A 42,406-nucleotide genomic window follows, 5' to 3' on the forward strand; every position below is an offset into this window, starting at 1 on the left:
CGATGGCCGCGCCAACTGGCGGCTCGAAGGCCCGGCGGGCAAGGTGATCGTGCACACGCACACGCCGCGCTATATCGCCGACGACTTGCTGACGCTCAAGTTCGCGGTCGTGCAGGGGGCCGGCGCTTCGGTGCTGCCCGACTACATGTGCCGCAGCGAGCTCAAATCCGGCGCGCTGGTGGAGGTGCTGCCGGGCTGGGGGCCCGCGCCGGGCATCACCCACGTCATGTTTCCGGCGCGCCGCGCGCTGGTGCCGGCGGTGCGGCGACTGATCGACTTTCTGGTCGAAAACCTCGACAGCGACGAGCCGCACGACCTCGCTGGCTGAGTCCTTATGCGCAAAACACCATATTCAAACAAGTAGATATTCGTTTGTCATTGAAGCAATGCTTCGGAGAATCGCCGGTTCCCATCCATTTCAAGAGCGACCATGGCGACCCTGCGACCCGGCAACATCGCCCTCAACTTCATCCAGCGCGCGTGACACGACCGACCATCGTCATCGTGCCGGGCTGGCGCGACTCCGGCCCCGGCCATTGGCAAAGCCTGTGGGCCGAGCGGATGCAGGGCGCAGTGCGCGTGGAGCAGGACGACTGGATCACGCCCGCCCGTGCAGCATGGGTCGCTTCGCTCGAAAAACTCATCCTCGAGAGCCCGGGCCCGGTGGTCATCGCCGCCCACAGCCTGGGTTGCATCGCGACCACGCACCTGTCCGAAACTGCCGCGGCGCGCATCAGCGGCGCGCTGCTGGTCGCACCGGCGGACCCAGAACGCCGCGCGGTGCTGACCGATTTCGCGCCCGTGCCGCACGCGAAACTGCCGTACCGCAGCATCGTCGTGGCGAGCAGCAACGACCCGTATTGCCCTGTCCGACTGGCCGGCGCCTATGCCCGCGCCTGGGGAAGCGAATTCGTTCGGATGCAGAATGCCGGCCACATCAACATCGAATCCGGGCACGGCGACTGGCCTTTGGGCCTGGCACTGCTCCAATCCTTGACGGACGAGCCGACCACGCTCATGGACGGCCGTCGCAATTTCGAACCTTTGGCAACTCTATGACTTCCAGAATCAAGACGATCCTCGGCGCTTTGGTGCTCGCCGCCACCGGTGCCGCTTCGGCCCAGACCAGCCTGCTCAACGTTTCCTACGACGTCGCGCGCGAGTTCTACAAGGACTACAACGCCGCCTTCGTCGCCAACTACAAGAAGACCACGGGCAAGGAAGTCAAGATCGACCAGTCGCATGCCGGCTCCAGCGCCCAGGCGCGCGCCGTCGCCGACGGCCTGGAAGCCGACGTGGTGACGATGAACACCACCACCGATATCGAATTCCTCGCGAATGCCGGCGTCGTCGCCAAGGACTGGGCCAAGCGCTTTCCGTACAACGCCGCGCCCACCACCTCGACCATGCTGTTCCTGACGCGCAACGGCAACCCGAAGGCCATCAAGGATTGGGATGACCTGATCAAGCCCGGGGTGCAGGTCGTGATCGTCAACCCGAAGACGGGCGGCAACGGCCGCTACGCCTACCTCGCAGCATGGGGCTACGTGAAGAAGAAGGGCGGCACCGACGCGCAGGCGGCGGAGTTTGTCGGCAAGCTGTTCAGGAACGTGCCGATCCTCGCCCGCGGCGGCCGCGACGCGACGACGGCCTTCCTGCAACGCAACATCGGCGACGTGCTCATCACCTTCGAATCCGAAGTGGTTTCCATCGATCGCGAATTCGGCGCCGGCAAGGTCGATGCCGTGTATCCGTCCATCAGCATCCTGGCCGAGAACCCGGTCGCGGTGGTCGAGCGCACTGTCGCCAAGAAGGGCACCGGCGAACTCGCCAAGGCCTACCTCGACTATCTGTATTCCGACGAGGCGCAGGAGATCGCTGCCAAGCATGCGCTGCGTCCGCGCTCGGAAGCCGTTCTGAAGAAGTTCGCTTCAACTTTCAAGCCGGTGCAACTCTTCACTGTGCAGGAACTGTTCGGAAGCCTCGGCGAAGCGCAAAAGGTGCACTTCAATGACGGTGGCCAGTTCGACAAGCTCTATACGCCTGGCGGCAAGTAAATGAGCGGTGCTGTTTCCTCGGCGCTGCCGTCCACGGCGGCGCCGCTTGCGCGTGCGGGCAACACAGGGGTGTCCCGGCGTGTGCTGCCGGGCTTCCACCTGACGCTCGGTTATTCGCTGCTCTACCTGAGCCTGATCGTCCTGATTCCGCTGTCGGCGCTGGTCTTCAAGACCTTCACGATGAGCTGGGAGCAGTTCTGGGTGGCGGTGACGGCTCCCCGCGTCATGGCTTCGTACCGACTGACCTTCGGCGCTTCGCTGATCGCCGCGCTGGTCAATCTCGTCTTCGGCCTGCTCGTCGCCTGGGTGCTGGTGCGCTACAAGTTTCCGGGCAAGCGGATCGTCGATGCGCTGGTGGATCTGCCGTTCGCATTGCCCACGGCCGTGGCCGGTATTTCGCTGACCGCGCTGCTCGCGGGCAATGGCTGGGTCGGCCAGTTCCTCGAGCCGATGGGCATCAAGCTGGCCTTCACGCCCGCGGGCGTGGTGATTGCATTGATCTTCATCGGCTTGCCCTTCGTGGTGCGCACGGTACAGCCTGTGCTGGAAGACACCGAGAAGGAACTCGAAGAAGCCGCGACAAGTCTCGGCGCGACGCGCCTGCAGACCTTCACCAAGGTGATCCTGCCCTCGATCATGCCGGCGCTGCTGACCGGCTTCGCGATGGCCTTCGCACGTGCGATCGGAGAGTACGGCTCCGTGATCTTCATCGCCGGGAACATGCCGATGATCTCGGAGATCACGCCGCTGATCATCATCGGCAAGCTCGAACAGTACGACTACGCGGGTGCGACTGCAGTGGCGCTGGTGATGCTGGTGATCTCCTTCATCCTGCTGCTGGTCATCAACGGCCTGCAGGCATGGCAGCGTCGTCGCTCGGGAGCCTCCTCATGAGTGCGAACGCCAGGACCATTCGCCGCGAGAAGGCGGGAACGACCGAATCGGCATGGGTGCGCTGGACGCTGATCGGCATCGCACTGGCCTTCATGTTTCTCTTCCTCGTGCTTCCGCTCGCTGCGGTCGCGGCCGAGGCATTGCGCAAGGGCTTCGGCGCCTACGTCGATGCATTGAAGGAGCCTGATGCGTGGAGCGCCATCCGCCTGACCCTGCTGACGGCCGCGATCGCGGTGCCCATGAACCTCGTCTTCGGCATCGCGGCCGCCTGGGCCATCGCCAAGTTCGAGTTCCGCGGAAAGGCCTTCCTCACGACGCTGGTGGATCTGCCTTTTGCCGTGTCGCCCGTGGTGGCGGGCCTGATCTACGTGCTGGTGTTCGGCGCGCAGGGCTGGTTCGGGCCGTGGCTCGCGGCGCATGACATCAAGATCATCTTCGCCGTGCCCGGCATCGTGCTGGCAACCGTGTTCGTGACCTTTCCCTTCATCGCACGCGAACTGATCCCGCTGATGCAAGCGCAGGGCACCGAGGAGGAGCAGGCCGCGATCGTGCTGGGTGCGACCGGCTGGCAGACCTTCTGGCGCGTGACGCTGCCCAACATCAAGTGGGGGCTGATCTACGGGGTGATTCTCTGCAACGCGCGCGCCATGGGCGAGTTCGGCGCGGTGTCGGTCGTGTCGGGCCACATCCGAGGCCAGACCAACACCATGCCGCTGCATGTGGAGGTGCTCTACAACGAATACCAGTCCGTCGCTGCCTTCGCGGTCGCTTCGCTGCTAGCGATCCTGGCGCTGGTCACGCTCGTCATCAAGTCCTTCGTCGAATGGCGTCATGAGCGCGAGATGAAGGCCATCGCCGACCTGCCGCCGGAACGACCGACGGCCGTCGCGACCTGAAAGAGAGAAATCATGAGTATCGAAATCCGCAACGTCAGCAAGCAGTTCGGTGATTTCCACGCGCTGCGCGATGTGAGCCTGGACGTCTCGTCGGGCGAACTGGTCGCACTGCTCGGCCCCTCGGGCTGCGGCAAGACCACGCTGTTGCGCATCATCGCGGGTCTGGAAACCGCGGACACCGGCAGCATCCTGTTCTCGGGCGAGGACACCACTGACGTGCACGTGCGCGAACGCCAGGTGGGCTTCGTGTTCCAGCACTACGCGCTGTTCCGCCACATGACGGTCTTCGAGAACGTGGCCTTCGGCCTGCGCGTCAAGCCACGCAGCGTGCGGCCGGGCGAGGCGCAGATCAAGTCCAAGGTGCACGACCTGCTGAAACTGGTGCAGCTCGACTGGCTGGCCGACCGCTATCCGTCGCAGTTGTCCGGCGGCCAGCGCCAGCGCATCGCATTGGCGCGCGCGCTGGCGGTGGAACCCAAGGTGCTCCTGCTCGACGAGCCCTTCGGCGCGCTCGACGCCAAGGTTCGCAAGGAACTGCGCCGCTGGCTGCGCCGCCTGCACGACGAGTTGCACGTCACCAGCATCTTCGTCACGCACGACCAGGAAGAAGCGCTCGAAGTGGCCGATCGCGTGGTGCTGATGAACAGCGGCCGCGTCGAGCAGGTCGGCTCTCCGCAGGACGTGTGGGACCATCCCGCAAGCCCATTCGTCTACGGTTTCCTCGGCGATGTGAACCTGTTCCACGGCCGCGCGCACGAGGGGGAAGTGCACGTCGAAGGCATTCGCATCGACACGCAGGAGAGCGCATTCCGCGACGGCAAGGCGCTGGCCTATGTGCGTCCGCACGACCTGAATGTCGAGCGCTACACGGCCGGCGCGACGGGCATCGTCGCGACCTTGAGTCGCGCCATCGTCGTAGGCCCCATCGCGCGCCTGGAACTCGAGCCGGTCGAATCGAATCCAGATAATCCGGGCTCCGGAACCATCATCGAAGCGCAACTCCCTGCGCAACAGTTCCGGGACCTGGGCCTGAAGGAAGGCGACACCGTCGTCGCCACGCCGCGCAAGGCCCGGGTGTTCGTTGAAGAATGGGTTTCGCCGTGATCGATTGGTATTTTGGTGCGCCTCGGCGCGCGTTCGCGCTGATATGTGCTGCATGCGTGGCGATGCTCGCCTTCGGCATGTATTTGCAGCACGTGGTTGGCCTGGAGCCGTGCCCGATGTGCATCGTGCAGCGCTACGCGCTCGTGCTGGTCGCCGTCTTCGCGGGCCTCGCGGCGGCGAGCAGCCGCAGGGGACTGCAGGTGACAGGCTCCTTGCTGGGGCTCGTCATGGCCGTCGGCGGCGCCTACACCGCCGCGCGCCAGAGCTGGCTGCAATGGCATCCGCCGGAAGTGGTGTCCTGCGGTCGCGACATCTACGGGATGATCGAGACGTTTCCGCTGCAACGCGCCTTGCCGATGATCTTTCGCGGCGCCGGTGATTGCTCGCAGATCGACTGGACCTTTCTCGGCCTGTCGATCGCAAACTGGTCCTTCATTGCCTTCACCGTGTTCGCGGTGTTGCTGCTGGTCCTGCTGTTCCGCCCCTCGCGTCAGAGCGGCAGGGTGTCGAAGGCCGCGTAGGCGGTCGCCAGCCAGGTCTTCACGCGCTGGCGTTCCAGCAAACCCAGCGCGTGCGGTCCTTCGCGGTCGTTGACCGCCTTCCAGAAGCTCGTGTTGCGCGCATCGATCTTGCGCATGCTGGCGTCGTGCAGCCGGGGCAGGGCGATGACGCGAGCACCGTTCGCCGTCGCCTTGCTGAGCGACTGCGAACCGAGCAGCAGGCCGAAGTCGTTCCCGCGCCCATAGTTCTGCACCACGATGTAGTTCGGCCGATTGCCGAAGGTGTCGATCAGCACGCCCAGCAGATCGCTCGAATCCTTGCCGTCGTCGAGCACATGCCAGAAGTTGACGGCCACGCCGAGTTCATCGAACACGTCGAACAGGTCGGATTCCTTGATCCACCGTGAAAGCGGCGCCAGCGTCTGCGCCGCCAGGTCGACGATCACGCTTTGCTGGGGATTGGTTTCGAAGCCGTTCACAACCGTGTCGAGGCCCTCGAAGCTGTCCACCACCACCGGCGAGGCGAAGCCCTCGTAGAAACGGGTGAAGGAACTGTGCGAGCGATCGGTGTCGAAGCCGACGAAGGGCCTGCTGTGATCGATGAAGTACTGCGCCAGAACCCGTGCCGTGACCGACTTGCCGACACCGCCCTTTTCGCCGCCGATGAAATTGATGGAGCTCATGAGGTTCCTGGGTGAATGGGTTGGAATGTGCGATTCATTCTAGGGGCCGAGTCGTGGCCGACAGTCGCTATCCGCATTTGCACCTTTGATTGGGCAGGGCTGGCTTGTGCCTAAGTTAATATGCAAACTGACTTGAGAGCCGGCGCATTTGTGCACAATATGTTTTGCATCACTAACGTTTGCATAATTTGATGATCATGGGCACCTTGGCTGAGATCGGCCGCTTTCTGCGTCAGGCGCGCAAGGATCGGGCCATGACGGCCTCCGAACTGGCGCTGAAGGCCGGCATCTCCCGGAACACCCTCGGCGCGCTGGAGGCCGGGCGCGGCAACGTCGAACTCAACACCCTGCTGGCGCTGCTCCGAACGCTCGAGCTGGAGATGCAATTCGTCCCCCAGGAAGTGGCTGCCTTGACCCGTGGCGACGCCGACGCCAAATCCACGGGCCTGCAGGACGAGGTCGAAAGTCTCATGCCAAGGTCCCGCAGGAGCCCGCCGGCAAGGCCTACCCGATGAGCGTCGTCCGGTCACTGCGAATCCGGCGGGGCAGGACCGACGTCGGCTCGCTGTTCGGGCTCGACGACGGGCGGGTGTACTTCCGGTTCGACGACGAGTACGCCAAGAACCCCGCGCGGCCTGTCCTGTCGCAGCTCTACGTGGTTGCGCCGGTCATCTCGGGCAGCAGCGAGAGAGTCGCGCAGGCGATCGCCGAGGCCGAGGCCGCCACCGTGGCGCAACTGCTGGATCCGACGCTCGACGTCAATCGCGGCGACGGCAAGTTCGGCCTGCCGCCTTTCTTTCAGAACCTGCTTCCCGAGGGGCCGCTGCGCAGGCAGCTGGTCGGGGACCTCGGCCTGGAAGTGAATGACGAACTTGGGCTGCTGGCAGCCTGTGGAGGCGATCTTCCCGGCGACGTCTGGGCGGACGCGGAGACGCTGGAGGAGCGCGCGCTCGGACGCCTGATCGGCCAAAGCCGCGACAGCTACGAGATGAGTTCAGGGCAGGTGCCGACCCCGCAGCAGACCTCGATCTCGGGCGTGCAGCCCAAGATGGCGCTGGTGCGGGGCGGGCCGGGGCGCTACGTGATGCGCTCCAGGCGATCGGATGAAAGGCACTTCATCGGCAAGCTGCCGACGGCCGAATACGACCGGCTCCCCGAGGTCGAATACAGCTCGCTGAAGCTGGCCGCTGCCGCCGGCGTGAACACCTGCGAGGCATCGCTGCAACCGCTTTCGGCCATCGCGGACCAGTTGCCTTACGCACTCCAGAAGGACGAGCGCAACTTCTTGCTGGTGTCGCGTTTCGACCGCGACGTCGATACCGAGACTCGACGGCTGCACATGGAGGATTTCGCGCAAGTCACGGGCACGCCGTCCGAGTACAAGTATTCAGGCACCTACGCGGCCATCGGGCTGCTGCTCAAGCGTCGCTCGGCGAAGGGCGAGGCCGACGTGGCCGAGCTGTTGCGACGCATCAAGGTCTCGGAGTTGCTGGGCAACTATGACGCGCACCTGAAGAACTTCAGCCTGGTCTACCCACCCGGCCGGACCAGGCCCGAACTATCGAAGGCCTATGACATCGTCGCCTACGGCGTGTATTTCAAGGGGTCGGGGCACGGTTTGCAGTTCTTTCCCGGGCAGAAGGACAGAAGCCTGCTGACGCCCAGCACGCTGCGCCAGCTTGCCAACGCGTGGGACATCCCCGAAAAGCACCTGTCCGAAGTCGTCTCGGACTGCGTCGACCAGGCGATGAAGAACTGGCCCGGCCTGTTGAAGGCGCTGCCGCTCGCGCCTGTCCACCGGGCGCGACTGGCCGAGCACATCGAATCCAATGCCAGCGTCGTGTCATGGCGCAAGCGCCATCGCGACGCGGCATGGTTCTAGTCCCTCAGCGGAGTGCCGGCAGCCGGCTCGCTTCGTCGCGTAAGCGCTGCATGAGCATGTCGACCATCTCGCTCGACCGGAGAATCGAAATGTGGTCTTCGTCGAAGCCGAAGATGAAATCTGCGCGCGATTGAATGTCGGGCGCCAGCACGCTGTCCAGTGACACGGCGCCGTCGTTGTTGCCGGAGACGAAGCGCGAATGGCCGCCGAAGCCGAAGAACAGCGTGTACCGGATGTCGGCCGGCCGCGGGACGACCATCAGCTCGCTCAGGTACGGTGAGTTGGGCGCCATGTCGAGCCACGATCCGGGGACGCGCGTCGGCCCGATGTCCGCCCAGCGCGCAGCCGAGTGCCCCAGCCACGGCGTGGAGATCGTCACCACGTGATGCACCGGCGGCGCGCGACCTTCGCGAACGATGATGTTCAATGCGCCGCGGGTCACCAGTCCTCCCATGCTGTGCGCAACGACGACACTGGTGGGAAAGGCATACCGGTAGTGAAGCTCGTCGACGGCGTTGTTCAGGAACAAGGCCGAGAGGCCGATGGAAAAGCCCGAGGGGTAGAAGAAGACCCACGGCTGGAAGCGCGTTCGATCCAGCTTGTCGATGACGTGTTCCCAATCGCGGGGCGATCCGCCGGCCCCGTGCACGAAGATCACCGGGATCCGCTTCGGATCGTAGGGTTCGAGCATGAAGAGCCCGGCGCGGCCTTCCTCGACGAATCGAAGGGGCTGGAACAGTCCTTCGCGCACCCGGCTAGGCGCGAATCGGCCTTCATCGATGGCGGCCTGTGCGCCGAATCCCTCGTTGCGTCGACGCACGAGTGCAGCATAGGCCTCGTCGAAGACAGGCGGCAGGGCCTTGGTGGTCGCAATGGATGGAATCCTGATGTGACCAAGTCCCTTCGCCGCCGTGGGCGGATCGTCGACGGCATCGATGCTCAGCGCGGTGCCTTCGTAGAGCACGGCGGGCTCGCCGCTGCCGTACGCCATGTCGCGATCGACGTCCTCGAAGGCCAGGATCCCGTACTGCCCCGGTGGGCCTGCCAGGTGGTAGACACCTCGGCTTCTCGGAATCACGTCGAGGAAAACGGGCTCCGGCGTGGCGCCGAGCCGGTACAGCACCACCACGATGGGGCCGCGAGCCTCTTTCTCGGTCTCGGCGATGCCGGTGAAGTACACCGCCGCGTCCAGCCGCCTCATTTGCCGGTCGGCCTGAAGGAGGCCGCAGCCGCTGGCCATCACGCAAAGCGCAATCAGCGCAATGCGCAGTGCATGCGAAAGACCGTGGGCAGCGATCGTCGGCATCAGTTCCTGGGCACCATCGAGAAGAACGGACCAAGACTACCCAGAAACCAGTTCTGGCTGAAGTCGAGCGCGGCCCGGCGGTACTTTTCATCGGCCTGAGCGGCCAGCAGATCGAGTCGGGCAACCACCTTGGACAGTTCGCGATCCACGACCAGGTTGCGCCCGCGCTCGCTGATTTCGGTTGCCAGCAGCAGGGGTTGACCATCGGGGCCCGTCCTGGAGCCGATGAGCCAGAGCGAGATCTCCATATTTCGCGCCGCGCGAAAGCTGTTCTCGGCGTTCACCCCGTCGAGCATGGTCTGCTCCCAGGTGTTGCCGTTGGCCTGCTTGAGCAGCGAGGCCCAGCCGACCACCAGCGCCGCGACGCGATCGCCCTCGTAGGGCTTCGGGCCGGTCGTCTCGAAGGCCAGCCGGATGGCGTCGATGCCCGTCGCGCCTCGGAGTTGAGGCAGGGCGGTTTCCTGCGAGACGGAATCCCAGGTGCGCTTGATCGCATCGTCCGCAATGTCGGCCCACTTTCGCCATTCACGCGGATTGCGCCGGTACAGCGACACCTGCACCCGCCGAACGGACTGGAGGTTGTCGCGCAACGCGAGATTGGCGATGCGATTGCTGCCCGTCTGCAGCCATTCGTTGTTGGCGTAGGGCTCGGCGCGCTCGGTGGAGGCGCATCCCGCCCCGCCGATAGTCGCAACGGCCGTCGCGAGCAGCAAGACACGACGTCGGGAGGCAGGGAAAACGGGGGTCTCGCTCATGGCTCGCACGTTATCATCCTCGCCTCAGGTGGCGGCCGATCTTCCGGGTCCAGGCCAGCGAAATCTCCTTACAAATCAACACCTTGCCTTAGGGCTGACCCGCCGTGCGTCTCAATTCCATCAAGCTTTCCGGCTTCAAATCGTTCGCCGAACCCACCAATTTCCTGCTGCCGGGCCAACTCGTGGGCGTGGTCGGGCCCAACGGTTGCGGCAAGTCGAACATCATGGATGCCGTGCGCTGGGTGCTCGGCGAATCGCGTGCTTCCGAATTGCGCGGCGAGTCGATGCAGGACGTCATCTTCAACGGCACGACCACGCGCAAGCAGGCGAGCCGATCGAGCGTGGAACTCGTTTTCGACAACGCCGACCACCGGGCAGGCGGCCAGTGGTCGCAATTCGCGGAAATCGCTGTCAAGCGGGTACTGACGCGCGACGGCAATTCCAGCTACTACATCAACAACCAGCCGGTGCGCAGGCGCGACGTGCAGGACGTGTTCCTCGGCACCGGCCTCGGCCCCCGCGCCTACGCGATCATCGGCCAGGGCACGATCAGCCGGATCATTGAATCCAAGCCCGAGGAATTGCGGCTCTTCCTCGAAGAGGCGGCCGGCGTCTCCAAGTACAAGGAACGCCGCCGTGAGACCGAGAACCGCCTGGGCGACACGCGCGAGAACCTCACGCGCGTCGAAGACATCCTGCGCGAACTCAACAGCAACCTCGAAAGGCTGGAGAAGCAGGCGGAGGTCGCCGCGCGCTACAACGCGCTGACCGGTGATGCCACGCGCAAGCAGCACCAGCTCTGGTTCCTGAAGCGCACCGAAAGCGAATCCGACCAGAGCCGCATCAAGGCCGACGCGGAGAAAGCCATCAACGACCTCGAATCGCGCACCGCCGATCTGCGCCATATCGAGGCCGAACTCGAAACAGTGCGGCAGGCGCACTACGCCGCTGGCGACCAGGTCAACCAGGCGCAGGGCAAGCTGTACGAGGCCAGCGCGGAGGTCGGCCGGCTCGAAGGCGAGATCCGCTTCGTGGTCGAAGGCCGCCAACGGGTGGAACAGCGACTCGTCCAGCTGCGCGAGCAGATCGCGCAATGGAGTGCCCGCCGCGAGGACGCCGAAGCCGAGATCGAGACGCTTGCCGGCCAGGGCGTGAACGCCGAGGAACAAGCCGAATTGCTGGCCGCGCAGCTCGAAGAGCACGATGCCCGCATGCCGGAGCTGGAGGACGCACAACAGCGCGCACAGGACGAGGCCAATGCCCAGCGTGCGACCGTCGGGCAGGTTCAGCAGCAGATCCAGGTCCTGGCGGCAGACCAACGCAATATCGAAGAACAAAGTCGCCAACTCAACCAGCGCGCCGAACGCCTGCGCAGCGACCAGAACGCGCTGGCGGCGCCTGACGAAGCGCGTCTGAGCGATCTCCGGGAGCAACTCGCTGCAGCACAGGAAGCTTCCGCCGAAGCCGACGCTCGGTTGCAGGATCTGCAGGAAGCCGTGCCGCAGCTCGACGACGACCGCCGCACGCGCCAGCAGGCTGTCAACACGGAAGGCGCACGCCATGCCGAATTCTCGGCGCGGCTCGAAGCGCTCAAGGCACTGCAGGAAAAGGTCAAGACCGACGGCAAGCTTGCGCCCTGGCTCGCGAAGCATGGCCTCGAAAGCCTGCAAGGCTTGTGGAGCCGCATCCACATCGAGCAGGGCTGGGAAAACGCCCTCGAATCCGCCTTGCGCGAGCGACTCGGCGCACTCGAAGTCAGCCGACTCGACATGGTCCGCGCCTTCGGTGGCGATGCACCGCCGGCCAAGCTGGCCTTCTATTCGCCGCCGGTGGCCGGCGTGCCGCAGGGCCCCGCCACGATGCCGCGCCTGTCCGATCTGCTGCGCCTGAGCGATGCCGGCCAGCAGGCCTTGCTGGCCGAATGGCTGCATGGGTGCTTCACGGCAGAGACGCTGGAGGACGCGCTCGCGCAGCGGGAGAAGCTCCAGCCCGGCGAAGTGATCTACGTCAAGAGCGGGCATGCCGTCACCGCGCACAGCGTGAGCTTCTATGCCCAGGACTCGGAGCAGGCCGGTTTGCTGGCCCGTCAGCAGGAAATGGAAAACCTGGAGCGCCAGTTGCGCGCCCAGACGCTCATCGCCGACGAGTCGCGCACCGCGCTCGCGCGCGCCGAGGCTGCCTACGGCGACGCCGCCCAGCGCCTCGTCACGGCGCGCCGCGAGGCCGCCGACACACAATCGCGTGCCCACGAGCTTCAAGTCGAGACACTGCGCCTCTCGCAACTGGCGGAGCAGACGCGGGCCCGCAGCGAGCAGTTGTCCAACGATCTCGGCGAAGTGGTCGCGCAGCTCGAGGAATTGCAGGAACGGCGGGTCGCGGCCGAGTCGCGTTTTGAAGAGCTGGACATGCAGCTGGCCGATAGCCAGGAGCGCCACGCCCAGCTCGACGAACGCGTGATCGAGGCCGGTCGCGCGCTGGCAGCGAGCCGCGAACAGCATCGCGGCCTGGAGCGCCAGGCGCAGGAGGCGACCTTTGCGCAGCGCACCCTCGAAGCGCGCCGCGGCGAACTCAGCCGTGCCATCGAGACGGCCTCGCAGCAGAGCGTGTCGCTGAACGAGGAAGACGAACGCGCCCGTGCCGAGTTGGGTCGACTGTCCGACGCGGCGGCGCAGGCCGGCCTGCAGGATGCGCTGTCGCTCAAGCTCGAACGCGAATCCGCGCTCGGCGCTTCGCGCAGCCAGTACGACGACCTCACGATCAAGCTGCGCGCCAGCGACGAACGCCGCCTGCAACTGGAGCGCGAGCTCGACCCGCTGCGCCAGCGCATCACCGAGTTCCAATTGAAGGAACAGGCGGCGCGCCTCGGCTTCGAGCAGTACCAGCAATTGCTGACCGACGCCGAAGCCGATCTCGAAGCGGTTGCGCTGTCGATCGAAACCGACAAGGTGCGGCTTACCGGCCTGCAAGGCGAGATCGATCGGCTGAACCGCGAAGTGGCATCGCTCGGCGCCGTCAACCTCGCGGCGCTCGACGAACTGAGCGTGGCGCGCGAGCGCAAGACCTTCCTCGATTCCCAGTCGGCCGACCTGAACGAGGCCATCGGAACGCTCGAAGACGCGATCCGCAAGATCGATGCCGAGACCCGCGACCTGCTCGGCGGCACCTTCAAGATCGTCAACGAGCACTTCAGCCGCATGTTCCCCGAACTGTTCGGCGGCGGCAACGCCAAGCTCATGATGACCGGCGACGAGATCCTCGACTCCGGCGTGCAGGTGATGGCGCAGCCTCCGGGCAAGAAGAACCAGACCATCCACCTGCTTTCGGGCGGCGAGAAGGCGCTGACGGCCATCGCGCTGGTGTTCGCGATCTTCCAGCTCAACCCCGCGCCGTTCTGCCTGCTGGACGAAGTGGATGCGCCGCTGGACGACGCCAACACGGAACGCTACGCCAAGCTCGTGACTGCCATGAGCCGCGAAACCCAGTTTCTCTTCATCAGCCACAACAAGATCGCGATGGAAATGGCCGAACAACTCATTGGCGTGACCATGCAGGAGCAGGGCGTTTCGCGCATCGTGGCCGTGGACATGGAATCGGCCGTCTCGATGGTCGAGGCAGCCTGAGTCGACGCGGTCCATGAGCAGCCTTACCGTCGCCCTCGCCATTCTTGGCGGACTCGTCCTTGCCACCGTGGTCGGCTACAACGCCTGGACCTCGCATCGGAACGCACCCCGTCAGCCCGATGCCGTGGACAGCGAGCCGCCCGACTCCGACCTCCCGCAACAGAAGGGCGACCAGGAGCCCGTGCTTCACGTCGATCCGCATCAGGTGCCCGGCAACGAGCGGCATGAGCCGTTGTTCGACCCGGACCTCCCTGCGCCATCTGCGTTGTCCGTGCCCTCGGCAGACCGCCGCGGTGGCCTCGACCCGCTGATTGACGTGATCGCACCGGTATCACTCGACGGACTTGCCTCGGGCGACGCCGCCATCGCGGCCATGCCTGCCACGCGTCGTGCGGGCAGCAAGCCGGTCGCGGTGGAAGGCCTCAATGAACACACGGGCGAGTGGGAGCCGGCGGTGCCTGGGCAGCGCTATGGTGCATTTCAGGTTGGCGTGCAGTTGGCCAACCGCACTGGCGCGCTCAACGAGATCGAGTACTCCGAATTCGTCGTCAAGGCCCAGGCCTTTGCCGATGCCGTGAACGGAGCGCCGGAATTCCCGGAAATGCTCGACGAAGTCGGGCGGGCTCGCGAACTCGATCAGTTCGCGAGTTCGCATGACGCTCAACTCGGTTTCGTGCTGCGCGCACGGCATGCCGCGTGGAGCCCGGGCTACGTGCAGCAGAACGCCGCGCGGCTGGGCTTCGTGGCCGGCATCATCCCGGGGCGCATGGTGCTGCCCGCAGGCGAGGTCGGATTGCCACCGATCCTGGGCTTGTCCTTCGACACGCAGGCCGCATTGGCAGATGACCCGGCGCAATCCGCCATCCGTGAACTGACGCTGAGCCTCGACGTGCCCCAGGTCGACCGCAGCGAGCGGCCTTTCGAGCGCATGCGCGAAGCCGCCGCCACGCTCGCGCGCGAGATGGACGGCGTCGTCACCGACAGCGATGGCCAGCCCTTGCGCGACGAGACCATGGATGTGATCGGCGGCGACCTCGAGCAGCTTTACGACACGCTGGATTCGCGCGATCTTTCCGCAGGTTCTCCGCTCGCTCGTCGACTCTTCAGCTAGGGGCCCCTCATGACGACGAAGCACGAAGACGCGGCTCGCGAAGCTGCCGCATTGAGCGACCAGTTGCATCGCCACGCCCATCTTTACTACGTGCTCGACGCGCCGGAGCTGCCGGATGCCGAGTACGACAAGCTCTTCCAGCGCCTGCAGGCGATCGAGGCCGAGTACCCCGACCTCCGCACGCCCGATTCGCCGACCCAGCGCGTGGGTGGCAAGCCGCTCGATGGATTCATCAAGGTGCGCCACAAGGTGCCGATGCTGTCGATCCGCACCGAGACCGACATCACGCCCGCCGGTGCGAGTGCCTTCGACGCGCGCGTGCGCAAGGAGCTTGGCCTGGCCGAAGATGCGCCGCAAGTCGAGTACGTCTGCGAACTCAAGTTCGACGGGCTGGCTCTGAACCTGCGCTACGAGAACGGCGTTCTGGTGCAGGCCGCGACGCGCGGCGACGGCGAGATCGGCGAGGAGGTCACGCAGAACATCCGCACGGTCCAGCAGATTCCGCTGCGCTTGCAGGGCCCGGCGTCAGAGATCCCGCCGGTGGTGGAAGTGCGCGGCGAGGTCTACATGCGCCGCGACGATTTCGATGCGCTCAACGAGCGCCAGCGCGAGAAGATCGCGGCGGGCCAGAAGAACGAAAAGGTGTTCGTGAACCCGCGCAATGCGGCGGCCGGTGCCGTGCGCCAGTTGGACCCTGCGATCGCGGCCGCCCGTCCGCTGAGCTTCTTCGCATACGGCCTCGGCGAGGTCACGCCGCCCGGACAGGGGGGGCCCGGTTGCACGACGCAGTTCGACTGGCTCCAGCAGTTCCACGCCTGGGGCTTTCCGGTTGCGACACAGACCACGCGAGCGCGAGGCGCGATCGAACTGATCGCATTCCACGAGACGACAGGACGCCAGCGCGATGCGCTGCCCTATGACATCGATGGCGTCGTCTACAAGGTGGACAGCCTCGAATTGCAGCGGCAACTCGGCTTCGTCTCGCGCGAGCCGCGCTGGGCCGTGGCGCACAAGTACCCGGCTCAGGAGCAACTGACCGAGGTGCTGGCGATCGAGGTGCAGGTGGGCCGCACCGGCAAGCTCACGCCGGTCGCCAAGCTGGCGCCGGTGTTCGTGGGCGGTGTCACGGTGACCAATGCCACGCTGCACAACGAGGACGAAGCGCGACGCAAGGACGTGCGAGTGGGCGACACGGTCATCGTGAGGCGGGCAGGCGACGTCATTCCGGAAGTGGTCGGCGTTTTGCCCGAAAGCGCGGCCAGGCCCGATGATCAGCGTGGCCAGGTCTTCACCATGCCGCACCGGTGCCCGGTCTGTGGCTCCGACGCCTTGCGCGAAGAGGGCGAGGTCGACTACCGCTGCACCGGTGGCCTGTTCTGCGGTGCACAACGCAAGGAAGCCATCCTGCATTTCGCGGCGCGGCGCGCACTCGACATCGAAGGCCTGGGCGACAAACTGGTCGAACAACTGGTCGACGCCAACCTGATCCGCACGCTGCCTGATCTGTACAAACTCGGCTTCAGCACCCTGGCGGGACTGGACCGCATGGCCGACAAGTCGGCGAAGAACATCATCGATGCGCTGGAGGCGTCGAAGAAAACCACGCTGCCGCGCTTCCTGTTCGGCCTGGGCATCCGGCACATCGGCGAAAGCACCGCCAAGGATCTGGCCAAGCATTTCGGCAAGCTCGACGCGATCATGGACGCGACCGAGGAGCAACTTCTCGAAGTCAACGACGTGGGGCCGGTGGTCGCCACCAGCCTGCGCACCTTCTTCGACCAGCCGCACAACCGCGAGGTCGTCGAGCAGCTTCGCGCCTGCGGCGTGCATTGGGAAGAGGGCGAGCCCGCCGCGCGCGTGCCCAAGCCGCTCGCGGGCAAGACCTTCGTGATCACCGGAACGCTTCCTACACTGAGCCGCGACGAGGCCAAGGACAAGCTGGAGTCAGCCGGCGCCAAGGTGGCCGGTTCCGTGAGCAAGAAGACCGACTACGTGGTGGCCGGCGCCGAAGCCGGCAGCAAGCTCGACAAGGCGCGCGACCTGGGCGTGGCGGTGATCGATGAAGCCCGGTTGTTCGAGATCCTCGAAAAAGGTCTACCGTAGGGTTTTCCGGACTTGCCCTGTCAACAGCGACGCTCGCGGCTCGTTGAACGGCAGGATGACCCCAGGAGGCTCGAATGATCCGAATTCGCTCTCTGTCAGCCGGCATCGCCCTCGGTGCTGCCGCTTTCCTGGGTGGCTGCGTCGCCCCGGGTCCCTACTACACCAGCGCGTATCCGTACTACGTCGAGCCGGGACCGGTGGTCGTGTCACCCTCGGTCTATATCGGCGGTGGCTGCTGCTGGGGTGGTTACTGGGGCAACTATTGGGGCCGGCCGGGCTACTGGGGCGGCTACTACGGGCGTCCCGGCTACTGGGGGCCGGGTTACTACGGTCGCGGCTACTATGGCCGCCCCGGGTACTACGGCGGTGCCTATGCGCGAGGCCCTGGCTACTACGGGGGGCGCGGAGGACGGCGATAGGGCCGAGAGCCGGGTCCTGCGACCGTGCCACCGCGATAATCCCGCGATGGCCATTCGTGAAATCCTCAAGATGGGCGACCCTCGCTTGCTGCGCGTCGCGCAGCCGGTTGCCGCCTTCGACACCGACGAACTGCACCTGCTCGTGCGCGACATGTTCGAGACCATGCATGTCGTCAATGGCGCCGGCTTGGCTGCGCCGCAGATCGGGGTCGACCAGCAGGTCGTGATCTTCGGTACCGACACCGTCAATCCGCGCTATCCGGACGCGCCGATCGTGCCGCGGACGGTCCTCGTCAACCCCGTCATCACGCCGATCGGCATCGAGGAAGAAGAGGGCTGGGAGGGTTGTCTGTCGGTACCGGGCCTGCGCGGCGTGGTCCCGCGCTTTGCCAACATCAGGTACACGGGCTTCGACCCGTACGGCGACCCGATTGACCGCACCGTCAGTGGATTCCACGCCCGCGTCGTGCAGCACGAGGTGGATCATCTGCTGGGCAAGCTGTACCCGATGCGGATGCGCGATTTCTCGCGTTTCGGCTACACCGAGGTCCTGTTTCCAGGCCTCGATGCGAGCGAGGACGACTGAGGCCGCCCCTCTGTAGTTCCTTCAGTTGTACTTGCCGCTGGTGCCGCCGACGCTGAAGCGTCCTGCGCCGAGGAAGGCGACCGCCAATGCGGCGAACAGGAACATGCCCTGGAGCTCCAGGGCCCAGCCGCCGGTCTTGCCGAGCGATCCGATGTCCTTGAGGTGCACGAGCCAGATGGCGACCAGCATGTTGATGACCGTGATCCACGCTGCCGGCCGCGTGTAGATGCCGACGATCAGCAGGACGGGCGCAACGATCTCGCCGATATAGACCAGGTACGCCAGCGCCGCGGGCAGGCCGTGCGAGGTGAGCATGCCTGCGATACCGCCGACCCCGCCAGTGATCTTGGCGATGCCGTGCAACAGGATCAGGATGCCGAGGGCGAGGCGCAGAACGAGTTTGCCGGTGTCGTCGGAACGGATCATGAGAAAGCCTTTCAGTTGAAAAAACAGGCGCGATTGTGGTCGATAAGGGAGCGTTTCGCGGAATTTGCTTCCGACAGGAGGTTCTTTGGCAGACTCCGGCACCCGCCCGTAAACTGCCCGCTGCTTCCATTTCGAAGAGAGAGAAGAGGTTTCCAGAATGAATCAACGCATCCGTCCGGCGCTTGCCGCCATCGCAGCCGCCTTGGCCTTGGGGGCCGCACCGGCCTTTGCAGGCAAGACGCTCGACGCCGTGAAGCAACGCGGCACCGTCAAGTGCGGCGTGACCAACGGCGTGGCCGGGTTCTCGGCGCCCGACACCCAGGGCAACTGGTCGGGGCTGGATGTCGACACCTGCCGCGCCATCGCAGCGGCAGTGCTTGGCGACGGCAAGAAGGTGGAGTTCGTTCCGCTCAATTCGCAGCAACGCTTCTCGGCGTTGCAGGCGGGCGAGATCGACATCCTGGCGCGCAACACCACTTGGACGCTGACGCGCGACGCATCGCTCGGCTTCCACTTCACGACCATCACCTACTACGACGGCCAGGGCTTCCTGGTGCCGAAGAAGATCAAGGTGACGAGCGCCAAGCAACTCAAGAACGCCACCATCTGCACGCAGTCGGGCACCACCAACGAGAAGAATGTCGCCGACTACTTCAAGGCGCAGAACATCCCGGTCAAGACGGTCGTGTTCGAGAGCTTCGAAGCCTCGTTCAAGGCCTTCTTCGCAGGCCGTTGCCAGGCCTTTACCACCGACACTTCGGCACTCGCGGGTCTGCGCAACAAGGAAGCGCCCAACCCCGACGACTACGTCATCCTTCCCGAACTGATCTCGAAGGAGCCCCTCGCGCCGCTGGTGCGCCGCGGCGACGACGAGTGGTTCGCCATTGCCAAGTGGGTGCCCAATGCGCTGATCGAGGCCGAGGAGTACGGCGTCACGCAGGCCAACATCGACGAACTCAAGGCCAGCAGCAAGGACCCTGCCCAACAACGCCTGGTCGGGACGGGCGATGACCTGGGCAAGCTGCTGGGCCTGGACAAGGATTGGTCCTATCGTGCGATCAAGGCGGTGGGCAACTACGGCGAGGTCTTCGAACGCAACGTCGGACCGAAGTCGGTGCTCAAGCTGCCGCGCGGAACGAACAATCTGTGGAACAAGGGCGGCCTGATGTACGGATTGCCGGTTCGATGAGCGCGGCGCCCGACGGGCGCCGCGCCGTCTGGCTGGCCTGGGCGGCACAAGCGTTGCTGATTGCGGTGGTGGCGGGCGGCGCTTTCTGGCTCGTTCACCACGCGCTCGAAGTGTTGCGCGCGCGCGGTGTGCGTTCCGGTTTCGACTTTCTCCTGCAGCCTGCGGGATTCGAGATCTCCGAGGGCTGGCTCGACTTCCACTCGGGCCAGCCTTTCTGGCGCGCCTTCCTTGCCGGACTGATCAATACGATTCGCGCAGCCGTTCCGGCGGCGGTGATGGCGGTGCTGCTGGGGACGCTGATCGGCATCGGCCGCCTCGCGCCGCATGTGCTCGTGCGGGGCCTGTGCGGTGCCTACGTCGAGACGGTGCGGAATGTTCCGCTGCTGGTGCAGTTGCTGATGCTGTACTTTGCGCTGACGCAGTTGCTGCCTGATTCGACCGAGCCGCTTGAACTGTTGCCGGGCTTCTGGCTGAGCAAGGGAGGGCTGTCGATGCCGTGGCCGGTCGCAGCGGAGGGCGCCTTGTGGCCAAGCCACTTCGAATGGCCCGAGCGCGGGAGCTTCAACGTGAGCGGCGGCGCGGCACTGAGCCCTGAATACCTTGCGGTCGTGATCGCACTGGCGCTCTACACCGCTGCCTTTGTCGCCGAGATCGTCCGTGCCGGGATCACCTCCGTGTCCCAGGGCCAGAAGCTCGCGGCCCAGGCGCTTGGCCTGTCACCCTGGCAGCAACTGCGGCTGGTGGTGATGCCGCAGGCCTTGCGCGTGATCGTGCCGGCGCTGACCAACCAGTTGCTGAGCCTGACGAAGAACTCGTCGCTGGCCGTGGCGGTGGGCTATCCGGAACTGGTGTCGATCGCCAATACCTCGCTCAATTCGACGGGTCGCGCCTTTGAATGCATTGCCGTGATCATGGTGGTGTACCTCGCGCTTTCGCTTGTCATCTCGGGCGGCATGAATCGCTACAACGCGCGCGTCGCGCTGAGGGGCTGGCGTTGATCGGCGCGACACGACCGGCCATCATGTGGCGCAAGGAACTGTGGGGCTCGCCGCTTCGCGCGGTATCGACGGTCCTGCTGATGCTCCTGTTCGCCTGGGCAGGCTATCACGCACTGGACTGGGCGGTACTGCACGCGGTGTTCCGTCCGGATGCGGAGGCCTGCCGCGCCGTGCAGCGCGGCGCCTGCTGGGGCGTGGTCGCCGAGAAGTGGCGCCCGATCCTGTTCGGCCGCTATCCGTACGAGGACCAGTGGCGGCCGGCCATCGCTGTCACTGGGCTGTCGCTGACCACCATGCTCAGCGCCTGGCCGCGTACATGGCGCTGGTGGCTGCTGCCGTTGTGGGTCGTGGTGCTCGCGTTCTTCGTGGTGATGATGCGCGGCGGCGTCCTTGGGCTGGAACTTGTGCCGACCAATCGCTGGGGCGGATTGCCGCTGACCATCGGACTGGCGGTGGTCGGGCTGGCCCTGGCCTTTCCGCTGGCGCTGCTGCTCGCGCTGGGCCGGCGTTCGCAATGGCCGGTGGTGCGCACGCTTTGCGCGACCTACATCGAGCTGGTGCGCGGCGTGCCGCTGATCTCGGTGCTCTTCATGGCCTCGTTCCTCCTGCCGTTGCTCTGGCCTGCCGGATGGCAGCCCGACGTGTTGTTGCGCGTTCTCGCCGGCCTGTCGCTGTTCGTCGCGGCCTACCTGGCCGAGATCATCCGCGGTGGCTTGCAGGCGGTGCCGCGCGGACAGACCGAGGTCGCCATGGCGCTGGGCTTCGGCCGCTGGCCGGTACAGCGCGACATCGTGCTGCCGCAGGCGCTGCGCCTCGTCGTGCCGGCGCTGACCAACAACGTGGTCGGCACCCTGAAGGACACCTCCCTCGTCACCGTGGTGGGCCTGTTCGAGCTGACCGGCGCGCTGGGCCTCGCGCTCGGCGGCGATCCGACCTGGCGGCCCTTCTACCTCGAGGGCTACCTGTTCATCGCGCTGGTCTACTGGGTGCTGTGCTTCGGCCTCTCGCGCTACAGCGTCTGGCTGGAGCGACGGTTGGCGGCAGGGCGCGACTAGCGGCCCTCGACTTTGCGGATCGCCAGTTCAGCGTAGCCGGTGGCGGGGTCGAACGCCCGAGCCAGCCGCCATTCCGGCAGCCATGCCACCAGAACTTCGGCGGTCGTCCGAACCACGCAGCCGGGCGCGGCGTGGCCACCGAACACGCGACCCTGCGCGTCGGCCACGCTCATGTGCAGGTGCGAACCGTCGGGAGTCAGGGTGCCGGACAGTGTGAGGATTTCCAGGTCACCCGTCAGCGTTTCCGGCCTCTCGGCGCCGGCAAGGCGCAGGCGTGCGGCGCTCAGACTGCCGATGCCCGCAACGACGAATGCGGCTGCACAGCCCTTCGAGGCCAGCGCGGCATCCAGCGCGCCGCGCAGGTCGTCGCCGGGAATCAATCGCAGCGGCGTCGCATCCAAGGCGTGCTCCTCAGGCGGCCAGCGCGTCGAGCAGTTCCGTCTCGATCGCCAGCTGGGCCCGCTGCCCCTGCAACTCCGGCCCGCTGATCAGGAAGGTGTCTTCGACGCGCTCCCCGAGCGTCGTGATCTTGGCGAGCTGCAGGTTCAGGTGGTGCCTTGCCAGAACGCGCGCCACCGAATACAGCAGGCCCGCCCGGTCGCTCGCCGAGATGCTGAGCAGCCAGCGCTGCGCCTTCTCGTCGGGCAGCAGGCTGATGCGTGGCTTGATCGGAAAGCTGCGGACCCGCCGGGACACGCGGCCCTTGCTCGGTGCGGGCAGGGGGCCCGCTTCGGTCAGCGTCTTGGTCAGCCCGGCCTCGACCATGTTGATCAGGTCGCGGTAGTGCTCGGGGATGAAGGTGGTGACCACCTGGAAGGTGTCCAGCGCGAAGCCGTTGCTCGCGGTGTGCACCTTGGCATCCAGGATGCTGAACGAGGACTGGTCGAAGTAGCCGCAGATGCGCACGAACAGGTCAGGCTGGTCGGGTGTGTAGACCACGACCTGCAAGCCTTCGCCGACCGGCGACAGCCGGGCGCGCACGATGGGCGGCGTGTGCGGGTCGATCGGCACGCCCGGGTGCGGCACGTGGCGCGACAGCTGCTTGGCGTGCCAGGCGATCTCCGACGCGTCGTGGCGCATGAAATAGCCGACGTCAAGCGTCTCCCACAGCGCCTTGTGTGCGTCCAATGGCTCGGCGTGCAGCGCGAGTTGCACCAGCGCCTCGCGCTTGCGCGACTCGATTTCGGCGCCGGGGTCGGGCATGCGGCCACCGAAGGCGCGCAAGGTATAGCGGTAGAGGTCCTCGAGGAGCTTGCCCTTCCACGCATTCCATACGCGCGGCGAGGTGCCCCGGATGTCGGCAATGGTGAGCAGGTAGAGCGCCGTCAGGTAGCGCTCGTTGCCGACCCGCTTGGCGAAGGCGCTGATCACTTCCGGGTCGCCCAGGTCCTGCTTCTGCGCGACCTGGCTCATCACCAGGTGTTCCGAGACCAGGAACTCGATGAGCTTGGCGTCCTCGCGCGGAATCTCGTGCTGCCGGCAGAAGCGCCGGACGTCGCGTGCGCCCAGCGTCGAATGGTCGCCGCCGCGGCCCTTGGCGATGTCGTGGAAGAGCGCCGCGATATACAGGATCCACGGCTTGTCCCAGCCCGCCGCGAGCTGCGAGCAGAACGGGTACTCGTGCGCATGCTCGGCGATGAAGAAGCGGCGCACGTTGCGCACGACCATCAGGATGTGCTGGTCGACCGTGTAGACGTGGAACAGGTCATGCTGCATCTGCCCCACGATGCTGCGGAACACGCGGAGGTAGCGCCCCAGCACCGAGGTCTGGTTCATGAGCCGGAGCGCATGCGTGATGCCGCGCGGTTGCAGCAGCATGCGCATGAATGTCACGTGGTTCGCGGGGTCGTTGCGGAACTTGCTGTCCATCACGTGGCGCGCGTTGTAGAGCGCGCGCAGCGTCCGGGCCGACAGGCCGTTGACGCCGATGGTCTTCTGGTAAAGCAGGAAGGTCTCGAGGATCGCGTGCGGATCCTTCACGTAGAGGTCGTCGCTCGCCACCTCGATCAGCCCGGCCTTTTCGAAGAAGCGCTCGTTGATCGGCGTCGGCTCCTCGGCCTGCGGCTGCAGGCGGTCGGCGATGTTGAGCAGCAGGATCTGGTTGAGCTGCGTGACGGCCTTCGCCGCCCAGTAGTAGCGGCGCATCAGCGCCTCGCTGGCCTTGCGCTGCGATTCGCCGACATAGCCGAAGGTGGCGGCCACGGCGGTCTGCAGGTCGAATACCAGCCGGTCTTCGCGCCGATTGGCCGTGACGTGCAGGCGCGCGCGGATCAGGCTCAGCAGCGCCTCGTTGCGCTTGATCTGCTGGATCTCGAAGACGGTGGCAAGGCCGTTCTTCGCGAGGTCGTCCCATCGGTTCCCGAATCCGGCGGCCTTGGTCATCCACAGGATGGTCTGCAGGTCGCGGAGGCCGCCGGGCGATTCCTTGCAATTGGGTTCGAGCGCATAGGGCGTGTTCTCGAACTTCTGGTGCCGGTGCCGCATTTCCTGCGACTTGGCGGTGAAGAAGGCTTGCGGGTCGATGGCTGCCAGGAAGCTCTTGCGGAAGCCGGCATAGAGCTTCTTGTCGCCGACGACCAGGCGCGATTCGAGCAGAGAGGTCTGGACCGTCACGTCCTTGGCGGCTTCGGCCAGGCATTCGGTGACCGTTCGGACGCTGGAACCGATCTCGAGGCCGGCATCCCAGCAGTGGCCGATGAAGGCTTCCAGCCGGGTGGGGTCGATGTCGGCCCCGTGCCCCTCGGGCAACAGGAGCAGCACGTCGACGTCCGAATAAGGGAAGAGTTCGCCTCGCCCGAAGCCTCCGACCGCGACGAGCGCGAGCTGGTTGCCGAATCCGGCGTCCGACCAGAGCGCGTTCAGCGTTTCGTCGGCCAGGGCGGCCAGCTGGCGCAGCACCGTATGGACGCTGCGCGTCGGCGCGCGGGCGCTGCGCAACTGGTCGAACAGAGCCAGTTTGTGCGTCCGGTAGGCGTCACGCAACGATGGGATGTCCACCATGAGCGCCCTGAAAGGCCGGCGCCGCGTCAAGCCGCGGCACTGACGAACGCGGGGGGCGGCGGGCTGCCCGTCGACAGGGTGAGCACTTCGTAACCGGTCTCGGTGACCAGCACCGTGTGCTCCCACTGTGCGGACAGCGAATGGTCGCGCGTGACGATGGTCCAGCCGTCGTATTGCCCGCCCTTGGCGTCTTCCTTGATGTCGCGTTTGCCGGCGTTGATCATCGGCTCGATGGTGAAGGTCATGCCCGGCTTGAGTTCCTCGAGTGTGCCGGGTTTGCCGTAGTGGAGCACCTGAGGCTCTTCATGGAAGCCCCGGCCGATGCCGTGGCCGCAGAACTCGCGTACCACGGAGAAACCGTTGCTCTCGGCAAAGCGCTGGATCGCGAAACCGATGTCCCCCAGGCGGGCGCCCGGCTTGACCTTGACGATTCCGTGCCACATCGCCTCGTAGGTGAAGGCGCACAGGCGCTTGGCCGCGATGGAGGCATCGCCGACGACGAACATGCGGCTGGTGTCGCCGTGCCAGCCGTCCTTGATGACGGTGATGTCGCAATTGACGATGTCGCCCTTCTTGAGCGGCTTGTCGTTCGGGATGCCGTGGCACACCACGTGGTTGACCGAGGTGCAGATCGACTTCGGGTAGGGCACGGTGCTGGCGCCCATGTAGTTCAGCGGGGCCGGGATCGCGCCCTGGACCTGCGTGATGTAGTCGTGGGCGAGCTTGTCGATTTCGTTCGTGGTCACGCCGGGCTTGATGTGCGGGGTGATGTAGTCCAGCACTTCGGAGGCGAGGCGGCAGGCCACGCGCATGCCGGCCACGCCTTCGGCGTCTTTGTAGGTAATGCTCATGCCGGGAATTATCCCATCGGGGCCGCTAAAATTCAGGGTTAGCGCGGATGGCCCCAGTCAGCGGCCGCCGCCTCGATCTCTTCATTCTCAACGCGGCCCCCGGCCGATCCGACTGTGACGTTGCCCGTGAATCCGCTCTCCCATTCCGCGACCCCTGTGGTGACTTTCTTCGAGGGCGGCAGTGCGCTCAGCGAGTTCCGGGCCCGCCAGATCCTGCCCCGGCTGCAAGCCGTCGACCCGCGCATCGAGGGCCTGAGCGCCCGATTCGTGCACCTGGTCGTCACGGAGACGGCATTGGATGCGGCCGGGCGCGAGCGCTTCGCCGCCCTTCTGGGCTACGGCGAACCCTTCGTGGCGCCGGCCAGGCCGGGCCCGACCATCGTCGTCACGCCACGGCTGGGCACGGTGTCGCCCTGGGCGTCCAAGGCGACCGACATCGCCCACAACTGCGGTCTCGCGCTGCGCCGCGTCGAGCGGGTGACCGAGTACCACCTCGTGCTGAAGGCCCCGCTGCTCGACAAGGCCCTGGGCAAGCCCGCCACGCTGGAAGGCGAGAAGCTCGCCCTCGTCGGCGATCTGTTGCACGACCGCATGACCGAATCGGTCCTGGCTCGACTCGATCAGGCGGCGGGCCTCTTCGCCGAGCTGCCGGCCCAGCCGATGGCGCAGGTCGACGTCCAGGGCGGCGGGCGCGCGGCGCTGGTCGAGGCCAACAAGAGCTTCGGGCTCGCGCTGGCGGAGGACGAGATCGACTACCTGGTCGATGCCTTCACCCGCCTTGGCCGCAATCCGAGCGACGTCGAACTCATGATGTTCGCGCAGGCCAACAGCGAGCACTGCCGCCACAAGATCTTCAATGCCGATTTCATCATCGACGGCCAGGCGCAGCCGCAGAGCCTGTTTTCGATGATCCGGCACACCGAGCGCCAGAACCCGCAGCACACGGTCATCGCCTATGCCGACAACGCCTCGGTAATGGAAGGCACACGCGTCGAGCGCTTCGTCGCCGCGTCGGACTCGGGCAGCTACGAAAAGCGGGATGCCCTGAGCCACGTGCTCATGAAGGTCGAGACGCACAACCATCCGACCGCGATCTCGCCCTTTCCGGGGGCATCGACAGGCGCGGGCGGTGAAATTCGCGATGAAGGAGCCACCGGGCGCGGCTCGAAGCCCAAGGCGGGCCTGACCGGCTTCACGGTCTCCAGGCTCTGGCCGGAAGAGGGCAGCTACGGCAAGCCGGGCCACATCGCGAGTCCGCTGCAGATCATGACCGAGGGGCCGCTCGGCGGCGCGGCCTTCAACAACGAATTCGGCCGACCCAATCTGCTCGGATACTTCCGCGAATACGAACAGGCCATCCACAGCGACGGCGAGACCGTGCAGCGCGGCTATCACAAGCCCATCATGATCGCGGGCGGACTCGGCAGTATCGACGCCGAGCAGACCAGGAAGATCCAGTTTCCGGCTGGCGCCTTGCTGATCCAGCTCGGCGGGCCCGGCATGCGCATCGGCATGGGCGGCAGCGCCGCCAGCTCGATGGCCACGGGCGCCAATGCGGCCGAGCTGGATTTCGACTCCGTACAACGCGGCAACCCCGAAATCGAACGCCGAGCGCAGGAAGTCATCAACCATTGCTGGCAGCAGGGCGACGCCAACCCCATCCTCGCCATCCACGACGTGGGCGCCGGCGGCTTGAGCAATGCCTTCCCTGAACTTACCAACGACGCCGGCCGCGGTGCGCGCTTCGACCTGCGCGCGGTGCCGCTCGAAGAATCGGGCATGGCGCCGAAGGAGATCTGGTGCAACGAAAGCCAGGAGCGCTACGTGCTGGCGATCGCGCCGGAATCGCTCGCGCAATTCCGCGCCTTCTGCGAGCGCGAGCGCTGCCCGTTCTCCGTCGTGGGCGTCGCGACCGAGGCACGGCAGTTGCTCGTGGCGGACGAAGGCGCCGAGGCGCAGCCGGTCGACATGCCGATGGACGTGCTGCTCGGCAAGCCGCCCAAGATGCTTCGCGACGTGAAGACGGTCGATCGCCGCTTCAAGCCGCTGGACCTCACCGGCGTGGACTTGCAGAAGGCGGCGATCGACGTGCTGTCTCATCCCACCGTCGCCTCCAAGCGCTTTCTCATCACCATCGGCGACCGAACGGTGGGTGGCCTCAGCCATCGCGACCAGATGGTCGGCCCCTGGCAGGTGCCCGTTGCCGATTGCGCCGTGACGCTGGCCGACTACAAGGGGTTTGCCGGCGAGGCGATGAGCATGGGCGAGCGCACGCCGCTTGCGGCCATCGACGCGCCGGCCTCCGGCCGGATGGCGGTAGGCGAGGCCATCACCAATCTGCTCGCGGCACCCATCGAGCTGTCGAGGGTCAAGCTGTCGGCCAACTGGATGGCCGCCTGCGGCGAGCCGGGCGAGGACGCCGCTCTCTACGAGACCGTCAAGGCGGTCGGCCTGGAACTCTGCCCGGCGCTCGGCATCTCGATCCCGGTCGGCAAGGATTCGCTGTCGATGCGCACGCAATGGCAGGACGGCGGCGAGCAGAAGAAGGTCACGTCGCCCGTCAGCCTGATCGTGAGTGCCTTCGCCACGCTGGTGGACGTGCGCGGCACGCTCACGCCGCAACTCGACGCCAACGAGCCTGACACCACGCTGGTGCTCGTCGACCTTGGCCGCGGCCAGCATCGCATGGCCGGCAGCATCCTGGCGCAGACGCTGTCGCAGAGCGGCGATACGGTGCCTGATCTGGACGATCCGCAAGAGCTCGTCAAGCTGGTCGCTGCAGTCAACGCGCTTCGCGCCGAAGGCAAGATCCTCGCGATGCACGACCGAAGCGACGGCGGCCTGTTCGCCGCCGCTTGCGAGATGGCCTTCGCCGGGCATGTCGGCGTTGCGCTCAATGTCGACCTGCTCGTCACCGAGGGCGACGGCATCAGCGACAGCCGTGCCGAGTACGGCGATGCGAAGAACTGGGCCGGCCAGGTCAGCGCGCGCCGCGAGGAACTCACGCTCAAGGCGCTCTTCAATGAAGAGCTCGGCATGCTGCTCCAGGTGCGGACCGCCGAACGCAACGAGGTGATGCAGGTCCTGCGCGCCCACGGCCTGAGCACGCACAGCCACTTCGTCGGCAAGACCCGTCCCGTTAACTCGACCATGGACGCGGGCAAAGGGAAGGTCGAAGTGTGGCGCGATGCCAAATCCGTCTTCAGTGCCAACCTGAGCGACCTCCACCAGGTCTGGGATTCGGTCAGCTGGAAGATCTGCCGCGACCGGGACAATCCCGAATGCGCCGATGCTGAACACGCCGCTGCCGGAGATCCGCAAGATCCGGGCGCGCACGTGCTGCTGGCGGACGGCGTGGCCGAGAACGTGGCGGCGCCTTTCCTGAATCTCGCCAGGCCCAAGGTCGCGATCCTGCGAGAGCAGGGCGTCAATTCACACGTCGAGATGGCCTACGCGTTCACCGAAGCAGGCTTCGACGCTTTCGACGTTCACATGACCGACCTGCAGACGGGCAGGGCGGACCTGGCCGATTTCAAGGGCGTGGTCGCCTGCGGCGGCTTCAGCTACGGCGACACCCTGGGCGCCGGTATCGGCTGGGCGCGCAGCATTACCTTCAACCCGAAGCTGGCGGAACAATTCAAGGGCTTCTTCGGACGGCCCGACACCTTCGGCCTCGGCGTCTGCAATGGCTGCCAGATGTTTGCCGAACTGGCCGACATCATTCCCGGCGCCGAGGCCTGGCCGCGTTTCACGACCAACCAGAGCGAGCGCTTCGAGGCCCGGCTGTCGATGGTCGAGGTGCTCGAATCTCCCAGCCTCTTCTTCGCCGGAATGGCAGGCAGCCGCCTGCCGATCGCGGTGGCGCATGGCGAGGGCTATGCGAACTTCAAGCACCGTGGCGACCCGGCGAAGGCGATCGCCGCGATGCGATTCGTCGACAACCATGGCCAAGCGACCGAACGCTATCCGTTCAACCCCAATGGCAGTACGGGCGGGCTCACCTCCGTGACCACCGCCGACGGCCGTTTCACTGCGCTGATGCCGCACCCCGAGCGCGTGTTCCGCAACATCCAGATGAGCTGGACCTCGGGAGCCCAGAGCGAGTTCAGCCCGTGGATGCGGATCTGGCGCAACGCGCGCAAGTGGGTCGCGTGAGCGGAGCAGGGATGCGCCGGCGCGACGTGCTCCACGCGGGCGCCCTCGCGGGAGGCGCACTGGCCGGCATGACGTCGCTGTCCCATGCCGCCGAAGCATTCAGATCGCTGAAGAAATCGCCGCGCATGCCGGTCATGTTCGTCGGCCACGGCAGCCCGATGAATGCCATCGGCGACAACGCCTACCGGCGCAGCTGGCAGGCGCTGGGCGCCGACTTCGGCAAGCGGTATCCCGCGCCGCAACTCGTTCTCTGCGTCTCCGCTCACTGGCTGACGCGAGATGGGTGGTATCTCACGGGAATGGCACAGCCCAAGACCATCCATGACTTCGGCGGCTTTCCACAGGAGCTGTTCGACCAGCAATACCCGGCGCCGGGCGCACCGGCTGCGGCCGCTGAAATCGCGCAGGCCGTTCGCCAGCCGGTGAGTGGTTTGGCGCTTCGCCTCGACACATCGGAATGGGGTTTCGACCACGGCACATGGTCAGTGCTGAAGCCGATGTTTCCCAAGGCCGGCATTCCGGTCGTGCAGCTGAGCATGGACTACAGCCGCGCGCCGGTCGAGCACTACAGGATCGGGCAGCAACTCAAGGCGCTGCGAGAGCGCGGCGTGCTGATCGTCGGAAGCGGCAACATCGTCCACAACCTCCGGGCCACGCGGCGTGGCTCGGCGCCGAACCAGGCATACGACTGGGCGATCGAGTTCGACCGCATCGTCGGCGAGCAACTGACGAATGGTCAGTTGTCGGCATTGCCGAACTTCAAAGGCCTGGGCGCTGTCGCCACCCAGGCGCATCCGACGCACGACCACTATCTGCCGCTGCTCTACGTCGCTGGCGCCGTCGATGAGAACGAAGTCCCCCGCTTTTTCAACGCCGACTTCCAGTCGGCTTCGATCTCGATGCGTTCCGTCGTCTGGGGTTGAGCGTTGCAACAAAAAAAAGCGGCCAGGGGCCGCTTTTTTTGTACTGGGTGACCACACGAAGTGGGCGAGCCCGAGGGTTATTCGATTTTTGCCTTCGCGCGCAGGTCTTCCTGGTACTTCTGCAGGCGCTGTTGCTGAAGTTGTTGCGTGATTTGCGGCTTGACCTCTTCAAGCTTCGGCAGCTGCGCCTGGCGAATATCGTCCACGCGGATGATGTGATAGCCGAACTGAGACTTGACCGGCGCGGCCGTCGTCTCGCCCTTCTTGAGCTTGATCATCGCCTCCGAGAACTCGGGCACGAAGCTCGCGGGGGCAGCCCAATCCAGGTCGCCGCCGTTCGCACCCGATCCCGGGTCCTTGCTCTGCTTCTTGGCGATATCTTCGAACTTGGCGCCCTTCTTGAGGTCGGCGAGGATTTTCTTGGCTTCGTCTTCCGTGGCGACCAGGATGTGGCGAGCCTTGAACTCCTTGCCGCTGTTGGCCGCGACGAACTTGTCGTACTCGGCCTGCACGTCGGCATCGGAGACGGCATTGGTCTTGCGGAAGTTCTCGAACAACTGGCGGATCAGGATGGCCTGGCGGGCGAGTTCGAGCTGGTTCTTGTAGTCGTCGGTGGCGTCCAGGCCCTGCTTCTGGGCGGCTTGCATGAACACTTCGCGCGCGATCACTTCCTCGCGCAACTGATCCTGCATTTCCGGCGTGACCGGGCGACCCGCTGCAGCAAGTTGTTGAGCCAGCACTTCCATGCGTGCCTTCGGCACCGGCTTGCCGTTGACGATGGCCGCGTTCTGCGCAAAGGCAGCAACGGGCAACGCGCCAACGAGTACGGCGGCCGTGAAGGCCTGCAAGATGTATTTCTTCATAGAGGGAGCCTCGGTCCTGGAGGAGAAAACGCGCAGTGATTTAGAAAAGCGCTTTATGGAAAAGAGGGGGTTTTTCGCCGCACAGAGGAGGCGGGAAGTAATCAAAGCGCTTCAAAGCGTCTCGATGGCAATCGCGTGAAGGCCCTGTGCGATGAAAAGTTGCAGCGCATCATACACAAGCCGATGGCGCGCCACGCGGGGCTTGCCGGCGAACAGCGGGGAAGCGATGCGCACCCTGAAATGCGTGCCGTAGCCCTCGGGACCCGCACCGGCGTGACCGGCATGCGAGGCGCTCTCATCGATCACTTCGAGCACGGTGGGTTGAAGCGCTTCGCGCAGGCACGCTTCGAGATCCTTGGAGGTCGGAAGGCTCATGCCGCTGGCTTGTCCGACTTGAGGTACGGAGAGATGTAGAGGCCCTGCGCGACCAGGAAGACGATCGGGAACACATAGCCCCACAGCTTGAAGTTGACCCAGGCCTCGGTGCTGAAGTATGCCGCCACGTAGCCGTTGATCACGGCCATGAAAAGGCAATACGCGATCCACGCCACGTTCAGTCGGCCCCAGATGTTTACCGGCAGTTCCAATTGCGCGCCCAGCAGCATCTTGAGGAAGTTCTTCTTGAACCCCCACAGCGCCACGGCCAGCGCCAGCGCCATTGCGCCGTAGAGCACCGTCGGCTTCCACTTGATGAAGCGATCGTCGTGTAGCGCCAATGTGAGCGTTCCGAAAAGCAGGATCAGCACCAGCGTGGCCTTCTGCATCGGCAGCAACTTGCGCTCGGTGAACCAGATGATGGACATCTGGATGACCGTGCCCGCCATCAGCACACCGGTGGCGGTGTAGATGTCATAGAGCTTGAACGCGCCGAAGAACAGGAGGATCGGAAAGAAGTCGAGGATCAGTTTCATTTTTTCTGGAAATCCAGCGAAGCCGAGTTCATGCAGTACCGCAGGCCGGTTTCGGTCGGGCCATCGGGAAACACGTGGCCGAGGTGGGCGCCGCAATTGGCGCACACATTTTCGGTGCGCACCATGCCGTGCGAGCGGTCGACGATGTTGCGGATCGCGCCCGGCACGGCTTCCTGCGAAAAGCTCGGCCATCCACAGCCGGCGTCGAACTTGGTGGCGGACTCGAACAGCTTGGCGTCACAGCAGATGCAGTGATAGGTGCCGTCATCCCAATGGGCTTCGTACTTGCCGGTGAACGGGCGCTCGGTGGCGGCATGGCGCGTGACTTCGAAGGCGCCGCGCTCGGCGCCTTTTTCAGCGAGGATGGCTTTCCATTCGGCGTCGGTCTTCTGGATGGGTGAAGTCATGATGAGCAACTGATTTCGATGGTGGAAGCCCAGTCGGGCGGGAATCCGGCGAAGTCGTCGTGGCCGGGGTGCTCTTCACATGGGGTTTCGAGCAGCGCGAGCAAGGTCGATACGCCGGAAAAGTCCTTTTGCTGCGCCGCTTCGATCGCCCGCTGGCCCAGGTGGTTCCGCAGCACGAACTTGGGATTGGTCTTGAGCATCAGGTCTGCCGACTGCGCCGCCGGGGTCTGCGCGCGACGGTCCGAAAACGATTGCAGCCAGGTATCGAGGGCAGAGCGATCGATGAAGAGATCGCGCACCGAACCCGGATTGTCGCCTGCAACGTGTCCGGAGAGGCGGCGCCAGAAGATCGTGTAGTCGACCTTTTCCTGTGCCAGCAGCTTGAGAGCGCCCTCGATCAGTGCACGATCGGTATCCGCCGTATCGACAAGGCCGAGCTTCGCGCGCATCCGCGCCTCGAATTCGGCGGGAAAGACGGTCTTGTACGACTCCAGCGCCGCGACCGCGACTTCCTGGTCGCCGATCAGCGGCAGCAGCGCCTGCGCGAGGCAGAAAAGATTCCAGTAGGCGACGTTGGGTTGCTGGTTGTAGGCATAGCGGCCTGCCGTGTCGCTGTGGTTGCAGATGTGGCGCGGATCGAAGCCGTCCAGGAACTGGAACGGTCCATAGTCGATGGTGAGCCCCAGGATGCTCATGTTGTCGGTATTCATCACGCCATGGCAGAAGCCGACCGATTGCCATTGGGCGAGCAGCGCCGCTGTGCGCTCGCTCACCGCTTCCAGCAGCGCGGCATAGACGTTGCCATTGAAGCGTTCCGTCGTGCGGCAACCGGGGTAGTAGCGGTCGATGACGTAGTCGGCCAAGGCGCGGAGTTCGTCGTCGCGCTGGTTGGCGGCGAAGTGTTCGAAATGGCCGAAGCGCACGAAGCTCGGCGAAACGCGTGTCACGACCGCGGCGGTTTCGAGTTCCTCGCGGCGCACCCGGGCATCCGAGCCGGTCACGCACAGCGCGCGGGTGGTCGGGATGCCCAGCGCATGAATCGCCTCGCTGCACAGGAACTCGCGAATGCTCGATCGCAGCACGGCTCGCCCATCGCCCATGCGGGAATAGGGGGTCAGGCCACTGCCCTTGAGTTGAATCTCCAGCCCCCCAGCCGTTTCACCCAGCAGGATGGCCCGGCCGTCGCCCAGTTGCCCGGCCCAGACGCCGAACTGATGGCCGCTGTAGACGCTGGCCAGCGGCCGCGTTCCCGCGATCGCCACGTTGCCCGTGAAAGCCGCCAGCCCCTCGGCGGAATGGAGCCAGGACTCGTCCAGGCCGAGTTCGCGCGCGACTGCCGAGCTGCGGCCGACCCAGTAGGGTTCGGGCAGCGGGCTGGGGTTGAGTTCGGTGAAGAATTTGGGACCGAGCGCTGAAAACCCCGGGGCCCAGCGCAGGCCCAGGTCAACGACATCCGCTTCGTCTGCAAGCATGCTCATGGGGATGGATTGTCCCGCACGGGCGCCAACCCCGTCCCGCGCAGGCCAACCGTGGATACCCGACGGTGCACTGCGGGTTTCTGACATTGTGTGACGAACCGAAATTGAGCGAACCTCACGGTCGCTACAGGGCAACCGATGGTTACATTGCATTGCCCTTCAATACTTGAAGCCCATTTCCACAGGAGTCAATAGATGCTGGGTTTGATGCAGGACCAACCGTTGCTGATCTCGTCCTTGATCGAGTTCGCCGAATGTCACCACGGCGACGCCGAGATCGTGTCGCGGCGGGTCGAGGGAGACATGCACCGCACGACGTGGCGGCAAATCGCCGCGCGATCGCGCCAGGTCGCCAATGCGCTCGACGACGAGCAACTTCTGTTCAGCGACCGCATCGCCACCCTGGCCTGGAACGGTTATCGCCATCTCGAGCTCTATTACGGCGTGAGCGGGTCGGGCCGTGTCCTGCACACCATCAACCCGCGGCTGCATCCCGACCAGATCGCCTGGATCGCGAACCATGCTGAAGACCAGATCCTGTGCTTCGACCTGACCTTCCTCCCGCTCGTGCAAGCCGTGCACGCCAGGTGCCCCACGGTCAAGAAATGGATCGCCCTGTGCGATGCCGAGAAACTGCCGGCCGACAGCGGCGTGCCCAACCTGGTCAGCTACGAAGCCTGGATGGGCCGGCGCTCCAGCGAGTACCCCTGGCCGAGCTTCGACGAGAACTCTGCTTCGAGCATGTGCTACACGAGCGGCACCACAGGCAATCCCAAGGCGGCGCTCTACAGCCATCGCTCGACGCTGCTGCACGCCTACGCTGCCGCGCTGCCGGACGTGATGACGCTGTCGGCCCGCGATTCGGTGCTGCCGGTGGTGCCGATGTTCCACGTCAATGCGTGGGGCATTCCTTACTCGGCCGCGCTGGTCGGCGCCAAGCTGGTATTTCCCGGTCCAGCGCTCGACGGCAAGTCGGTGTATGACCTGCTCGAATCCGAGAAGGTGACTTTCGCCGCCGGCGTGCCGACCGTCTGGCAGATGCTGCTGGGCCACCTGCAGGCCAACGGCCTCAAGTTCTCGACGCTCAAGCGCACGGTGATCGGCGGTTCCGCCTGCCCGCCGGCCATGATCAACGCTTTCCAGCAGCAGTACGGCGTGGAGGTGCTCCATGCCTGGGGCATGACCGAGATGTCCCCGCTCGGCACGCTCTGCACCCTGAAGAACAAGCACCTCGAGATGTCGCCGGAGCAGCAGACCGCCATCCGCATGAAGCAGGGGCGCGCGATCTTCGGCGTGGACATGAAGATCGTCGACGGCGACGGCAAGGATCTGCCCTGGGACGGCAAGGCCTATGGCGACCTGCTGGTCAAGGGCCCCTGGGTGGTCAAGGAATATTTCAAGGGGGAGGGCGGCGACCCGTTGATTCCGGACGAGCAGGGGCGCGGCTGGTTCCCCACCGGCGACGTCGCCACCATCGATGCCGACGGCTTCCTGCAGATCACCGATCGCAGCAAGGACGTGATCAAGTCCGGCGGTGAATGGATCAGCTCGATCGACATCGAGAACATCGCGGTGGCGCACCCGGGCGTCGCGATGGCCGCCTGCATTGGCGTTGCGCATCCCAAATGGGACGAGCGGCCGATCGTGGCGATCGTGAAAAAGCCGGGCGCCGAGGTTTCGCGCGATGAGTTGCTCGCCTTCTATCAGGGCAAGACAGCCAAGTGGCAGATTCCCGATGACGTGGTGTTCGTCGAGGCGATCCCGATTGGCGCCACCGGCAAGATCCTGAAGACCCGGCTGCGCGAACTGCTGCGCGACTACAAGCTGCCCGGCGTCTGAGCGGCGGGGACTTGATTTCGAGGCGCATCCTACCGGCGGGTAGCACCATCCGGACGCGCTCTGTCGCATGGGTGATAGAAACGGCCCTCGCGGCCGACTTCTTACGGGCATTCCCTGACGGGCGAGGTTCCAAAGGCTTGTAACCTCGCCTCGCACTGACAGCATGACCAGGAGATACGGAATGAAATTCGCTCTGAAAATCGCAACTGCCGCCGTCCTCGCAGCCACCGCCACCGGCGCTCTGGCTCAAAAGGGTGAAACCGTGAAGATCGCCTGGCTTGACCCGCTGTCGGGCCTGATGGCCGCGGTCGGAACCAACCAGCTCAAGACCTTCCAGTTCCTGGCCGAGGAGTTCAACAAGAAGAACGCCGCCGGCGTCAAGTTCGAGATCATCGGCATCGACAACAAGCTCAGCCCACAGGAAACCACGAGCGCGCTGCGCTCGGCACAGGACCAGGGTGCGCGCTACGTCGTGCAGGGCAACGGCTCGGGCGCCGCACTGGCGATCATCGACGCGCTCGAAAAGAACAACGCACGCAATCCGGGCAAGGAAATGCTGTACGTCAACTACGCTGCAGTCGATCCCGACCTGACCAACAGCAAGTGCAGCTACTGGCACTTCCGCATGGACGCCGACACCTCCATGAAGATGGAAGCGCTGACGACCTTCATGAAGGACCAGCCCGACGTCAAGAAGGTCTACCTGATCAACCAGAACTATGCGCACGGCGTGCAGGTCGTGAAGTTCGCCAAGGAGAACCTGGCACGCAAGCGGCCTGACGTGCAGATCGTCGGCGAGGACCTGCACCCGCTGGCGCAAGTGCGCGACTTCGCGCCGTACGTCGCCAAGATCAAGGCATCGGGTGCTGACACCGTGATCACAGGCAACTGGGGTTCCGATCTGGCGCTGCTGATCAAGGCCGCCAACGACGCCGGCTTGAACAACGTCAAGTTCTACACCTATTACGGCACCGTGAGCGGCACGCCGACGGCCATGGGCGCGGCATCGGCCGGCAAGGTGTATCAGGTCGGTTACGGCCACTACAACATGGGCGGCGATTTCGAGCGCCTGACCGTGGCCTTCAACAAGAAGTTCAAGGAAGACCTGTATACGTCGGCGGCCTTCACGACGCTACAGATGCTCACCGACGGCTTCGTCAAGGCCAAGTCGACGGACCCGGTCAAGGTGGCCGCGGCGTTGGAAGGTATGAGGTTCAAGAGCTTCAACGGGGACGTCGAGGTGCGCAAGGCTGACCACCAGCTTCAGCAGGGCCTCTACATCACCAAGTGGGACAAGGCGGGCGGCAAGTACCCGATCGACTCGGAAGGCACGGGCTACACCTTCGTGCCGGTGAAATACTACGAGCCCTACGTGGCCAGCACGCCCACGACGTGCGAAATGAAGCGGCCGAGCCCCTGATTTCCCCGCAGGGGTTGACCGGTCGAGGCCCGACTTCAACACTCGGGCCTTTTTCTTTTCTTACGTGATCCCAAGGACCGATGAACGTCGAATTCTTCGTCATCTCGCTGCTCAACGGCGTCAGCTACGGCTTGCTGTTGTTCATGCTGAGCTCTGGCCTGACGCTGATCTTCAGCATGATGGGTGTGCTCAACTTCGCGCACACCAGCTTCTACATGCTCGGGGCCTACGTGGCCTACACGCTCTCCGGCATCATCGGCTTCTGGCCGGCGCTCTTCATCGCGCCGTTGCTGGTGGGCGCGCTGGGCGCGGCCTTCGAACGCTACAGCCTGCGGCGCGTGCACAAGTTCGGGCATGTGCCTGAACTGCTGGTGACCTTCGGTCTTTCCTACCTGATCCTCGAAGTGGTGCAACTGGTCTGGGGCCGTTCGACGGTGCCCTACGGTTTGCCGAGCCAACTGCAGGGGCCGCTGTTCACGCTGTACGGCACACAGTTTCCCAAGTCGCGCTCGTTCATCATGCTGGTCGCGCTGCTGATGCTGCTGTCCGTCTGGCTGCTGCTCACGCGCACGCGCATCGGCCTCGTAATCCAGGCGGCGCTGAAGCATCCCGAGATGGTCGAGGCGCTGGGCCACAACGTGCCGCGCGTCTTCATGCTGGTGTTCGGCGGCGGCGCTGCGCTGGCGGGCCTCGCGGGTGTGGTCGGCGGCAATACCTACGTCACGGAGCCGGCCATGGCCGCTTCCGTGGGTTCGATCATCTTCGTGGTCGTTGTCGTGGGCGGCATGGGCTCGCTCGCGGGCGCCTTCCTGGCGTCGCTGCTGATCGGGATCATCCAGACCTTCGCCGTGGCGATGGACCAATCCATGGCGACCGGGCTGCGAGCCATCGGCATGGCCGTGAACGAAAGCACCTTCGGCTATCCCTTGCTCAATCTCACGATCTCGCAAGTGGCGCCGATCCTTCCCTACCTGTTCCTTGTTCTCATCCTGATCTTCAGGCCGAAGGGCTTGCTCGGCACGCGGGAAGACTGACACATGACCACGCAGTACTACCGCTTCAAGCCCTGGAACATCGGGCGCTACTTCATCTGGTCGCTGTTCGCGATCGCGCTGATCGTCGCCCCGATGGTCTTCAAGACAAGCCTGGCGCTGACGATGCTCTCGCAGATGGGTTACCTCATCATCATCTGCCTGAGCTACAACATCCTGCTCGGTCAGGGCGGCATGCTGAGCTTCGGGCATGCGGTCTATACCGGGCTCGGGTCGTTCATCGCCATCCATGCGATGAACCTCGCGAGCAAGGGCGGCTTGCCGATTCCGCTGGTGTTGATCCCGGTGGTCGGCGGCCTGGCGGGCATGTTCTTCGCCATCCTCTTTGGCTTCGTCACGACGAAGAAGTCGGGCACCACCTTCGCCATGATCACGCTGGGCATCGGCGAACTCGTGGCCTCCATGGCACTGATGTTCCCCGGCTTCTTCGGCGGGGAGGGTGGCGTGACCACCGACCGCGTCTACGGCCGTCCGTTCTTCGGCATCACCTTCGGGCCGCAGATCCAGGTCTACTACCTGATCGCCGTGTACTGCTTCGTGTGCACCGCCTTGATGTATGCCTTTACCGGCACACCGCTCGGCCGCATCCTGAACGCAGTGCGCGACAACCCGGAGCGGGTGGAGTTCATCGGCTACAACACGCAGCGCGTGCGCTACTTCGCCTTCATCATTGCCGGCTTCTTCGCCGGCGTGGGCGGCGGACTGGCGGCGATCAATTTCGAGATCGTCAACGCCGCCGACAGCCTCAACGCGATCCGCTCGGGCGGTTATCTGCTCTTCACCTTCCTGGGGGGCGCGGTATTCTTCTTCGGTCCGATCATCGGCGCGGTGCTGCTGGTGTTCGCGTCGGTCCTGCTGTCTGAGCTCTCGAAGGCCTGGCAGCTCTACTTCGGGCTGGTGTTCGTGTTCATGGTGATGTTTGCCCCGGGCGGCATCGCGAGCCTGATCATGATGAACCTGCGCGTGGCGAAGTTCGGCAAGTTCAACCGGCTCTGGAAACTCTATATCGGCTTGCTGCTTGCGGCTATTCCGGTGGTGGTCGGTGCCGCCGCCCTCATCGAGATGATCTATCACATCCAGCTCAATTCGGCCCTGGGCCCGGAACTCAGGTTCTTCGGCGTGCCGCTCGACACGTCCGGCTTCGCAAGCTGGGCTGGAGCGGTCATCGTCCTGGCAATGGGACTTGTCGTGCTGGAGGTCGTGCGGCGGCGCTTCGTGCGGGTCTGGGGGCAAGCGCAGGAAGAGATCGAAGCCGAGATCAAGCGGAGGGAACTGGCATGACGCACGCACTCGAACTCAAGGGACTTCGCAAGAATTTCGGCAAGACCGAAATCATCCGTGGGGTCGACCTGGCGGTCGAGGCGGGCGAGCGCATCGGCATCATCGGGCCCAATGGGGCGGGCAAGTCGACCTTGTTCAACCTGATCAGCGGGCGGCTCGCGCCCACCAGCGGCGAGGTCCTGCTCAACGGGCATCGCATCGACGGCAAGAAGCCCTTCGAGATCAACCGGATGGGCCTGTCGCGCAGCTTCCAGATCACGAACATCTTTCCCAAGCTCAGCGTCTTCGAGAACCTGCGCTGCGGCGTGCTGTGGAGCCTGGGTTATCGCTACACCTTCCTGCGCTTTCTGTCGAACCTCGACGATGCCAATGAGCGCACCGAAGAACTGATCCATCAGGTCGGCCTCGACAAGAAGCGCGATGTCCATGCGGTGAATCTCACCTATGCCGAACAGCGCGCGCTGGAAATCGGGGTGACCATTGCAGGCGGCGCCAACGTGATCCTGCTGGACGAGCCGACGGCCGGCATGAGCAAGACCGAGACGGCGCACTTCATCGCGCTCATCAAGCAGGTCACCGTCGGCAAGACCCTGCTGACGGTGGAACACGACATGGGTGTGGTGTTCGGCCTCGCCGACAAGATCGCGGTGGTGGTCTACGGCGAGGTCATCGCCTTCGACACCCCTGCCGCCGTGCGCGCCAACTCGCGCGTGCAGGAAGCCTATCTCGGCTCGGCCGTTGCCGACGCACAGGGCGCTGGACACTGACATGCTGAAGCTCCACGACATCCACGCCTATTACGGCAAGAGCCATGTGTTGCATGGTGTTTCGTTTGACGTCGGCCCCGGCGAAATCGTCGCCTTGCTGGGTCGAAACGGCTCGGGCCGTTCGACGACGGCCAAGGCCATCATGGGCCTTGTGCATGCGGAGGGCACGCTGCGCTGGAAGGAGCACGACATCCTGCGCCGGAAGGCCTACGAGATCGCGCACCTCGGCATCGGCTATGTGCCCGAGAACCGGGACATCTTCCCCAAGCTCACGGTGCACCAGAACCTCCTGCTGGGCCAGAAGGGCAACGGCAAGGGCAGCCGCTGGTCCTTCGACGACATGTACGGCATGTTCCCGCGCCTGAAGGAGCGCCAGCACACGGAAGCTGGCGTGCTCTCGGGCGGCGAGCAGCAGATGCTGACCCTGTGCCGTACGCTGATGGGCGATCCCGACCTGATCATCATCGACGAGCCGACCGAGGGCCTTGCGCCCAAGATCGTGGAGCTGGTGGGGCAATATCTCCGCACGCTCAAGGACAAGGGCATCTCGGTGCTGTTGATCGAACAGAAGCTGACCATCGCCATGCAGATCTCCGATCGAGCATTGGTCATGGGCCACGGCAGCATCGTGTTCGACGGCACACCGGACAGCCTCCGGGCCGATGCCTCTACCCGCAAGGAGTGGCTGGAGGTCTGAACACGCTCCGACTGCTTCCTGAGTTTGTCTCGACAGCGACTTGGGGCCGTTGCCTGGCCCCAGGAAACGCCTAGAATTTCACAAAAAAAGAACACTCGTGCTTTTTAAGTGCGAGGGCGTCGGCGCCGAGTGGGTGCGCCACGCTCTCGAACCCTTTTTCGATCCTCTCCCATCCCAAAGGAACGCAGCATGACGGCTGAATACAAAGTGCTCGGCGATGTCGCCGTGATCACGATGACCAACCCCCCGGTCAATGGCCTCGGTTTCTCGACACGCATCGGCATCACCGACGGTCTCTCGAAGGCCATCGATGACCCGGCCGTCAAATCGATCGTCATCACCGGCGCCGGCAAGGCCTTCTCCGGCGGCGCCGACATCAAGGAATTCGGCACGCCCAAGGCGCTGCAGGAGCCCAATCTGCTGAGCGTGATCCTGGCGCTCGAGGCATCGCCCAAGCCCATCGTCGCCGCGATCCACTCCGTCTGCATGGGCGGCGGCCTTGAATTGGCCCTGGGTTGCCACTACCGCGTGGCCGCACCCGGAACCAGCGTCGCGCTCCCCGAAGTCAAGCTGGGCCTGCTGCCCGGTGCAGGCGGCACTCAGCGCCTGCCGCGCGTGCTGGGCGTCGAGACCGCTCTCAACATGATCGTGAGTGGTGAAGCCGTCAAGAGCGAGATGCTCGCTTCGCTGCCCGGTCAGAAGCTGTTCGACAAGCTGGCTGCATCGCCCGAGTCCGTGTTCGACGAGGCCGTCAAATTGGCGAAGTCGGTTGCCGGCAAGACGGGCGCCGAGTTGCCGCTGGTGCGCAGCCTGCCGTGCAAGCATCCGCAGGGCGACGCCTACTTCCAGTTTGCCAAGAACATGGTGGGCGGCATGTCGAAGAATTACCCGGCGCCGCTCAAATGCGTCGACGCTGTGCAGGCCGCGACCAAGATGAAGTTCGACGACGGCATGGCCGAAGAGCGCCGTCTCTTCACCGCGCTGATGTTCACGCCCGAATCGATGGCGCTGCGCCACCTGTTCATGGCGGAACGTGCGGCTTCGCGGATTCCCGACGTTGCGGACGACACGCCCCAGCGCGCCATCAAGTCCGTGGGCGTGATCGGTGCCGGCACCATGGGCGGCGGGATCTCGATGAACTTCCTGAACGCGGGCATCCCCGTGAAGATCCTCGAGAT

General features: G+C 65.0%; 38 protein-coding genes (1 of these 38 cut by a window edge). 26 read left to right on the forward strand and 12 right to left on the reverse strand.

From position 1 onward, the window contains the following. The 7 genes from QTH97_RS19385 to QTH97_RS19415 all read left to right on the forward strand — a co-directional run. A protein-coding gene (locus QTH97_RS19385) for a LysR family transcriptional regulator (protein WP_286570068.1) crosses the window boundary here: on the forward strand, positions 1-328 show its 3' portion. The gene continues 590 nt to the left of window position 1, outside the view; the window shows 328 of its 918 coding nt (coding positions 591-918); its start codon lies beyond the left edge, outside the window; its stop codon occupies positions 326-328. Positions 329-480: 152 nt separating this feature from the next. Beyond that, positions 481-1,059 carry an RBBP9/YdeN family alpha/beta hydrolase gene (locus QTH97_RS19390; RefSeq protein WP_286570069.1) on the forward strand — a complete coding sequence of 193 codons (579 nt, stop codon included), beginning with the start codon at positions 481-483 and terminating at the stop codon, positions 1,057-1,059. Then, entirely contained in the window at positions 1,056-2,057 is a 1,002-nt protein-coding gene (locus QTH97_RS19395; RefSeq protein ID WP_286570070.1) for a sulfate ABC transporter substrate-binding protein, read from the forward strand. Before QTH97_RS19390 ends, QTH97_RS19395 begins: the two co-directional genes overlap by 4 nt. Further along, complete coding sequence (gene cysT / locus QTH97_RS19400) at positions 2,058-2,951, forward strand: sulfate ABC transporter permease subunit CysT (protein ID WP_286570071.1); 894 nt, start codon at positions 2,058-2,060, stop codon at positions 2,949-2,951. Next, a complete protein-coding gene (cysW, locus tag QTH97_RS19405) occupies positions 2,948-3,847 on the forward strand; it encodes a sulfate ABC transporter permease subunit CysW (protein ID WP_286570072.1) in 900 nt (299 codons plus the stop codon). The genes cysT and cysW overlap by 4 nt, the downstream gene beginning before the upstream one ends. A 12-nt stretch (positions 3,848-3,859) precedes the next feature. Beyond that, on the forward strand, positions 3,860-4,951 hold the full coding sequence (locus QTH97_RS19410) for a sulfate/molybdate ABC transporter ATP-binding protein (RefSeq protein ID WP_286570073.1): 1,092 nt from the start codon (positions 3,860-3,862) through the stop codon (positions 4,949-4,951). Further along, positions 4,936-5,472, forward strand: coding sequence for a disulfide bond formation protein B (locus QTH97_RS19415; RefSeq protein ID WP_286570074.1), 537 nt, complete (start codon positions 4,936-4,938; stop codon positions 5,470-5,472). Before QTH97_RS19410 ends, QTH97_RS19415 begins: the two co-directional genes overlap by 16 nt. Here QTH97_RS19415 and QTH97_RS19420 read toward each other — a convergent pair. Next, the gene (locus QTH97_RS19420) at positions 5,442-6,134 is read right to left on the reverse strand and encodes a P-loop NTPase family protein (RefSeq protein ID WP_286570075.1); all 693 of its coding nucleotides are present in this window, start codon (positions 6,132-6,134) and stop codon (positions 5,442-5,444) included. The two genes, QTH97_RS19415 and QTH97_RS19420, sit on opposite strands and share 31 nt — an antisense overlap. Before the next feature lie 191 nt (positions 6,135-6,325). Between QTH97_RS19420 and QTH97_RS19425 the strand changes: the two genes are divergently transcribed. Beyond that, positions 6,326-6,649 carry a helix-turn-helix transcriptional regulator gene (locus QTH97_RS19425; protein ID WP_286570076.1) on the forward strand — a complete coding sequence of 108 codons (324 nt, stop codon included), beginning with the start codon at positions 6,326-6,328 and terminating at the stop codon, positions 6,647-6,649. After that, positions 6,646-8,016 (forward strand): type II toxin-antitoxin system HipA family toxin, encoded by a 1,371-nt coding sequence (locus QTH97_RS19430; protein ID WP_286570077.1) that lies wholly within the window; start codon positions 6,646-6,648, stop codon positions 8,014-8,016. Before QTH97_RS19425 ends, QTH97_RS19430 begins: the two co-directional genes overlap by 4 nt. A gap of 4 nt (positions 8,017-8,020) precedes the next feature. Here QTH97_RS19430 and QTH97_RS19435 read toward each other — a convergent pair whose 3' ends face one another. Then, complete coding sequence (locus QTH97_RS19435; RefSeq protein ID WP_286570078.1) at positions 8,021-9,322, reverse strand: esterase/lipase family protein; 1,302 nt, start codon at positions 9,320-9,322, stop codon at positions 8,021-8,023. Next, positions 9,322-10,077 carry a hypothetical protein gene (locus tag QTH97_RS19440; RefSeq protein ID WP_286570080.1) on the reverse strand — a complete coding sequence of 252 codons (756 nt, stop codon included), beginning with the start codon at positions 10,075-10,077 and terminating at the stop codon, positions 9,322-9,324. Before QTH97_RS19440 ends, QTH97_RS19435 begins: the two co-directional genes overlap by 1 nt. 104 nt (positions 10,078-10,181) lie before the next feature. Here QTH97_RS19440 and smc point away from each other — a divergent pair, with 104 nt between their 5' ends. The 5 genes from smc (at position 10,182) to def (ending at position 17,916) form a co-directional block, all read left to right on the forward strand. Further along, the gene (gene smc, locus QTH97_RS19445; protein WP_286570082.1) at positions 10,182-13,697 is read left to right on the forward strand and encodes a chromosome segregation protein SMC; all 3,516 of its coding nucleotides are present in this window, start codon (positions 10,182-10,184) and stop codon (positions 13,695-13,697) included. A gap of 13 nt (positions 13,698-13,710) precedes the next feature. After that, entirely contained in the window at positions 13,711-14,808 is a 1,098-nt protein-coding gene (locus tag QTH97_RS19450) for a cell division protein ZipA C-terminal FtsZ-binding domain-containing protein (RefSeq protein ID WP_286570083.1), read from the forward strand. Positions 14,809-14,817: 9 nt separating this feature from the next. After that, positions 14,818-16,911: an NAD-dependent DNA ligase LigA gene (ligA, locus tag QTH97_RS19455; protein WP_286570084.1), complete on the forward strand. Its 2,094-nt coding sequence runs from the start codon at positions 14,818-14,820 to the stop codon at positions 16,909-16,911. Between the two features lie 74 nt (positions 16,912-16,985). Next, the gene (locus tag QTH97_RS19460) at positions 16,986-17,330 is read left to right on the forward strand and encodes a hypothetical protein (protein WP_286570085.1); all 345 of its coding nucleotides are present in this window, start codon (positions 16,986-16,988) and stop codon (positions 17,328-17,330) included. Between the two features lie 46 nt (positions 17,331-17,376). Continuing rightward, entirely contained in the window at positions 17,377-17,916 is a 540-nt protein-coding gene (def, locus tag QTH97_RS19465; protein WP_286570086.1) for a peptide deformylase, read from the forward strand. A gap of 21 nt (positions 17,917-17,937) precedes the next feature. Here the strand turns inward: def and QTH97_RS19470 are convergent, their stop codons facing one another. Next, the gene (locus tag QTH97_RS19470; protein WP_286570087.1) at positions 17,938-18,342 is read right to left on the reverse strand and encodes a DoxX family protein; all 405 of its coding nucleotides are present in this window, start codon (positions 18,340-18,342) and stop codon (positions 17,938-17,940) included. A 157-nt stretch (positions 18,343-18,499) separates the two neighbouring features. Here QTH97_RS19470 and QTH97_RS19475 point away from each other — a divergent pair, with 157 nt between their 5' ends. Genes QTH97_RS19475 through QTH97_RS19485 form a run of 3 tightly spaced genes read left to right on the forward strand, consistent with a single transcriptional unit; the run spans position 18,500 to position 21,584 of the window. Continuing rightward, positions 18,500-19,531 (forward strand): amino acid ABC transporter substrate-binding protein, encoded by a 1,032-nt coding sequence (locus QTH97_RS19475; protein ID WP_286570088.1) that lies wholly within the window; start codon positions 18,500-18,502, stop codon positions 19,529-19,531. Beyond that, the gene (locus QTH97_RS19480; protein WP_286570089.1) at positions 19,528-20,529 is read left to right on the forward strand and encodes an amino acid ABC transporter permease; all 1,002 of its coding nucleotides are present in this window, start codon (positions 19,528-19,530) and stop codon (positions 20,527-20,529) included. The genes QTH97_RS19475 and QTH97_RS19480 overlap by 4 nt, the downstream gene beginning before the upstream one ends. Before the next feature lie 23 nt (positions 20,530-20,552). Further along, on the forward strand, positions 20,553-21,584 hold the full coding sequence (locus tag QTH97_RS19485; protein WP_286570090.1) for an amino acid ABC transporter permease: 1,032 nt from the start codon (positions 20,553-20,555) through the stop codon (positions 21,582-21,584). Here QTH97_RS19485 and QTH97_RS19490 read toward each other — a convergent pair. From QTH97_RS19490 to map, 3 genes are read right to left on the reverse strand one after another with little or no spacing between them, the layout of a single operon-like run. Then, positions 21,581-21,985 (reverse strand): PPC domain-containing DNA-binding protein, encoded by a 405-nt coding sequence (locus QTH97_RS19490; protein WP_286570091.1) that lies wholly within the window; start codon positions 21,983-21,985, stop codon positions 21,581-21,583. The genes QTH97_RS19485 and QTH97_RS19490 overlap by 4 nt on opposite strands. 10 nt (positions 21,986-21,995) lie before the next feature. Then, on the reverse strand, positions 21,996-24,584 hold the full coding sequence (locus tag QTH97_RS19495; protein ID WP_286570092.1) for a [protein-PII] uridylyltransferase: 2,589 nt from the start codon (positions 24,582-24,584) through the stop codon (positions 21,996-21,998). Between the two features lie 26 nt (positions 24,585-24,610). Continuing rightward, on the reverse strand, positions 24,611-25,435 hold the full coding sequence (gene map, locus QTH97_RS19500) for a type I methionyl aminopeptidase (protein ID WP_286570094.1): 825 nt from the start codon (positions 25,433-25,435) through the stop codon (positions 24,611-24,613). A gap of 126 nt (positions 25,436-25,561) precedes the next feature. On the opposite strand from map, the gene purL reads away from it, so the two are divergent. Further along, complete coding sequence (gene purL / locus QTH97_RS19505) at positions 25,562-29,590, forward strand: phosphoribosylformylglycinamidine synthase (protein WP_286570095.1); 4,029 nt, start codon at positions 25,562-25,564, stop codon at positions 29,588-29,590. Positions 29,591-29,658: 68 nt separating this feature from the next. Further along, a complete protein-coding gene (ygiD, locus tag QTH97_RS19510; RefSeq protein WP_286570119.1) occupies positions 29,659-30,513 on the forward strand; it encodes a 4,5-DOPA-extradiol-dioxygenase in 855 nt (284 codons plus the stop codon). A gap of 77 nt (positions 30,514-30,590) precedes the next feature. Here the strand turns inward: ygiD and QTH97_RS19515 are convergent, their stop codons facing one another. The 5 genes from QTH97_RS19515 to QTH97_RS19535 form a co-directional block, all read right to left on the reverse strand. Next, positions 30,591-31,376, reverse strand: a complete 786-nt coding sequence (locus QTH97_RS19515; protein WP_286570096.1) for a foldase protein PrsA — start codon at positions 31,374-31,376, stop codon at positions 30,591-30,593. Positions 31,377-31,487: 111 nt separating this feature from the next. After that, positions 31,488-31,751, reverse strand: a complete 264-nt coding sequence (locus QTH97_RS19520) for a BolA family protein (protein WP_286570098.1) — start codon at positions 31,749-31,751, stop codon at positions 31,488-31,490. After that, positions 31,748-32,287, reverse strand: a complete 540-nt coding sequence (locus QTH97_RS19525; protein ID WP_286570099.1) for a septation protein A — start codon at positions 32,285-32,287, stop codon at positions 31,748-31,750. Before QTH97_RS19525 ends, QTH97_RS19520 begins: the two co-directional genes overlap by 4 nt. Then, positions 32,284-32,694, reverse strand: a complete 411-nt coding sequence (msrB, locus tag QTH97_RS19530; RefSeq protein ID WP_286570100.1) for a peptide-methionine (R)-S-oxide reductase MsrB — start codon at positions 32,692-32,694, stop codon at positions 32,284-32,286. Before msrB ends, QTH97_RS19525 begins: the two co-directional genes overlap by 4 nt. Further along, positions 32,691-34,172, reverse strand: coding sequence for a protein adenylyltransferase SelO (locus QTH97_RS19535; RefSeq protein WP_286570101.1), 1,482 nt, complete (start codon positions 34,170-34,172; stop codon positions 32,691-32,693). The genes msrB and QTH97_RS19535 overlap by 4 nt, the downstream gene beginning before the upstream one ends. Positions 34,173-34,367: 195 nt before the next feature. Between QTH97_RS19535 and QTH97_RS19540 the strand changes: the two genes are divergently transcribed. The 7 genes from QTH97_RS19540 to QTH97_RS19570 form a co-directional block, all read left to right on the forward strand. Then, the gene (locus tag QTH97_RS19540; RefSeq protein ID WP_286570102.1) at positions 34,368-36,011 is read left to right on the forward strand and encodes a 3-(methylthio)propionyl-CoA ligase; all 1,644 of its coding nucleotides are present in this window, start codon (positions 34,368-34,370) and stop codon (positions 36,009-36,011) included. Positions 36,012-36,192: 181 nt separating this feature from the next. After that, entirely contained in the window at positions 36,193-37,431 is a 1,239-nt protein-coding gene (locus QTH97_RS19545; RefSeq protein WP_286570104.1) for a branched-chain amino acid ABC transporter substrate-binding protein, read from the forward strand. A gap of 80 nt (positions 37,432-37,511) precedes the next feature. Further along, positions 37,512-38,465 carry a branched-chain amino acid ABC transporter permease gene (locus QTH97_RS19550; protein ID WP_286570106.1) on the forward strand — a complete coding sequence of 318 codons (954 nt, stop codon included), beginning with the start codon at positions 37,512-37,514 and terminating at the stop codon, positions 38,463-38,465. Between the two features lie 3 nt (positions 38,466-38,468). Then, positions 38,469-39,764: a branched-chain amino acid ABC transporter permease gene (locus tag QTH97_RS19555; RefSeq protein WP_286570107.1), complete on the forward strand. Its 1,296-nt coding sequence runs from the start codon at positions 38,469-38,471 to the stop codon at positions 39,762-39,764. Then, positions 39,761-40,531 (forward strand): ABC transporter ATP-binding protein, encoded by a 771-nt coding sequence (locus QTH97_RS19560; RefSeq protein ID WP_286570109.1) that lies wholly within the window; start codon positions 39,761-39,763, stop codon positions 40,529-40,531. The genes QTH97_RS19555 and QTH97_RS19560 overlap by 4 nt, the downstream gene beginning before the upstream one ends. Position 40,532: 1 nt before the next feature. Continuing rightward, positions 40,533-41,228, forward strand: a complete 696-nt coding sequence (locus QTH97_RS19565) for an ABC transporter ATP-binding protein (protein WP_286570110.1) — start codon at positions 40,533-40,535, stop codon at positions 41,226-41,228. 189 nt (positions 41,229-41,417) lie between these two features. Continuing rightward, positions 41,418-42,406 (forward strand): enoyl-CoA hydratase-related protein (locus QTH97_RS19570; RefSeq protein ID WP_286570111.1); only part of this gene is annotated, 989 nt, incomplete at its 3' end.

The organism is Variovorax gracilis, from assembly GCF_030317115.1.
GTDB classification, from domain to species: domain Bacteria; phylum Pseudomonadota; class Gammaproteobacteria; order Burkholderiales; family Burkholderiaceae_C; genus Variovorax; species Variovorax gracilis.

What these genes read in the sequence shown, in the direction of transcription:
- QTH97_RS19495 (WP_286570092.1), bottom strand. Translation starts at nt 24,584, where the DNA reads ATGGTGGACATCCCATCGTTGCGTGACGCCTACCGGACGCACAAACTG.
- QTH97_RS19435 (WP_286570078.1), bottom strand. Translation starts at nt 9,322, where the DNA reads ATGCCGACGATCGCTGCCCACGGTCTTTCGCATGCACTGCGCATTGCG.
- QTH97_RS19550 (WP_286570106.1), top strand. Translation starts at nt 37,512, where the DNA reads ATGAACGTCGAATTCTTCGTCATCTCGCTGCTCAACGGCGTCAGCTAC.
- def (WP_286570086.1), top strand. Translation starts at nt 17,377, where the DNA reads ATGGCCATTCGTGAAATCCTCAAGATGGGCGACCCTCGCTTGCTGCGC.
- QTH97_RS19415 (WP_286570074.1), top strand. Translation starts at nt 4,936, where the DNA reads ATGGGTTTCGCCGTGATCGATTGGTATTTTGGTGCGCCTCGGCGCGCG.
- QTH97_RS19520 (WP_286570098.1), bottom strand. Translation starts at nt 31,751, where the DNA reads ATGAGCCTTCCGACCTCCAAGGATCTCGAAGCGTGCCTGCGCGAAGCG.
- QTH97_RS19565 (WP_286570110.1), top strand. Translation starts at nt 40,533, where the DNA reads ATGCTGAAGCTCCACGACATCCACGCCTATTACGGCAAGAGCCATGTG.
- QTH97_RS19525 (WP_286570099.1), bottom strand. Translation starts at nt 32,287, where the DNA reads ATGAAACTGATCCTCGACTTCTTTCCGATCCTCCTGTTCTTCGGCGCG.
- map (WP_286570094.1), bottom strand. Translation starts at nt 25,435, where the DNA reads ATGAGCATTACCTACAAAGACGCCGAAGGCGTGGCCGGCATGCGCGTG.
- QTH97_RS19440 (WP_286570080.1), bottom strand. Translation starts at nt 10,077, where the DNA reads ATGAGCGAGACCCCCGTTTTCCCTGCCTCCCGACGTCGTGTCTTGCTG.
- QTH97_RS19535 (WP_286570101.1), bottom strand. Translation starts at nt 34,172, where the DNA reads ATGAGCATGCTTGCAGACGAAGCGGATGTCGTTGACCTGGGCCTGCGC.
- QTH97_RS19410 (WP_286570073.1), top strand. Translation starts at nt 3,860, where the DNA reads ATGAGTATCGAAATCCGCAACGTCAGCAAGCAGTTCGGTGATTTCCAC.
- QTH97_RS19545 (WP_286570104.1), top strand. Translation starts at nt 36,193, where the DNA reads ATGAAATTCGCTCTGAAAATCGCAACTGCCGCCGTCCTCGCAGCCACC.
- ligA (WP_286570084.1), top strand. Translation starts at nt 14,818, where the DNA reads ATGACGACGAAGCACGAAGACGCGGCTCGCGAAGCTGCCGCATTGAGC.
- QTH97_RS19555 (WP_286570107.1), top strand. Translation starts at nt 38,469, where the DNA reads ATGACCACGCAGTACTACCGCTTCAAGCCCTGGAACATCGGGCGCTAC.
- QTH97_RS19460 (WP_286570085.1), top strand. Translation starts at nt 16,986, where the DNA reads ATGATCCGAATTCGCTCTCTGTCAGCCGGCATCGCCCTCGGTGCTGCC.
- QTH97_RS19420 (WP_286570075.1), bottom strand. Translation starts at nt 6,134, where the DNA reads ATGAGCTCCATCAATTTCATCGGCGGCGAAAAGGGCGGTGTCGGCAAG.
- QTH97_RS19425 (WP_286570076.1), top strand. Translation starts at nt 6,326, where the DNA reads ATGATCATGGGCACCTTGGCTGAGATCGGCCGCTTTCTGCGTCAGGCG.
- QTH97_RS19485 (WP_286570090.1), top strand. Translation starts at nt 20,553, where the DNA reads ATGTGGCGCAAGGAACTGTGGGGCTCGCCGCTTCGCGCGGTATCGACG.
- msrB (WP_286570100.1), bottom strand. Translation starts at nt 32,694, where the DNA reads ATGACTTCACCCATCCAGAAGACCGACGCCGAATGGAAAGCCATCCTC.
- QTH97_RS19540 (WP_286570102.1), top strand. Translation starts at nt 34,368, where the DNA reads ATGCTGGGTTTGATGCAGGACCAACCGTTGCTGATCTCGTCCTTGATC.
- QTH97_RS19470 (WP_286570087.1), bottom strand. Translation starts at nt 18,342, where the DNA reads ATGATCCGTTCCGACGACACCGGCAAACTCGTTCTGCGCCTCGCCCTC.
- cysW (WP_286570072.1), top strand. Translation starts at nt 2,948, where the DNA reads ATGAGTGCGAACGCCAGGACCATTCGCCGCGAGAAGGCGGGAACGACC.
- QTH97_RS19560 (WP_286570109.1), top strand. Translation starts at nt 39,761, where the DNA reads ATGACGCACGCACTCGAACTCAAGGGACTTCGCAAGAATTTCGGCAAG.
- QTH97_RS19480 (WP_286570089.1), top strand. Translation starts at nt 19,528, where the DNA reads ATGAGCGCGGCGCCCGACGGGCGCCGCGCCGTCTGGCTGGCCTGGGCG.
- QTH97_RS19515 (WP_286570096.1), bottom strand. Translation starts at nt 31,376, where the DNA reads ATGAAGAAATACATCTTGCAGGCCTTCACGGCCGCCGTACTCGTTGGC.
- QTH97_RS19450 (WP_286570083.1), top strand. Translation starts at nt 13,711, where the DNA reads ATGAGCAGCCTTACCGTCGCCCTCGCCATTCTTGGCGGACTCGTCCTT.
- QTH97_RS19475 (WP_286570088.1), top strand. Translation starts at nt 18,500, where the DNA reads ATGAATCAACGCATCCGTCCGGCGCTTGCCGCCATCGCAGCCGCCTTG.
- QTH97_RS19430 (WP_286570077.1), top strand. Translation starts at nt 6,646, where the DNA reads ATGAGCGTCGTCCGGTCACTGCGAATCCGGCGGGGCAGGACCGACGTC.
- cysT (WP_286570071.1), top strand. Translation starts at nt 2,058, where the DNA reads ATGAGCGGTGCTGTTTCCTCGGCGCTGCCGTCCACGGCGGCGCCGCTT.
- QTH97_RS19395 (WP_286570070.1), top strand. Translation starts at nt 1,056, where the DNA reads ATGACTTCCAGAATCAAGACGATCCTCGGCGCTTTGGTGCTCGCCGCC.
- ygiD (WP_286570119.1), top strand. Translation starts at nt 29,659, where the DNA reads ATGACGTCGCTGTCCCATGCCGCCGAAGCATTCAGATCGCTGAAGAAA.